53 protein-coding genes and 1 tRNA gene (2 of these 54 running past the window's edge) are annotated in these 57671 nt (G+C 63.5%); 24 read left to right on the top strand and 30 right to left on the bottom strand.

Going from position 1 to position 57671, the window contains the following annotated elements:
* The 11 genes from NO932_RS18355 to NO932_RS18305 form a co-directional block, all read right to left on the bottom strand.
* On the bottom strand, positions 1-1083 hold the 5' portion of the coding sequence (locus NO932_RS18355) for a peptidoglycan DD-metalloendopeptidase family protein (RefSeq protein WP_309208824.1). It extends 288 nt beyond the left edge of the window; the window shows 1083 of its 1371 coding nt (coding positions 1-1083); it begins with the start codon at positions 1081-1083; its stop codon lies beyond the left edge, outside the window.
* A gap of 46 nt (positions 1084-1129) precedes the next feature.
* Positions 1130-1615: a 23S rRNA (pseudouridine(1915)-N(3))-methyltransferase RlmH gene (gene rlmH, locus NO932_RS18350; protein WP_309208823.1), complete on the bottom strand. Its 486-nt coding sequence runs from the start codon at positions 1613-1615 to the stop codon at positions 1130-1132.
* A 16-nt stretch (positions 1616-1631) separates the two neighbouring features.
* Positions 1632-1979, bottom strand: a complete 348-nt coding sequence (gene rsfS / locus NO932_RS18345) for a ribosome silencing factor (RefSeq protein WP_309211085.1) — start codon at positions 1977-1979, stop codon at positions 1632-1634.
* A 227-nt stretch (positions 1980-2206) separates the two neighbouring features.
* On the bottom strand, positions 2207-2806 hold the full coding sequence (locus tag NO932_RS18340) for a nicotinate-nucleotide adenylyltransferase (RefSeq protein WP_309211084.1): 600 nt from the start codon (positions 2804-2806) through the stop codon (positions 2207-2209).
* 50 nt (positions 2807-2856) lie between these two features.
* Complete coding sequence (locus NO932_RS18335; protein WP_309208822.1) at positions 2857-4140, bottom strand: glutamate-5-semialdehyde dehydrogenase; 1284 nt, start codon at positions 4138-4140, stop codon at positions 2857-2859.
* Between the two features lie 16 nt (positions 4141-4156).
* Complete coding sequence (gene proB / locus NO932_RS18330) at positions 4157-5311, bottom strand: glutamate 5-kinase (protein ID WP_309208821.1); 1155 nt, start codon at positions 5309-5311, stop codon at positions 4157-4159.
* Entirely contained in the window at positions 5299-6342 is a 1044-nt protein-coding gene (gene obgE, locus NO932_RS18325; RefSeq protein WP_309208820.1) for a GTPase ObgE, read from the bottom strand. The genes proB and obgE overlap by 13 nt, the downstream gene beginning before the upstream one ends.
* Positions 6339-6887 carry a GNAT family N-acetyltransferase gene (locus NO932_RS18320; protein WP_309208819.1) on the bottom strand — a complete coding sequence of 183 codons (549 nt, stop codon included), beginning with the start codon at positions 6885-6887 and terminating at the stop codon, positions 6339-6341. The genes obgE and NO932_RS18320 overlap by 4 nt, the downstream gene beginning before the upstream one ends.
* A 220-nt stretch (positions 6888-7107) precedes the next feature.
* Positions 7108-7374 carry a 50S ribosomal protein L27 gene (gene rpmA, locus NO932_RS18315; protein WP_309159678.1) on the bottom strand — a complete coding sequence of 89 codons (267 nt, stop codon included), beginning with the start codon at positions 7372-7374 and terminating at the stop codon, positions 7108-7110.
* Between the two features lie 23 nt (positions 7375-7397).
* Positions 7398-8063, bottom strand: coding sequence for a 50S ribosomal protein L21 (locus NO932_RS18310; RefSeq protein WP_309208817.1), 666 nt, complete (start codon positions 8061-8063; stop codon positions 7398-7400).
* A gap of 232 nt (positions 8064-8295) precedes the next feature.
* A complete protein-coding gene (locus tag NO932_RS18305; RefSeq protein WP_309208816.1) occupies positions 8296-8988 on the bottom strand; it encodes an MBL fold metallo-hydrolase in 693 nt (230 codons plus the stop codon).
* Positions 8989-9194: 206 nt separating this feature from the next.
* On the opposite strand from NO932_RS18305, the gene NO932_RS18300 reads away from it, so the two are divergent.
* From NO932_RS18300 to mnhG, 10 genes are all read left to right on the top strand, one after another.
* Positions 9195-9284: transfer RNA gene (locus NO932_RS18300), tRNA-Ser, on the top strand.
* Positions 9285-9369: 85 nt separating this feature from the next.
* Positions 9370-9684 carry a DUF6804 family protein gene (locus NO932_RS18295; RefSeq protein ID WP_309208815.1) on the top strand — a complete coding sequence of 105 codons (315 nt, stop codon included), beginning with the start codon at positions 9370-9372 and terminating at the stop codon, positions 9682-9684.
* A gap of 71 nt (positions 9685-9755) precedes the next feature.
* Complete coding sequence (locus tag NO932_RS18290; RefSeq protein WP_309208814.1) at positions 9756-9983, top strand: hypothetical protein; 228 nt, start codon at positions 9756-9758, stop codon at positions 9981-9983.
* Positions 9984-10191: 208 nt separating this feature from the next.
* A complete protein-coding gene (locus NO932_RS18285; RefSeq protein ID WP_309208813.1) occupies positions 10192-10578 on the top strand; it encodes a hypothetical protein in 387 nt (128 codons plus the stop codon).
* Between the two features lie 151 nt (positions 10579-10729).
* Positions 10730-13675: a monovalent cation/H+ antiporter subunit A gene (locus NO932_RS18280; RefSeq protein WP_309208812.1), complete on the top strand. Its 2946-nt coding sequence runs from the start codon at positions 10730-10732 to the stop codon at positions 13673-13675.
* Positions 13675-14019 carry a Na+/H+ antiporter subunit C gene (locus tag NO932_RS18275; protein ID WP_309208811.1) on the top strand — a complete coding sequence of 115 codons (345 nt, stop codon included), beginning with the start codon at positions 13675-13677 and terminating at the stop codon, positions 14017-14019. Before NO932_RS18280 ends, NO932_RS18275 begins: the two co-directional genes overlap by 1 nt.
* Positions 14016-15656 carry a monovalent cation/H+ antiporter subunit D gene (locus NO932_RS18270; protein WP_309208810.1) on the top strand — a complete coding sequence of 547 codons (1641 nt, stop codon included), beginning with the start codon at positions 14016-14018 and terminating at the stop codon, positions 15654-15656. Before NO932_RS18275 ends, NO932_RS18270 begins: the two co-directional genes overlap by 4 nt.
* Positions 15653-16141 (top strand): Na+/H+ antiporter subunit E, encoded by a 489-nt coding sequence (locus tag NO932_RS18265; protein ID WP_309208809.1) that lies wholly within the window; start codon positions 15653-15655, stop codon positions 16139-16141. The genes NO932_RS18270 and NO932_RS18265 overlap by 4 nt, the downstream gene beginning before the upstream one ends.
* A complete protein-coding gene (locus tag NO932_RS18260) occupies positions 16138-16419 on the top strand; it encodes a K+/H+ antiporter subunit F (protein ID WP_309159688.1) in 282 nt (93 codons plus the stop codon). Before NO932_RS18265 ends, NO932_RS18260 begins: the two co-directional genes overlap by 4 nt.
* Complete coding sequence (gene mnhG / locus NO932_RS18255; protein WP_309208808.1) at positions 16416-16796, top strand: monovalent cation/H(+) antiporter subunit G; 381 nt, start codon at positions 16416-16418, stop codon at positions 16794-16796. The genes NO932_RS18260 and mnhG overlap by 4 nt, the downstream gene beginning before the upstream one ends.
* A gap of 1 nt (position 16797) precedes the next feature.
* Here the strand turns inward: mnhG and NO932_RS18250 are convergent, their stop codons facing one another.
* The 14 genes from NO932_RS18250 to NO932_RS18185 form a co-directional block, all read right to left on the bottom strand.
* The gene (locus tag NO932_RS18250) at positions 16798-17652 is read right to left on the bottom strand and encodes a transporter substrate-binding domain-containing protein (RefSeq protein ID WP_309208807.1); all 855 of its coding nucleotides are present in this window, start codon (positions 17650-17652) and stop codon (positions 16798-16800) included.
* Positions 17652-18467 carry an ABC transporter permease gene (locus tag NO932_RS18245; protein ID WP_309159691.1) on the bottom strand — a complete coding sequence of 272 codons (816 nt, stop codon included), beginning with the start codon at positions 18465-18467 and terminating at the stop codon, positions 17652-17654. Before NO932_RS18245 ends, NO932_RS18250 begins: the two co-directional genes overlap by 1 nt.
* 12 nt (positions 18468-18479) lie before the next feature.
* The gene (locus NO932_RS18240) at positions 18480-19337 is read right to left on the bottom strand and encodes an ABC transporter ATP-binding protein (RefSeq protein WP_309208806.1); all 858 of its coding nucleotides are present in this window, start codon (positions 19335-19337) and stop codon (positions 18480-18482) included.
* Positions 19334-20368, bottom strand: a complete 1035-nt coding sequence (locus NO932_RS18235; protein WP_309208805.1) for an ABC transporter substrate-binding protein — start codon at positions 20366-20368, stop codon at positions 19334-19336. Before NO932_RS18235 ends, NO932_RS18240 begins: the two co-directional genes overlap by 4 nt.
* Before the next feature lie 20 nt (positions 20369-20388).
* On the bottom strand, positions 20389-21186 hold the full coding sequence (locus NO932_RS18230; protein WP_309208804.1) for an ABC transporter permease: 798 nt from the start codon (positions 21184-21186) through the stop codon (positions 20389-20391).
* Positions 21183-22160, bottom strand: coding sequence for an ABC transporter ATP-binding protein (locus NO932_RS18225; protein WP_309208803.1), 978 nt, complete (start codon positions 22158-22160; stop codon positions 21183-21185). Before NO932_RS18225 ends, NO932_RS18230 begins: the two co-directional genes overlap by 4 nt.
* Positions 22157-23032, bottom strand: a complete 876-nt coding sequence (locus NO932_RS18220; protein WP_309208802.1) for a DUF58 domain-containing protein — start codon at positions 23030-23032, stop codon at positions 22157-22159. The genes NO932_RS18225 and NO932_RS18220 overlap by 4 nt, the downstream gene beginning before the upstream one ends.
* Entirely contained in the window at positions 23032-24042 is a 1011-nt protein-coding gene (locus NO932_RS18215; protein WP_309208801.1) for a MoxR family ATPase, read from the bottom strand. Before NO932_RS18215 ends, NO932_RS18220 begins: the two co-directional genes overlap by 1 nt.
* Positions 24042-28262: a VWA domain-containing protein gene (locus NO932_RS18210; RefSeq protein WP_309208799.1), complete on the bottom strand. Its 4221-nt coding sequence runs from the start codon at positions 28260-28262 to the stop codon at positions 24042-24044. The genes NO932_RS18215 and NO932_RS18210 overlap by 1 nt, the downstream gene beginning before the upstream one ends.
* A complete protein-coding gene (locus NO932_RS18205) occupies positions 28259-29668 on the bottom strand; it encodes a hypothetical protein (RefSeq protein ID WP_309208798.1) in 1410 nt (469 codons plus the stop codon). Before NO932_RS18205 ends, NO932_RS18210 begins: the two co-directional genes overlap by 4 nt.
* Positions 29669-29671: 3 nt before the next feature.
* Positions 29672-30280 (bottom strand): hypothetical protein, encoded by a 609-nt coding sequence (locus NO932_RS18200; RefSeq protein WP_309208797.1) that lies wholly within the window; start codon positions 30278-30280, stop codon positions 29672-29674.
* Between the two features lie 52 nt (positions 30281-30332).
* Positions 30333-31187, bottom strand: a complete 855-nt coding sequence (locus tag NO932_RS18195) for a substrate-binding periplasmic protein (protein WP_375142785.1) — start codon at positions 31185-31187, stop codon at positions 30333-30335.
* A 100-nt stretch (positions 31188-31287) separates the two neighbouring features.
* Positions 31288-33045, bottom strand: coding sequence for a PQQ-binding-like beta-propeller repeat protein (locus tag NO932_RS18190; RefSeq protein ID WP_309208796.1), 1758 nt, complete (start codon positions 33043-33045; stop codon positions 31288-31290).
* A gap of 86 nt (positions 33046-33131) precedes the next feature.
* A complete protein-coding gene (locus tag NO932_RS18185) occupies positions 33132-33680 on the bottom strand; it encodes a cytochrome c (RefSeq protein ID WP_309208795.1) in 549 nt (182 codons plus the stop codon).
* Positions 33681-34058: 378 nt separating this feature from the next.
* Between NO932_RS18185 and NO932_RS18180 the strand changes: the two genes are divergently transcribed.
* The 3 genes from NO932_RS18180 (at position 34059) to NO932_RS18170 (ending at position 36176) form a co-directional block, all read left to right on the top strand.
* Positions 34059-34835: a helix-turn-helix domain-containing protein gene (locus tag NO932_RS18180; protein WP_309208794.1), complete on the top strand. Its 777-nt coding sequence runs from the start codon at positions 34059-34061 to the stop codon at positions 34833-34835.
* A 16-nt stretch (positions 34836-34851) separates the two neighbouring features.
* On the top strand, positions 34852-35796 hold the full coding sequence (locus NO932_RS18175) for a kelch repeat-containing protein (protein WP_309208793.1): 945 nt from the start codon (positions 34852-34854) through the stop codon (positions 35794-35796).
* A 125-nt stretch (positions 35797-35921) separates the two neighbouring features.
* Positions 35922-36176 carry a hypothetical protein gene (locus NO932_RS18170; RefSeq protein WP_309159705.1) on the top strand — a complete coding sequence of 85 codons (255 nt, stop codon included), beginning with the start codon at positions 35922-35924 and terminating at the stop codon, positions 36174-36176.
* A gap of 90 nt (positions 36177-36266) precedes the next feature.
* On the opposite strand, the gene NO932_RS18165 is transcribed toward NO932_RS18170, so the two are convergent.
* Both NO932_RS18165 and NO932_RS18160 read right to left on the bottom strand, forming a co-directional pair.
* Positions 36267-37619 (bottom strand): HAMP domain-containing sensor histidine kinase, encoded by a 1353-nt coding sequence (locus tag NO932_RS18165; RefSeq protein WP_309208792.1) that lies wholly within the window; start codon positions 37617-37619, stop codon positions 36267-36269.
* Positions 37616-38284: a response regulator transcription factor gene (locus NO932_RS18160; RefSeq protein WP_309159707.1), complete on the bottom strand. Its 669-nt coding sequence runs from the start codon at positions 38282-38284 to the stop codon at positions 37616-37618. The genes NO932_RS18165 and NO932_RS18160 overlap by 4 nt, the downstream gene beginning before the upstream one ends.
* 125 nt (positions 38285-38409) lie before the next feature.
* On the opposite strand from NO932_RS18160, the gene NO932_RS18155 reads away from it, so the two are divergent.
* Together NO932_RS18155 and NO932_RS18150 are read left to right on the top strand one after the other, a co-directional pair.
* Positions 38410-39594: an efflux RND transporter periplasmic adaptor subunit gene (locus NO932_RS18155; protein WP_309208791.1), complete on the top strand. Its 1185-nt coding sequence runs from the start codon at positions 38410-38412 to the stop codon at positions 39592-39594.
* 3 nt (positions 39595-39597) lie between these two features.
* Entirely contained in the window at positions 39598-42735 is a 3138-nt protein-coding gene (locus tag NO932_RS18150; protein WP_309208790.1) for an efflux RND transporter permease subunit, read from the top strand.
* 46 nt (positions 42736-42781) lie between these two features.
* Here NO932_RS18150 and NO932_RS18145 read toward each other — a convergent pair whose 3' ends face one another.
* A complete protein-coding gene (locus NO932_RS18145; RefSeq protein ID WP_309208789.1) occupies positions 42782-44413 on the bottom strand; it encodes a cisplatin damage response ATP-dependent DNA ligase in 1632 nt (543 codons plus the stop codon).
* The gene (locus NO932_RS18140) at positions 44410-45414 is read right to left on the bottom strand and encodes a ligase-associated DNA damage response exonuclease (protein ID WP_309211080.1); all 1005 of its coding nucleotides are present in this window, start codon (positions 45412-45414) and stop codon (positions 44410-44412) included. Before NO932_RS18140 ends, NO932_RS18145 begins: the two co-directional genes overlap by 4 nt.
* A 193-nt stretch (positions 45415-45607) precedes the next feature.
* Here NO932_RS18140 and NO932_RS18135 point away from each other — a divergent pair, with 193 nt between their 5' ends.
* The 5 genes from NO932_RS18135 (at position 45608) to NO932_RS18115 (ending at position 52608) form a co-directional block, all read left to right on the top strand.
* Positions 45608-46303, top strand: coding sequence for a DNA repair protein (locus NO932_RS18135; protein WP_309208788.1), 696 nt, complete (start codon positions 45608-45610; stop codon positions 46301-46303).
* Positions 46194-47750: a DNA polymerase Y family protein gene (locus NO932_RS18130; RefSeq protein WP_309208787.1), complete on the top strand. Its 1557-nt coding sequence runs from the start codon at positions 46194-46196 to the stop codon at positions 47748-47750. The genes NO932_RS18135 and NO932_RS18130 overlap by 110 nt, the downstream gene beginning before the upstream one ends.
* Positions 47747-51082 (top strand): error-prone DNA polymerase, encoded by a 3336-nt coding sequence (locus tag NO932_RS18125; protein ID WP_309208786.1) that lies wholly within the window; start codon positions 47747-47749, stop codon positions 51080-51082. The genes NO932_RS18130 and NO932_RS18125 overlap by 4 nt, the downstream gene beginning before the upstream one ends.
* 92 nt (positions 51083-51174) lie before the next feature.
* Complete coding sequence (locus tag NO932_RS18120; RefSeq protein WP_309208785.1) at positions 51175-52173, top strand: aldose epimerase family protein; 999 nt, start codon at positions 51175-51177, stop codon at positions 52171-52173.
* Positions 52174-52248: 75 nt separating this feature from the next.
* Positions 52249-52608, top strand: coding sequence for a VOC family protein (locus tag NO932_RS18115; RefSeq protein WP_309208784.1), 360 nt, complete (start codon positions 52249-52251; stop codon positions 52606-52608).
* A 252-nt stretch (positions 52609-52860) separates the two neighbouring features.
* Here the strand turns inward: NO932_RS18115 and NO932_RS18110 are convergent, their stop codons facing one another.
* Positions 52861-53772 carry a LysR substrate-binding domain-containing protein gene (locus NO932_RS18110; protein ID WP_309208783.1) on the bottom strand — a complete coding sequence of 304 codons (912 nt, stop codon included), beginning with the start codon at positions 53770-53772 and terminating at the stop codon, positions 52861-52863.
* A 145-nt stretch (positions 53773-53917) separates the two neighbouring features.
* Here NO932_RS18110 and NO932_RS18105 point away from each other — a divergent pair, with 145 nt between their 5' ends.
* From NO932_RS18105 to NO932_RS18090, 4 genes are all read left to right on the top strand, one after another.
* Positions 53918-55522, top strand: coding sequence for an ABC transporter substrate-binding protein (locus NO932_RS18105; RefSeq protein WP_309208782.1), 1605 nt, complete (start codon positions 53918-53920; stop codon positions 55520-55522).
* The gene (locus tag NO932_RS18100) at positions 55519-56631 is read left to right on the top strand and encodes an FAD-dependent oxidoreductase (RefSeq protein ID WP_309208781.1); all 1113 of its coding nucleotides are present in this window, start codon (positions 55519-55521) and stop codon (positions 56629-56631) included. Before NO932_RS18105 ends, NO932_RS18100 begins: the two co-directional genes overlap by 4 nt.
* 17 nt (positions 56632-56648) lie before the next feature.
* On the top strand, positions 56649-56999 hold the full coding sequence (locus tag NO932_RS18095; RefSeq protein WP_309159720.1) for a RidA family protein: 351 nt from the start codon (positions 56649-56651) through the stop codon (positions 56997-56999).
* A 64-nt stretch (positions 57000-57063) separates the two neighbouring features.
* On the top strand, positions 57064-57671 hold the 5' portion of the coding sequence (locus NO932_RS18090) for an ABC transporter permease subunit (RefSeq protein ID WP_309159721.1). It continues 400 nt past the right edge of the window; the window shows 608 of its 1008 coding nt (coding positions 1-608); its start codon is at positions 57064-57066; its stop codon lies off the right edge, out of view.

Here is a 57671-nt window from a genome sequence, read left to right as displayed (position 1 = left end):
ATCGGCGGGGGCGACCACGGTGGCGTCCTCGGTCGTGGACATCGTCAGGCCCTTGGCGGTGCCGCCAAAGCCGTCGGCGGCGCCATAGGTGGTGACGGGCACGCCGCGCACCGGGGCTGTGAGATAGCCCTTGGCGGCGGCGATCGGCACGGCTGGCTCGGTGCGCGCGGTGTCGGCGAAAGCGAGCTCAAGCGTCTCGGGATCGAGGGTGGGGACGGTTTCGCCGGCATTGGCGGCGCGGGTGGCCTCGTCGGCGGCGGTGACGGCAGCGATGCGGGTATCAAGGCTCTCGATCAATTGTTCGAGAGAAGTGGCGCGATCGGCGAGCGCCTGGGCTTCGGCCTGCTCGCGCAGCAGGTCCTCGCTCAGCCATTCGAGACCCTGCTGGCGGGCCTGGATGATGGTGGCGATGCGCAGCCGTTCCTCGTTGAGCGTGGTGAGGTTGGCGTTGAGCCGGTCGGCTTCCTCGAGCGCTGTCTGCTTGAGGGCCATGAGCGCGTTGAGATCCTCGGTGACGGTTTCGGCGCGCTGCTGGAGCTGGGGCAGAACCGCGCCCAACAGCATCGCGGCGCGGGCCGAGCCCAGGGCGTCGGTGGGGTCGACGATCATAGCCGGGGGCGGGGTGGCGGAGATGCGCTGCAGGGAGGCCAAAAGGTTGGAGATGGAGCGGTCGTGGCCGTCGAGGCGCGAGCGGACGGCCTGTTCCTCGGCGAACAGTTCCTGCAGCCGCTCCTCGATCAGCCGGATATCCTCATCGGCCATATCCACGCGCTGGGCGGCGGCGGTCAGTTCCAGCCCCAATTGGGTGGCGTCGCCATCGAGCGCCTCGATCTCGGCCCGGATGGCTTCGATCCGCTCCTCGCTGAGATCGATTTCGCCCTGGACGGCCTGGAGATTGCCCTGGGCCTCGGCGGCGGTTTGCTCGAGATTGTCGGTGGGGATGGTTTCGGGATCGGGCAGGACTTCTTCCTGCGCGCCCAACGGCCCAGTGGCAAGCCCCAGCGCAAGCGCGCCCGCCGCCAGGGCGGCAAGGCTCGCAGCGACGATCGAGCGGAAATGGAACGGTCCCACGGGCAGGCTCAAACCGGCAAACTCCGAATCAGCCCGGACAATAGCAGAGACACGGCCATCAATCGCCCCGATGGTAGGGATGGCCCGATAAAATTGTGGTGGCGCGGTAGAGCTGTTCCGCGGCCATGATGCGCACGAGCTGGTGCGGCCAGGTCATGGCGGAAAAGGAAACGACAAGATCAGCGGATTTGCGCAGCTCGGGATCGAGGCCGTCGGCGCCGCCGATCAGCAGCGCCAGGGCCGGGCGTCCACCGTCGCGCCATTGGGCGATCCTGTCGGTGAACTCGGGGCTGGAGAGTGACCGGCCGCGCTCGTCGAGGGCAATCACGACCGATTTGTCAGGCAGGGCGCCACCGATGGCGCGGGCTTCCTCGGCCTTGCGGGCATCGGCGCTCGAAGCGCGCGATTCTGCCAGCTCGATCACCGCAAAATCGGTAAGCCCCAGCGATCGTCCGCCGGCGGTGGCGCGGTCGAGATAGCGCGCCACAAGATCGCGTTCGGGCCCGGATTTCATCCGCCCGACGGCAATGATCAGCACCCGCATCCGATTCGGAAACGAATCAGTGCGTGTCGGTTCCGAAATCCGCGGCCCACATCTTTTCGATGTTGTAGAACTCGCGAACCTCGGGCCGGAAGATGTGCACGATCACATCGGAAGCATCGACCAGAACCCAGTCGGCGGCCGGCAGGCCTTCGATCCGGGGCTTGTCGTAGCCGTTTTCCTTGAGCGCCTTGACCAATTGGTCGGCGACGGCTGCGACATGACGGTTCGAGCGCCCGGAGGTCACCACCATGTGGTCCGAGAGCGACGATTTTCCGGTGATGTCGATGGCGATCGTATTTTCGGCCTTGGCGTCTTCGAGCGACGCGAGAACCAGTTCGAGAAGCTGGACCTGGGGAGCGGCCATGGGCGCGGTATCGTTCGATACCGACTTGTGGGGCGTGGGAGCCATCAAGCGCGGTCCTCCGCCCTATAGGGCATGTGCTGGGTCATCAAAAGCCTAATCAGTTTCCTTCTCGTGACCTTGGATAAAACGCGTGCATCGCCTGCCGCGTTGCACGCCATCAATATGAGGCTCGCGAAGCGCTTTGCCAAGGGCGCCTGCCCCATAGAAGCGATCATGGATTAATGTCGTTAATGAGACGGTAACCAAAAGTCAGGGTTCTTGGCCTTTTCGGTACCGTTGCGGAGCTGGGTCGATGAGAGCGAACTCATCAGCCCATGCAGGAACACCCAGGCGGGCGGGTGCATGGATGCAAGGCGCGGGGCGTCGGCTTCATCGATCCGGCTGCGGGCAAAGCGCAGGGCCGCCTTGGAAAACGGGGCGCAGCGGGTCGAGCCGGGCCGGACATAGACGGCGATGGGGAGCAGGCAGAAAATATCCTCCCAGCGCTCCCAGCGGTGAAAGCTCGAGAGGCTATCGGCGCCCATGATCCAGACGAAACGCCGGTCCGCCAGGGTTCGGGTGAGAAATTCGAGCGTCTGATAGGTGTAGGTAAAGCCGCGCGCCGCTTCGAAACCGGTGACGCGGACGGCCGGATGGTCGACAAGCGCCCGCGCGGCCGCAACCCGCTCGGCGAGCGGGGCGAGGTCTTCGTGGGTCTTGAGGGGGTTTCCCGGCGTCACCAGCCACCAGATCGCATCGAGGTTGAGGCGCTTGAGACTTTCGCGCGAGACGAGGCGATGGCCCTCATGGGGCGGGTTGAAGCTGCCGCCGAACAGCCCGATGCGCATGCCGGGCGCCGAGGGGGGCAGGTCGGTCGTACCGGGGAGGATGAGCCGGCTCAAGGACGGGTCTGCCCGTTTCCGCGCACGAGATATTTGAAACTGGTCAATTGCTCGACCCCGACCGGGCCACGCGCGTGCATCTTGCCCGTGGCTATGCCGATCTCGCCGCCGAAGCCGAATTCACCGCCATCGGCGAACTGGGTGGAGGCATTGTGCATGAGGATCGCCGAATCGATCTGGTTGAAGAATTTTTCCACCACCGCCGGGTCTTCGGCGATCACCGCCTCGGTGTGGTGGGAGGAATAATGCTCGATATGGGCGATGGCCTCGGCAACGTCCGTGACCACTTTGACCGAGATGATGGCGTCCTCATATTCGGTGCGCCAATCGTCCTCGGTGGCGGGCTTGGCCGCAACGACGGCCCGAACCGCCTCATCGCCGCGGATTTCGCAGCCCTTTTCGATCAGGGCGTCAACAATGGGCTTGAGATGGGTGGCGACCGCATCGGTGTGAATCAGCAGCGTTTCGGCGGCGCCGCAAATGCCGGTGCGGCGCATCTTGGCGTTGGCGATCACCTTGACCGCGATATCGAGATCGGCGCTTTTGTCGACATAGACATGCACCAGGCCCTCGAGATGGGCAAAGACCGGAACGCGCGCTTCCGATTGCACGCGTCCCACCAACCCCTTGCCGCCACGCGGCACGATGACGTCGATATTGCCATTAAGGCCCTTGAGCATTTCGCCCACGGCCGCGCGGTCGGTGGTGGGGACGATCTGGATGGCGTCCTCGGGGAGCCCGCCGGCCTTGAGGCCTTCCACAAGACAGGCATGGATGGCGCGCGAGGAATGAAAGCTGTCCGAGCCGCCGCGCAGGATCACCGCGTTGCCGGCCTTGAGGCACAATGCGCCGGCATCGGCGGTGACGTTGGGGCGGGATTCAAAGATCACCCCGATGACGCCGAGCGGGGTGCGGACGCGGGAGATGTCGAGCCCGTTGGGTCGCTGCCAATTGGCGATCACCGTTCCGACGGGGTCGGGGAGGTCGGCCACTGTCCTCAGCGCTGCGATGATGCCGTCGAGCCGGGCATCGTTGAGCGCCAGGCGGTCGAGAAAGGCGGCGCTCATGCCGCCTTTTTTCGCCGCTTCGATATCCAGCGCGTTGGCGGCAAGAATGTCGCCGCGGCGGATATCGATGGCCTGGGCGGCGGCGCGCAGGGCGGCGTTCTTCTTGTCCGTTGCCGTGTGGGCCAGGATCGATGCTGCGGCGCGGGCGCGTCGGCCCAACGCGGCCATGGTGGCTGCGACGTCATCGGTTTGCGGTACGGCGGCGCTCATCATTGCCTCCCAGATTCTTTTAGTGGCCCAAAAGCACGAGATTGTCGCGATGCACAAGCTCGGTGCGGGTGGATGGGCCCAGGATATCCTTGATGGTCTCGCTTTTCTTGCCCATGACCAGCTCGGCCGTCTCGCGGTCCAGCCCGGCAAGGCCACGGGCGATCTCATGGCCATCGAGATCGAGCACGGCAACGGTATCGCCGCGCACGAACGCGCCGCGCACCTTGACCACGCCGATGGGCAGGAGCGAGCGGCCCGATTTCAGCGCCCGCACCGCGCCGTCATCGATGGTGATCTGGCCGGCGACTTCGAGCGTACCCATGATCCAACGTTTGCGGGCGGCCGTGGCGCTGGGGGTTGGGGCGAAAAATGTGTGCCGGGCGCCCTGGGTGAGGGCGCGCAGCGGATGGGGCGCGGTGCCCAGCGCGATGATCATCGCGGTTCCGGCATGGGTGGCGATCTTGCCGGCGCCGAGCTTGGTGGTCATGCCGCCGCGCGAGAGGTGGCTTGCCGCGCCGCCGGCCATGGCGTCGATTTCGGGCGTGATCTCTGCGACGTGCGGGATGTGCCGGGCGTCGGGGTCCTGGGCGGGCGGGGCGGTATAGAGGCCGTCCACATCGGAGAGCAGCACGAGCATGTCGGCTTCGATCATGGTTGCGACACGGGCCGAGAGCCGGTCATTGTCGCCATAGCGGATCTCGAAGGTCGCCACCGAATCGTTCTCATTGATGATGGGCACCGCGCCCAGGCCCAGAAGCGTGTTGATCGTGGTGCGGGCATTCAGGAAATAGCGCCGCTCCTCGGTGATATTGGGGGTCAGCAGAATCTGCCCGGTGGTGATGCCGTGCTCGCCAAGATGACTGGCCCAGGCCTGGGAGAGCGCGATCTGGCCAGCGCTGGCCGCCGCCTGGCTCTGGTCGAGCGGCAAGGTCTTGCCCGGCAGGCCCAGGATGCGGCGCCCGAGCGCAATGGCGCCCGAGGAGACGATCACCACATCGCAGCCTTTCGCCTTGAGCGCGGCGATATCCTGGGCCAGCGCCGCGAGCCATTGGGTGCGCAGCTTGCCCGTCGCCCCATCGACAAGCAGGGCCGAACCGATCTTGACGACCAGCCGCTTATAGCCGGCAAGGGCGTCGGGCGTTTGCGCCGCTTCGGCCTGCATCAGGGCACCCATTTGTCCTTGGGCTCGGCGTTGGAGGACCGGCCCTCGTTTTCGGCATTGTGGTCGAGCACATCGAGAACGGCATAAAGGACGGTATCGACATTGTTGCCGGTGGCGCCCGAAATGGTCAGCACTTCGCCGCCGGACGCTTCCTCAAGCGCCGCCTTGCGCTCGGCCAGGGTGTCGGGGTCGAGGGCATCGATCTTGTTGAGACAAAGGATTTCCTCCTTGTCCTCAAGACCATGGCCATAAGCCTCGAGTTCGGCGCGGATGGTGCGGTAGGCGCCCACCACATCCTCCTGGGTGCCGTCCACAAGATGGATCAGGACGCCGCAACGCTCGACGTGCCCCAGGAACCGGTCGCCCAGCCCCGCACCTTCGGATGCGCCCTCGATCAGCCCGGGGATATCGGCGAGCACGAATTCGCGCGCGCCGGCGCGCACCACGCCCAGGCCGGGATGGAGGGTGGTGAAGGGATAATCGGCGATCTTGGGCTTGGCGGCGGTGACTGCCGAAAGAAATGTCGATTTGCCGGCATTGGGCAGGCCCACCAGCCCGGCATCGGCAATCAGTTTCAGCCGCAGCCAGATCCATTTCTCCTCGCCCGGCAGGCCGGGATTGGCGCGGCGGGGCGCCTGATTGGTCGAGGATTTGAAATGGGCGTTGCCAAAGCCGCCATTGCCGCCTTCGAGCAGGACCTGGCGCTGGCCGACTTCGGTGAAATCGGCAATGAGCGTCTCGCCATCTTCCTCAAAGATCTGGGTGCCGACCGGCACCTTGAGGATAACGTCCTCGCCATCGGGGCCGGTGCGGTTCTGGCCCATGCCATGGGTGCCGGTGCCGGCCTTGAAATGCTGCTGGTAGCGGTAGTCGATCAAGGTGTTGAGCCCATCGACGCATTCGGCGATGACGTCGCCGCCCCGGCCGCCATTGCCGCCATTGGGGCCACCGAATTCGACGAATTTTTCGCGGCGGAAGGCGATCGAGCCCGACCCGCCATTGCCCGAGCGGATGTAGACCTTGGCCTGATCGAGGAATTTCATAGCTTTTCAAGCGCCCTGTAGAAGGCGTCCCGCGTCAGTTCGGTTTCGATATGGTCGATGTCGGTATTTTGGGCAAGGCAGATTCGCTTGCCAATGCCGGTGCGCACAAAACCCAGCTTTTCCTGGATGGCGAGGGAGGCGGCGTTGAAATAGAAAACGCCCGAAACCATGCGATTGGCCGAAGACATGGTAAAATACCAATCGATCACCGCCGCGGCCGCTTCGGTCATATAGCCCTTGCCCCAGAACGGCTCGCCCAGCCAATAGCCGATCTCGGCGTCGCGGCCTTCCCTGTGCATGCCGCAAAACCCCATGAGCCCCTGGCGCGGATCGCAGACGGCAAAGGTTATGGTGTCTGGCGACCATTCCTTTCTCTGCCGGACGAGCCAGTCCACGGCCATGTTGATGGTATAGGGGTAGGGCACGCGCGCCAGGTTCTTGGTCACCTCGAAATTATTGAGCAGCGCGGCGATGCGCGGCGCATCGCGCAGGCGCGGGCGGCGCAGGATCAGGCGCTCGGTGTGGATCTGAGGCTGCTCGGTCATGGGGGCGGTGAACTCTCAAACGAAAAGGGGAGCCGGTGGCCGGCTCCCCTGATCCATATCCGAGTGCGTCGCCGGCGAGAAGGTCTCCGGCAGCCTCGTTCCTATGCGTCGCGCTTCTTAGGCCACGCGTGTCCGAACCGCAAAACCGTTTCCATCCCCGGCCAAGCCGGGGACATGCTTTTGCTGGACACGCTCTTAGCGCTCCAGGCGAACTGCCGAGTTATTCAGCAGCCTTGACTGGCTCGACCGAGACGAAGCTCTTGCCGCCCGACTTGGTGGCGAAGGTCACCTTGCCATCGACAAGCGCGAAAATGGTGTGGTCCTTGCCCAGGCCCACATTGGTGCCCGGATGCCACTTGGTGCCGCGCTGGCGCACGATGATGTTGCCGGCGACAACGGCTTCGCCGCCGAACTTCTTGACGCCGAGACGACGGCCAGCGGTATCGCGACCGTTGCGGGACGAACCGCCTGCTTTCTTATGTGCCATGGTTCAAAATCCTCTTGCGTAACTTACTGATCGGCCTTGGCGCGCGGGGGCTTGCCGGCGATCAGGTCCTTGGCCTGGTCGATCCATTCGTCGCGTTCGATGCGGCCCTTGAAGTTGAGCTCCCCATCGATCCTGGCGACGTCTTCGGCGGTCCACCCGGCGATCTGGGTGAGGCTGGTGACGCCAAGGGCGGCAAGCTTCTTTTCCAGAGCGGGACCGACGCCGCCGATCAGCTTGACGTCGTCCTTGAATTCGGCGGCCGGCGCGGCTTCACCCTTCTCGGCCTTGGCAGCGGCGGGCTTGGCCTCGGCCTTGGGGGCCTCGGTCTTTGCGGCCTTCTTGGGCGCAGCGGCCTTCTTGCCCGAGGGCTTGGCGCCGCCGGTCAGGATCTCGGTGATGCGCACCAGGGTCAGCTCTTGGCGGTGGCCGTTCTTGCGACGGTAGTGCTGGCGGCGCTTCTTCTTGAAGATGATGACCTTCTTGTCGCGGAACTGCTCGACGACCTCGCCGGCGACCAACGCGCCATCGACGAGCGGAGCACCCAGCGTGACGTCGGCGCCGGCGCCAACCATCAGCACGTTCTCAAAGGTGATGGCATCGCCGGCTTCGCCAGCGAGCTTTTCAACGCGGACCAGATCGTTGGCAGCAACCTTGTACTGCTTGCCACCGGTCTTGATGACTGCAAACATTTCATGTCGCCGGGTTTCCACCCGGTTCCCTTGGTTCTTCGCACCTGACGGCGCCGCGGGCATTTGCCCAGAGTTTCCGCGGACTTGGCTGGCCGGATCGGAAATCCGGCGGGCGGCCTGTGGCAGCGTGTTTTCAAACAAAACAAACGGCGCACAGGCGGGGCCCATGCGCGTTCGGGGTGCTTATGGGTGCAAACGGGCCGCGAGTCAAGGGTGTCGCGGCGTGCGGGGCTCACTCATACCAGTCGCGCTCGACGATTTGTGTCTTGGTGCCAGCGGGGAGCAGAGCGGCCAGTTCGGCCGGCTCGAAGCCGGGTTCGTCGAACGGGAAACGATAGTGGAAGGGGTATGCGTAGCGCGGTCCGGTCTTTTCGATGCACTCGACCACCTGGTCGGGAGTCATGGTATAGGGCAGGTTCATGGGGAAGAAGGCGATGTCGATCTTGCCCAGGTGCTCCATTTCCGGGGTCGGCTCGGTGTCGGAGGCGAGATAGACCACCGTGCCGGCAAAATCGAAGAGATAGCCGTTGCCCACGCCCTTTTCGTGGAATTTCTGCCGCTCGGGGGTGGTGTTGTACATGGCTATCGCCTCGATACCGATATCGTGCCACCGGGTTTTGTCCCCGTTGGCCATGACGCGCGTGCGGCCAGCGATCTCGGCGGGGAGTTTCTGATGCACGATCCGGGGAGCGATGATTGCGGCATCCTCGCCCGCCAGTTTTTCGAGCGCTTCGGCGTCAAGGTGATCGCCATGGTGGTGGGTGAGCACGATCAGCGTGGGAGCGGGAAGATCGGCGAAGCGGTCGGCATCCACCGGGTCGCAATAGATGGTTTCCCCGTTCCACTCCATGACGAAGCTGGCATGATGGATCGGGATGATGACCAGAGGTCCGGCAGCGGTCTGATAGCTGTCGCGTTCATACATCGGGTTTCCTTCCGTGCTGTCTTTCGTCCTCTACCGGGGAACAGGGGCATGCCGGGATCGTTCCTCGAGTCCGTGCAATCGGCGGTCATCTTCGCCGCAGGGGCAATTCGAAACAAGGTGTTGCGAGGCACCGTACGCTATGCCATATAGCGCCCACCCAACGACCCCACGCAGGGCGGCGCCCAGCCGTTCTGCGACACCAAGACGGAGAGGTGCCGGAGTGGTCGAACGGGGCGGTCTCGAAAACCGTTGAGCGCGCAAGCGTTCCGAGGGTTCGAATCCCTCCCTCTCCGCCATTTTTCTCATGCCGCCCACGGCATTTTTTCGAATGGCTTTCCTGTCACCTTCAAGCCCTATAGTCTGAGCGCGAGGGGGTGAGAGATGAAGCTGCCTGATACGACCTGGATCGCCATTGCCATCGCCGCGCTGATGTTCAGCGCCCTGCTGCCGCTGCCATGGACGCATCATACGGTGCTGCGGCTGGCCGGGTTCGGTGGCTCGATCTTTTTTGCCGTGCTGTTGTGGAAGCCTTTCCGATCCGTGAGCTACGGGCTGATCGCCAGCGCCATCCTTTTCAATCCCATCCAGCCCATCGTCATGCCCGCGCGCAATTGGATGGTGATCTATGTCGTGGCGGGGATCGCGTTTGCGTGCCTGGCGGGGCTGATGCTCAAGGTGGATCGGCAAAAGGACTGATCGCGGCCATCATATGCAATTTTGATAGTCGGTGACGCGGTCCAGGCGTTTTCTTCGAAAGGAGGACCGCCATGAAAGAGAAGATCACGACAGGGGCCAATGATCGGCCCAAGGACGAAACCATCGCCCAGACAGGGCAGGGCCAGCCCGATGACAGCGGTTCGGTGATCGAAGTCGACCATGACGGGGTCGCGACCCCGCGCCAGACCGGACCGGCCCAGCCCGACGAAGTGGAGCGGCCCGAGCGCGGCGCTCCCGAGACCGGACGGGGCGAAAAGGACAACAAACGGTCCCAATAATTCGGCCTCGCCAATCGCGTTGCGATTGCTTGTGGCGCCACCAGATCACGCGGTCGGCGGCGCCTTGGCTTGCTTGAAGCCATGTCGGCGCGACACCGCGGGCGCCAGCCGTTCAGGAAATTTGCACCTCCCGCCGCAGCACCGTTGACGCGCATGGCTCGCGCCCGTATCTCAATGGGAGGCCATGAGATTTACGGACAGATTTACAGTGGGACGCGCGCGCATCGCCTGGACGAGCAAACGAGCCAGCCGGCTCGTGCTGTCGCTCGCGAGGATCGCCGCGCTGATCCTAGTTTTCGTCCTGCCCGTGCACACCACCATGCAGCAGATCGCCTGCGAGCATCTGCCGACCAGCTATGGCCAGGCGGTCGATGACGTCAAGGCGGGCAAGGTTCTAAGGGCGGGCGCGGACAAAATTGTCTGCGGCATGCGCGCCGGTTTGGACGGGGATGGCGCTCCGGTACCCGAGGTTGCCGCCAACCTTGAACGAGGCAGCGGGCAGTGGCTCACAGCCGAATTGGGCATCCCGGATCTCCCCATGATCGCGCCGGTTGCCGCAAGCTCGCATTTAAAACGCGCGCCGCCCGTGGCCTGACGCTTTCGCGATCCGTCCTGGCGGATCGCAATGCTCACTCTTCCTGCGTCGCGCAGGCTCGGCCGCCGGAGGGTATCGCACCTGATACGAGCGGTCCGGGCTCCGGCTCGCGCTCGATACACCTGGCTTCGAACTTTCCGCAAAGGCGTCGATGGAACCAGCTCTCGGACTTGTTTTCATAATCGGGTTGCCATTCACCGTTTCGCTGGTGATGGCTTTGGGCCGCTTCGGCCGCTCGGTCTCGGCCTGGTGGTCGCTTGGCGTCGCTGTGGCCTGCTTTGCTCTTGTTGTCGGATTTTATCCGGCAATCGCGACCGGGGCGGTGCTGCGCTACGAGATCCCTTGGGTTCCCAGCATCGGGCTGAGCCTCATTTTCCGGATGGACGGGTTCACCTGGCTGTTTTCGGCCCTGGTCACCGGGGTGGGCGCGCTGGTGATGCTCTATGCCCGATATTACATGTCTCCCGACGATCCGGTGCGGCGGTTCTTTGCCTTTCTGCTCGCGTTCATGGGCTCGATGCTGGGGGTGGTGCTCTCGGGCAATGTCATCCAGCTCGTGATCTTTTGGGAGATCACCAGCCTCTTTTCCTTCCTGCTCATCGGCTATTGGTACCATAACCCCGCGGCCCGGGATGGGGCGCGCATGGCGCTTACCATCACCGCTTCGGGCGGGCTGTGCCTGATGGCGGGGATGATCCTGCTCGGCCATATTTCGGGGAGCTACGATCTGGACGCGATCCTCGCCTCGCGCGAGGCCATCCAAAGCCACGATCTCTATGGCGTGACGCTGATCCTGATCCTGCTCGGCGCGTTCACCAAGAGCGCGCAATTTCCATTCCAGTTCTGGCTGCCCAACGCCATGGCCGCGCCGACCCCGGTGTCGGCGTATCTGCATTCAGCCACCATGGTGAAGCTGGGCGTTTTCCTTCTGGCGCTGCTTTGGCCTGTGCTGGCGGGCACCGATATGTGGTTCTGGATCGTAGGATCGGTGGGGTCCATCACGCTGATCCTGGGCGCCTATGCGGCGATCTTCCAGCAGGATCTCAAGGGCCTGCTGGCCTATTCGACCATCAGCCATCTGGGACTGATCACGCTCTTGCTCGGCATGTCGAGCCCGCTTGCCGCAGTCGCCGCCATCTTTCACATCGTCAATCACGCGACCTTCAAGGCCTCTCTGTTCATGGCGGCCGGCATTATCGACCATGAGACCGGCACGCGCGATTTGCGCAAGCTTTCCGGGCTGTTCAGGCTCATGCCGATTACCGCGACCGCGGCCATGGTGGCGAGCGCGGCCATGGGCGGGGTGCCGCTGCTCAACGGGTTTCTCTCCAAGGAAATGTTCTTTGCCGAGACGCTCGAGGTGCACAACAATTCCATCCTCGACCAGGCGCTGCCCTATATCGCGACGCTGGGCGGGCTGTTCAGCGTCGTCTATTCCATCCGGTTCATCGCCGGGGTGTTTTTCGGCCCCGAACCGCTCGACCTGCCAAGAGATCCCCATGAGCCGCCGCGCTGGATGCGGGTGCCGGTGGAGCTGCTGGTGGTCGCCTGTCTCCTGGTCGGGGTGATCCCCGGCATCACCATCGGCCCGTTCCTGGCCACCGCCGTCGCCTCGGTGCTGGGGCCGGACGTGCCCTATTACAGCCTTTCGGTCTGGCACGGGTTCACGCTCGAACTGCTCATGAGTCTCATTGCGCTGATCGGCGGCATCGCCGTCTATTTTGCCATCCGGGGCCCGGCGAGCAGGCTCGACGGCCCGCCGGTGGTTCGTCATCTCAAGGGTCAGCGCATGTTCGAGCGCTTCATGGTGACGATTTCCTGGAAGTTGGCGCGCTCGCTGGAAAACATCCTGGGCACCAGGCGGCTCCAGACCCAGATCGGCATCGTGATCCTCACTGTCCTGGCGGCCGGCTTTGCCGTCGTCACCCGCTCGGAGGTCTCGGGTGTGACGTTTCCGCTGGTCACCTTCGATCCGGTGTTTGCGCTGATCTGGGCGGTGGGGGCGGCCTGCGCCATAGGGGCGGCCCATCAGGCCAAGTTCCACCGCTTTGCGGCCCTGGTGCTCATGAGCGGGGCGGGGCTGGTCACCGTCCTTACCTTTGTGTGGTTCTCGGCGCCGGACCTGGCGATCACCCAATTGCTCGTCGAGATCGTCACCACGGTCCTGATCCTTTTGGGTCTGCGCTGGATGCCCAAGCGCCAGCTGGACCTCTACGGCACGCGGGGCTGGCCTCTATCGGTGGTGGCGCGGCGCGGCCGCGATCTGGCGATCGCGGTGGCGGTGGGGCTTTCCACCGCCGTCATCGCCTATTTCGTCATGACCCGCGATCTGGCCGATACCGTCGCCACGTATTTCCTCGAACTGGCCTATCCCGAGGGTGGGGGGCGCAATGTGGTCAACGTCATTCTCGTCGACTTCCGCGGCTTCGACACGTTCGGCGAAATCGTCGTGCTGGGGATCGTCGCCCTTTCGGTCTTTGCCTTGCTGCGCCGGTTCCGGCCGGCGCCCGAAAGCATGGAACGGCCCGAGCAGCAGCGGCGGCTGATCGAACTCTATGGGCGCGGCGATTCCGAGAACGAGGATGGCGGGCAACGCTATATGCCGATCGCCTCGGTGATCATGCATTGGATGTTTCCGGTCATCATCGTTCTGGCCGCCTATCTGTTCTTCCGCGGCCATGATTCGCCCGGCGGCGGCTTTGCGGCCGGCGTTGCCATGTCCATCGGCTTCCTTTTGCAATACATGGCCGGGGGTACCCGCTGGGTGGAAGACCGGTTGCGGGTGCTGCCGGTCCGCTGGATCGCGGTCGGGCTGCTGATCGCGCTCTTTACAGGTGCGGGTGCCTGGATCTTTGGTTATCCGTTCCTCACCTCGTTCTTCCAATATACCGAAATCCCCTTCATCGGGCGGGTGCCGACCGCGTCGGCGCTGCTGTTCGACCTGGGGGTCTTCGTTCTCGTGGTCGGCGCGACCGTTTTGATGCTGGTGGCGATTGCGCACCAATCGATCCGCAAGCCCAAGGTCAGGCCCAGCATCGAGGACGACGAGGAGGACGCAGAGCTCGAAACGCCAATCCTGGAAAAAGGAGACGCCTAATGGAACTCATTCTTGCCATCGGCATCGGCGTCTTGGCCGGCTCGGGCGTCTGGCTCATCCTGCGCCCGCGCAGCTTCCAGGTGATCATCGGGCTCTCTTTGCTCTCTTATGCGGTCAACCTCTTCATCTTTGCCATGGGACGGCTGGGGCTGGGGCTGCCGCCGGTGGTCGATCCCAACGTGCCCATGGACAGCTCGACCTTCACCGATCCGCTGCCGCAAGCCCTGATTCTGACCGCCATCGTGATCGGCTTTGCCATGACGGCGCTGTTCCTGGTCGTGCTCATCGTGGCGCGCGGATTGACGGGCACCGACCATGTGGATGGACGGGAGCCGGGACAATGACCATGCCGCTTGGCCACATCATCATCCTGCCCATCGTGCTGCCGCTTTTCGTCGGCGCGGTGCTGCTGTTGTTCCGCGACCAGAACAAGGTCGCCAAGGCCGTTGCGACCGGGGCCACAATGGCCGCGCTGATCGTCGTTTCGATCGTGCTGCTGTTTCTCACCGGGGCTGGCGCCGACAATGGCTGGCTCGGCGTATATCTTTTGGGCAATTGGTCGCCGATCTTCGGTATCGTGCTGGTGGCCGATCGCACAGCGGCGGTCATGCTGACCTTGACCTCGGTGCTGGGCGCTGCCGCCATGATCTTCGCTTCGGCGCGCTGGAACGGGGCTGGACCGCATTTCCATTCCCTGTTCCTGTTCCTGATCGTGGGGGTCAACGGCGCGTTCCTCACGGGGGATCTGTTCAATCTCTTCGTCTTTTTCGAGATCATGCTGGCGGCGTCCTATGGGCTGCTGCTGCACGCCTCGACGGTCGCCAAGGTGCGGTCGGGTCTCCATTACATCGCCATCAACCTCGTGGCTTCGTTCATCTTCCTCATCGGGGTCAGCCTCATCTATGGGGTGACCGGCACGCTCAACATGGCCGAGCTCGCCATGCGCGCGCCCGAGATCGCCGATGCCGACCGCATGCTGTTCGAAGTGGGCGCGGCGGTTCTGGGAACGGCGTTTCTCATCAAGGCGGGGATGTGGCCCCTGTGCTTCTGGCTGCCCTCGGCCTATTCGGCGGCGGTTTCCCCGGTGGCGGCGATCTTTGCCATTCTCTCCAAGGTCGGCATCTATGTGGTCTGGCGCATGTCGCTTTTGATCTTCGGGCTGGAAACCGGGCCGTCGGCTGGGCTGGCGCAGAACTGGCTGCTGATCGGTGGGCTCGTGACGCTGGTTTTCGGATCGGTCGGGGTGCTGGCCTCGCAAAGCCTTGCGCGGCTGACCTCCTATGCGGTGATCGTCTCTTCGGGCACCATGCTGGTGTCGATCGGCATCGGCGGGGTGGAGGTGGCGGCCGGCGCGTTCTACTACATGGTGGGCTCGACCCTGGCGCTCGCGGCGCTCTTCATGCTCGTCGAATTGATCGAACGCGGCCGGATGGCCGGTGCCGACGTTCTGGCCGTCACCATGGAAGCCTTCGGGTTCGAGGACGAGGATGCGCTTCCCGACGAGGAGGAAGTGGGCATCCCGATCCCCGGGAAGCTGGCACTGCTGGGCATAAGCTTTATCGCCTGTGCGCTGCTCATTGCCGGCATGCCGCCCTTTTCGGGGTTCATCGCCAAATTCGCGATCCTCACCGGCATCATCGGCATCAATGCCGGGGAAACGGGCGTGCCGATCGCCGGCGCCGATTGGGTGGCGGTGGCGCTGCTTATCATATCGGGACTGGCGGTGCTTATCGCCATGCTGCGCGGCGGCATAAACACCTTCTGGGCCACGCGCGAGGACATGACCCCGACAATCGGCGTCGTCGAGATCGTCCCCATCACCATGCTCATCGGCGCCTGCCTGGCGCTGACAATCTTTGCCGGGCCGGCCATGGGGTATTTCGAAGCGGCGGCCGCCGAACTGCACAACCCCGTCGCCTATGTGGACGGCGTGGTCTCGTCAACGTGGGTTCCCTATCCCGGACGAGGAGCATTGCCATGAGACGCGTTCTCCCCCATCCCGTCCTCACCCTGTCGCTGACCATCTTCTGGCTCATCCTGCAGCAGGACGTTTCGCTCGGGCAGGTTTTGCTGGGTGCGGCGGTCGGACTTTTCGCCGGCATCGCAACCAGCAATCTTGGGCTGGAAAGGCCGATCCTGCGCAAGCCATGGGTGGTTGTGAGTCTGGTTTTCGTAGTCCTTGTCGACGTGATCCGATCGAATTTCGCGGTGGCCTGGATCGTTGCGACCCAAGGGACGGCGCCGAAAAGCGCGGGGTTTTTGCGGGTGCCGCTGAAGCTGCGCGACCAGACCTATCTTGCTTTCCTTGCGATCATTCTCACCGCCACGCCGGGCACCGTGTGGCTGGAGTTCGACGAGGATAGCGGGGAATTGCTGCTCCATGTCCTCGACCTGGTGGATCGGGAATCGTGGATCGACACCATCACCAATCGCTACGAACGACGCCTTTTGGAGATTTCCCAATGAGCTCGCAAATTGTCGAATTCTCCCTCATCGTTGCGCAGGTCATGCTGGCATTGGCGATGGTGCTGGCGGCCTATCGCATGATCCTGGGACCACGGGCCCAGGATCGGGTGCTTGCGCTGGACGCCTTTTATGTCACCGGGATGCTGATGCTGGTCACCGTGGGGATCAGGATCGGGACCTCCATCTTCTTTGAAGTGGCACTGGTGATCGGCATGCTGGGCTTTGTCAGCACCGTGGCGCTGGCCAAGTTCCTCATGCGCGGGGAGGTTATCGAATGACCGAGATTCCGCTCTGGGGCGCTATCGTTTTTGCCGTGCTGATCCTTGGCGGCGCCGGGCTGACTTTGCTCGGCTGTCTGGGGCTGGCGCGGCTGAACTCGTTTTATGCCCGGGTGCATGCGCCAACGCTGGGCACAAGCTTCGGGATGGTGGGCGTCGTGGCGGCGTCCGCGCTTTATTTCTCGCTCGTGGAGGCGCGGCCGGTTCTGCACGAAATCCTCATTCTGGTTTTCGTCACCGTCACGACGCCGGTAACCCTCATGCTGCTCTCGCGCGCCGCCCTGCACCGGGACCGCTCGGACGGCAATCCCGATGTCCCGCAGCCGGGTCCAAGGGTCCCGGCACCGCAGGACAACACTGCCGAGCATAAAGTTTGAATCAGGCGCAGCCGGTGGCGCTGGGTGGGCACAAGATGTCGGCGTCCAGACCATAGGTACCGGCGATCTCGGCCATTGTGCCGTCATCCCAGAGGTCGGCCAGAACGCCTTCGACGGCCCGCTTGAGGGTCATGTCGCCTTTCCAGAAGCCGATGCCGAGGGAGAAACGCTCCAGCGGCTCGCCCAGGACGGTGATCTCGTAATCGGTGTCGCCGAAGGTCTGTTGGGCCAGAAGGGCTTCGGTGATCGCCGCCGAGAATTCGCCCGTTTCCAGCCCCGAGCGCAGCGCCCGGGCATCGTTGACGATCGAGGCGCTGATCTCCTGGTGGCGCAGATACTGCCCCAGTTCGATACGGTTGAGGCCGGTGAGGCCGGCAAGGAAGCCGACCGGGCTTTCGACGGTCTCGATGGTTTCGCCCGGCGGGGCGACCAGGGCCCAGCCGGTCACCATATGGGGGGCGGAGGTATCGAGGAAGGATTGTGTGGTAGTGTTGAGCGCAATGCCCCCGGCCAGCACCTGGCATTGAGCGCGGTTGATGCGCCAGTTGCGCGGGTTGAAATCGCGCCCCATGGCGGCGTTGGAGACGATATTGAGCCGCCAGCCGAGCCGGTCGGCCACTTCCTGCATCAACTCGACCTCGAAACCGGGGGCATCGGCATTGCCGGTCACCAGGGGCGGATAGAGCGTGGGCATGCAGACACTGAGCCGGCCGAGCCTGTCGACTTCGGCCCGCGAGGTGTCGGGAGGCAGAAAGCTTACGGCAAACAGCAGGGCAAAGACCGCGACCAGGGGAAGAAGATCGTAAAATCCGCTGCGTCTTTGGGGACGGTCGCGCGGGGGCGTCGTGGCGGCCATCAGACTTTCCTGAATTCCCAGACGGCGAGCAGGTAAAGCCCCACGGCCATGATGCCCACGACCTGAAAGCCCAGCATCGGATCGAACTGGTTGAAGTTGATGAGGATGCCGCGCATGGCATCGACCGCATAGGTCAGGGGATTGTGCTCGACGATGATCACCAGCCATTCGGGATAGGTGACCAGCGTCTGGGCGCGGGTGAGGGCCGGGTCGAGCGGAAAGACCGAGCTGGCGGTGAAATAGAGTGGCAGGATCACCGCGTTGGAAAACACCCCGAAGCTTTCAAAGCCGCGCACATAATTGGCGATGACGATGCCGAAGGCGGTGAGCCCGAAAGCCAAGACGAACATGAGGACGAGCGCGGAAAGGATCACCTCGAGCGTGAGGACCACGCCCACCAGCCGGGCGACGGCCAGCACCATGCAGCCATGGATCACCGCCGTAGTCGCTCCGCCCAGCACCTTGCCCAGAAGGATCATGTTGCGCGACATGGGTGAGACCAGCACTTCGCGCAGGAAGCCGAACTCGCGGTCCCAGATCAGCGAGACCGCCGATTGTATGGAGGTATAGAGGATGTTGAGGACGATTACCGCAGGGAAGATGAACTGCAGATAGGTATAAGGAACGACGAAGCGGACCTCGCCATAGACCTCGCCGCGGAAATAGGGGTTGAGCCCGATCCCCAGGATCAGTACCCAGAGCAGCGGACGGCTGACCCCGCCGATCAGCTGCCCCTTGTCGCGCAGCGAGCGTTTCACCTCCCGCAGCCAAATGGCATAGACGCCGCCCAATTGCCCTAACACGCCACCGATCATAAAGGGGGCTCCCTATTCGTTCAGATTGCGGCCGAAGAATTCCGAGGCCGGATCGGACAGGACCAGCTCGCGGATGCGGGCCCAGAGATAGTTGCGAAGCTCGATGAACCGGGCGTCGCCCCGCATCTGCGCCGAATTCCGCGGGCGGGGGAGATCGACTTCGATCTGCTCGAGAATCTTGCCCGCGCCCATGACGACGATGGTGTCGGCGAGGACCAGCGCCTCATCGACGCTGTGGGTGACGAACATCACAGTGGGCATCCGCCGCCGCCAGATGGCCAGAAGCTCGGACTGCATCAATTCGCGCGTCTGGGCGTCGAGGCTGGCGAAGGGCTCGTCCATAAGGAGCACACGCGGCTCACCCGCCAGGGCCCGGGCCAAGGCGACACGCTGCTTCATGCCGCCCGAAAGCTGGGCCGGATAGGAGTTGGCCGAGCGCGAGAGGCCCACGAGGTCGAGATAGGCCCGCGCCCGTTCGGCCCGCTCGGCCCTGGAGAGGGGCAGGCTTTCGAGGGCGAACTCGACATTGCCCTGGACGCTGGCCCAGGGGATCAGCCGGAAAGCCTGGAACACGAAACCCATATCGGGGCCGGGCACAGGGGCCCGGCCCTCGATGGTCACTTCGCCCGCGTCGGGCTCGATAAGGCCGTTGGCAAGGCGCAAGAGAGTGGTCTTGCCGCATCCCGAAGGGCCGATCACGGCCACGAATTTATGCTCCTCGATAGCGAGCGACACGCCATCGGCAGCAACGCTGACCGAGCCGTCAGGGCGCACGAAGCGCTTTTCGACATTGTTGAAGGTCAAAAGCACTTTCGGTTCGGCACCCATTGGCTTTGATCGATCGCCTTCGGGAAAGCGGACTACGTTCATCTATCGGCCGGGTCCATGCTCTCGTCGGTGCCCAACTCGGCAAGCACGGCGTCCACGGGACCGAAATCGACCCAGGCTTCGAGCGGCAGCGGCTCGAAATTGGCGAAATCCTCGGTGCCATAGAGCCATTCGCTGGTGAAGGCGAGTTCCTGGGCGCTCATGCCGCCATTGACGCTCCAGCTCCCGGCAAACGATTCCGCCAGCATTTCGAGGACGGCCACATCGACATCCGGGCGCACTTCGGCCATGGCGTCCACCCAGAGCTGGGGGTTTTCGGCAAAGTCACGCGAAATCCGCGTGAGGGCGCGGATCACCGCGGCCACGTCATCTGGGCGTTCCTCGAGCACGTTGCCGGGCACGGCATTGACCTTGTTCACGACAGGCGCGCCTTCGTAATAGGCCTCCTGGTCGACGAGAACGTGCAGGCCGGTGGTGTCGGGCATTTCGCTCCAGACGCCGATCGACATGGTGGTCGCATCGATCTGCCCGGCAGCGAGCGCCTGGCCGCGGACATTGGGCTGGCCCAAGGTCACCACCTCGGAATCCTCGAGCGAAACGCCAAGGCTCGAAAGCACCATGTCGCTCAGTGAGTGATCGAGGCTGCCGACACGGCCGACGCCGAAGCTGCGCCCCGCCAGATCCTCCGGCGTGGCGATATCGTCTTTCGAAGCGATGAGGAAGGGCAGGGATTTGTTGGGCGAGGTGACGGCGCGGAAGTCCGTCGCGCCGCTATGGATGACCTGAAGCAGGGCATCGACGCCGATATTGGCCATCTCGCCTTCACCCGATTGCAGGGCGGCGACGGCGGAAGGAGTCTGCTGCACGCGGATCAGCTCCACATCGACGCCCTCCTCTTCGAAATAGCCAAGCTCGGCGGCCAGATCCATCACCGAATTGGGGACGAGCGGCGGCTCGAGATGGGTAAGGATGAGGCGGAAGGGCTCGCTGGACTGCGCCAGTGCCGATCCGCTCATCAGGGCCAGGGTCGACAGGCCGGCGACCAAAGCTGCCGTGAACTTTCTGGTGGTCATTTTGCTTCTCCCTTGCAAAATCAGCGCCGCCAGCGGCCCAACCGCTGCTCGGCAATGCGCAGGCCTTCGGTGACCACAACACCGATGGCTGCCAGTGATAGAACGACGACGAAATATTCCGCCATCCGGAACGTATTGCCATATATCGCAAGCAGGCCTCCAAGGCCTCTTACGGCGGTATAAAGCTCGGCGACAACGGTGTTGATCAACCCGATGGTCGCTCCGATGCGCAGGCCCACGATGATATAGGGAACGGCGCCCGGCAGCACGATGCGGGTAAAGATCCGCAGCCGGCCCGCTCCGACCGAGCGTGCCATTTCGACAAGTTCGGGGTCCGATTGGCGTACGCCGGCATAGGTGTTGATCAGAATGGGCATCACGGCGCCCAGAAACACGATGAAGATCTTGGCTTCCGAGCCCAATCCCAAAAGGACGATCACCAGCGGAATGAAGGCGACGCGCGGGGTGGCCGAAAGCGCATAGACATAGATTTCCAGCGTGCGGCCCAAAAGACCGAAGGCACCCATCACCACCCCGAGCGGAATGGCAACGAGAATGGCGACGGCGTAGCCCGAAAGGTAGATCGAGATCGAGGCGAGCACCGCCTCCTGCAGCTCCCCGTCCGAAAGCAGCCGGCCGGCCGCTTCCAGCGTTGCAAGGGGCGTGGGGATGATGTTGCGCGAGACATTGATGGAGGCGATCCACCAGAGCACGATCAAGGCGCAAAGAAACCCCAGGCGCGAGACGGTTACCGTCCAGGCGCCCGGTTCGCCCTCGGCGCGTCGCGTCGGCCTCACCTGGGTCTGGACCTGGCTCATCCGCGTCGTCCTTTTTTGGCGGGGGCGGGCGGGGCCTCGCGCAGGTCGCGGCCGGTCAGGACCAGGAATACGCTTTCGAGCGATGGCTGGTCGACTGTCACCTGGCGCAATTGGGTGCCGAACTCGGCCAGAAGCGCATCGGCGCTGCTGGCGGCTTCGAGCTTGACGAGCAACTGCCCCTCGGCGCCCTCGACCGCGCCGGGATAGCGCTCCTTGAGGGCGGCATGAGCCTCCGGCGTGCGCGGGGTGACGCGCAACAGGCTGGTGCCGTATTCGGCCTTGAGGCTGTCAGGCGTGCCGCGGGCGAGAATCTTGCCGTGGTCGATGACGCAGATCGAATCGCAGTTTTCGACCTCGTCGATATAGTGGGTGGTGACCACGATGGTGAGGTTGCTGGTCTTGCGCAGCGTATCGAGATAGCTCCAGATGCGGGCGCGCGATTGGGCGTCCAGCCCGACGGTGGGCTCGTCCAGGAACAGGATACGCGGCTGGTGCATCAGGGCGCGGGCGATCTCCAGCCGCCGCCGCATGCCCGAGGAGAGGGTGCGCACCACCGCCTCGCGCCAATCGGAGAGCTCGACCAGTTCGAGCATCTCATCCATGCGGCGGCGGCGGTCGGCGCGGCTCATCTGATAGACCAGCCCATGAAAATCGAGATTTTCCCGCACCGACAGCCGCGTATCGAGCGTGGTTTCCTGGAACACCACGCCCAGATTGCGCCGGGCGCGCAGCGGATGGCGCACCACGTCGATGCCGGCCACCTCGGCCCGGCCGCTATCGGGCCTGCTGATGGTGCACAAGATGTCGATGAGCGTGGATTTGCCGGCGCCATTGGGGCCGAGCAGGGCGAAGATGTCGCCTTGCGGCACATCGAGGGAAACATCGTCGAGCGCCAGGACGCGCCCGAAGCGCTTGGATATTCCTTCAACGAGGATGGCGGGCGAGGGGGCGGCCATATCTGGGGCGGCGCTCATGAAAGAACTCCCTGCGCGCGGAAAGTGCGCATGAATAACTGGTCGAGATCGTCTTGTGCAGAAACGGTGACGAAATGCCAGTGCTTGGCGTTAAACATCGCGCGCAACTCCTCTTGGCGCTGCGCGAACAGCTCACGGTAACGGTCGAGCAGCGTGCGGTCGACAACTAGTTCGATTTCTTCGCTGCTTTCGGAATCCTCCATGGTCACCACCCCGGTGAGCATGTCTTGCGGGTCGATTTCGCTGGCACCAAGAACCTGAATGGCCAGCACTTCCTGGCCGGCGGCAAATAGCGTATCGAGCACCGGCCCGATCGCCTCGTGCCACCAATCGGAAATGGCGATCACCAGCCCGCGCGGGGCCAGATCCTGGTGCAGCGTGCGGAGGCTTTCGAGAAAATCCTCGCCCTTGCCGGCCGGGAGCTTGCCGATCCAGTCAAACATCAGATCGGCGCGGGCCGCGCCATGCCAGCGGGGAGAGAGCCTGTTGCCTAAGGGAGTCGGCACGGCGGCCTGCACCTGATCGCCCCCGGCCAGCGCCGCAAAGCCCAGAAGCTGAGCGATCAGCCGGGCCTGGGTGAATTTGCTCGGCTCGCTCGCGCCCATCGAGGCTGAAGGGTCGATGACGATGGTTACCGGCAGTTGCTGGTTGAGCGCGTATTCGCGCACCACATAATCGCCGGTGCGCGCGAAAAGATGCGGATCGAGGTGCCGCGTGTCGTCGCCCGCCCGGTAGGGGCGGTGGTCGACGAATTCCATGCCCGGCCCCTTGCGCCGCGACCGCCGCTCGCCCGTGCCGATGGAGGGCTGAGCATGGGCGGGCAGCAGACGCGAAGTGGTCAATTGTTCGAGCAGGGCGGCTGGTGGTCGCATCAGAGCTTGTCCAGGGTCTGGTCGAACAGCCGCAGCAGCAGTTTATCGACTTCGATATTGGCCGCGCGCCCTTCGAAATTGACCTGGACGCGGTGGCGCATCACCGGCAGCATCACGGCGCGCAGATCGGCCACCGACACATGGTTGCGCCCGGCCATGAAGGCATGCGCCTTGCCGGCAACCACCAGCGATCGCGCGCCGCGCGGGCTGACGCCGAAGCGGATGTAGCGGGCGACGTCCCTGTCGGCGGCGTCGCCTTTCGGTTGGGTGGCAAGGCAGAAGCGGGCAATCGCCTGCTGCATGGGGGTGGCGATGGGGACCGAGCGCACATGGCCCTGGAGCGCGATGATATCCTCGCCGGTCATGGCCTGGGTCAACTCGCCGAATTCGGTGCCGGTGGTCGCCGTCAGAATGCCGGTGAGCACGTCCTCTGAAGGGTAGGGCACGTCGATGCGGAACAGGAACCGGTCGATCTGGGCTTCGGGCAGCGTATAGGTGCCCTCCATTTCGATGGGGTTCTGAGTGGCCAGAACGAAGAAGGGCCTTGGCAGGTCCATAGTCGTTCCGCCGGCCGAAATGGTGCCTTCCTGCATGGCTTCAAGGAGTGCGGACTGGGTGCGCGGGGTCGCGCGGTTGATCTCGTCGGCCAAAAGGAGCTGGGCGAAGATCGGACCCTTGCGGAATTCGAGCTGGGTACGCCCCTCCGCATTGGGCACGAGCACGGACGCGCCGGTGATGTCGGCGGGCATGAGGTCGGGGGTAAACTGCACGCGCGAAAAAGAGAGCCCGGCAGCCTTGGCGAGTGAGCGCACCATCAGCGTCTTGCCCACGCCGGGGGGGCCTTCGAGCAGGACGTGGCCGCCGGCCATCAGCGCGATCAGCATCAGATCGACCACGGTTTCCTGCCCGATCACCGTGGTGGCGATGCTGGCGCGCGTGCGGGTCAGCGCATCGCGCAGGGCATTTAATTGCGCAACGCCGGCCTGGGTCTGGGGTGAGGCTGCGGTCATCAGATAGGTCCTCCTTGGCGCAAGGCATCAGGTTCGGTTGGGCCGGACCCGGCCTTGCGGCGGGCCGAAAATCCGCGGTAGCGGAGGGTCAGGTCAAGCAAGAATAATGCAAAGGCGCCAAGAGCCCATATTGGCCATTGGTGCCGGGCGCCCAGCACCAGTCCGGCTCCCAGGCTCTCGATCTCATTAGGCGCGATCGCCTGGCCTCCTGTTGCGGCTGCAAGCGCGGCGGCACCGCCGGTGCGCGAGAAATCATAGCGCGGACTATAGGAATGATAGTAGGCCGTTTCGATCGGCTCGGCCTCTTCCCCCTGCTCGACCGTCACTTCGTAGCGCCCGGTGGCGTCGAGTACGCGGCGACCCTCATATTGACCGGGAATGGTCTCGGTCAGCGCCATGGGTTCGCCCGTCTCGGCGCCGGGCGCGGTGACGGTGGCGATTAAGCTCTGGCCGGTCAGCGGCGCGCCATCCTCATCCAGGGCGGTGACGCGCAGGCCGAGATAGTCGCCATCGCCCTGTGCCGAAAGCGTTAGGCCCGGGCGGGGCGTGGTCGGCTGGAACTGGCTCAATATATCGCTCCAGAGCGCGCCATATTGGGGCAGGCGCTGCCAAGCCTCCGACCAGGGACCGGTCGCATCGGTGGAAAGGGCCAGAACCATGCCGTTGCCGTAGCGCCAATGGGCCATGATGGGCATGTCCTCGCCATCGGCATTGGATGCGGTGGCGACAAGCTCGGCATCCGGCTTGGCGGTGGTGCCCACAAAGCCGGAAAGGATCGGCAATTGTTCGGGAAAGGCGGAAAGAAAGCTCGCGCTGCGGTCCTGCCAGACCGGCTGGGTCGCCCCTTCCTCGATGGGGGAGGCCAATAGCATAGCCTCCTGGGAAAGGATCGAGGGAAGCGCGGCGAAATCGCTGGTGATGTGGGCCGAACCGCCGCCCAATTCGGCAATGGTGCGTGCCACATTGGTGTCGGCACCCTGGCCGATGGCCACCGCCGAGACGGTGATCCCTTCGGCGGTGAGTTGACCGACTATGCCCGGGAAATCGCCGGGCTGGCTGAGCCCGTCCGTCATCACCACCAGGTGCTTGGCGGGGGCATCGAGCCCACGCATCATGTCGAGCGCTTCGACGAGGCCGGGATAGATCGAGGTGCCGCCGCCGGGGTCGAAACCTTCAAGCGCCTCTTGCACCGCACCGGGCGCATCGGCCAGTCGGGTAAGGGGCAAAAGCGTGCGCGCCTCGGCATCAAAGGCGATTATCCCCACCTGGCTTTGCGGGTTGAGCAATTCGGTGGCCGCGACGGTGGCGGTCTTGGCGATGTCGAGGCGGTTGCCCTCGCCCACCGGCTGTTGCATCGACCCGGACCTGTCGAGCACGAACACCATCACCACTTCGGGCGCGTCCTGGGGAACGCGGCTCGAGAGCGGGGAGAGGGTTTCCAGCGCGGTGCCGAAATAACCGCCGGGACCAAAGCTGTTGGGCCCGCCCAGAATCACCAGCCCCGTGCCATATTGCGCGACGCTGGTTTGGATCAATTCCTGCTGCAGCGTGGTCAGCGAAAGGGCGGGGGTATTGAGGAGAACGATGCCGCCAAACCTCAGCCAATCCTTGAGATAATAGGGGGCACGGCTGGGCTCGAACAGTTCGGTTTCCAATCCCTGGTCGGCAAGAAGCGCGGCGAACGCCTCCCCATGGGCGCGGTCGGGCGAAACGATGGCGATGGGGCGCACGGGGGCGGTGGAGAGGATCTGGCCGATCGCATCGTTTTGCGGGAAGGCGTCATTGCCGGCCAATCGCACTTCGATGAGGTCGCCGCCGGTGCCCGCTTCGGGCAGGATCGCCTCGATGCGGTTCGGTCCTGCCGCCAGTTCGATATCCTGGCTGGCGACGGCTTGCCCACCGGCCATGATTTCCATGCCGACCGTCTGGTCCCCGTGGCTGTGGATGAGCGCGGTCAGCGGCACGGCCTCGCCCGAAAGCACCTGCTCGGGCATGTCGAGGCGGTCGACATAGAGCTCATTTTCGGCGGGATTGGGCGCCTGAAGGTAGTCGACAGCGATGCCGCGCCCGGCAAAGCGCCGATCCAGCCTAGGATCGCGCGCCGTGTCGCCGGCCAGAACGATGTGGCCCTCGCGGCCGGGGCCGATCATCGCCGCCGCCAGATCGAGAGCATCGGCGGTGTGGGTGACACGCAGCACATCGGCACCGGTGGGGGCACCCTCGCCAAGATCGGCGAGAATCTCAATCCCTGGCCCTGCCGCCAGCATGGCCAGCGCCGGCGCGCCGGGTCCATTATTGCCCGAGCCGGCAGGATCGCCACCTTCGGGCACGACGACCACGAGGTCCGTCCGGTTATCGAGCCAAGGCAATGGCAGGTTGAAAATCGCGGCGGCCAATAGCACGAGGCTGACGAGGCGCAGCACCGAGAGGCGCGGCAGCCAGTGCTTGCGCTGCGCGGTGATAATCCCTTCCACGACAAGGACCGCGAGCGCGGCGCCCACCAGCCATAGCGCCAAGCCTTGCGGCAGCGCGGGGGCGTTCTCGACCACTGCGGTATCGGAGGGAAGGGAAAGCGGGGCGGGATTGACGGCAATCAGGCGGGTCAGTGCGCCTTGGCCAACGCGGAACAGGCCGGCTTGGGAAGGGACGAACTCGCCTTCGGGCACCCTTCCGGCATCGGAGCGCGGCAGCTCGAGATTGACGATTGGTTGGCCGAACAGGCGCGCATCGATAGGGCAGGGCAAACCAACAGTGCAACTGGCGGGGGCAGGCGATCCTGGAGCCTGGCCCATCCAGTCGATCAGGTTGGAAACAAAGACGGGAAAACCGGTGGTTTCGGGCCAGTTGCTGGCGCTGGGATCAAAGCCGAGCCGCAGTGTGCGTCCGGTCGGCGTGGCGCTCGCCACGATCAGCGCCGTACCGTCCGCCGCGAGAAGCGTGGTTTCACCGGATCCGACTTCCAGCCCCCGGGCTGAAGGAATGCGCAGCGTCGACCAGTCCATGTCGCGCGAAACGGGGTGCGCGGTGTCCCAGAAATCGGGATCGGGGTCGGCAAGCTCTTCGCCCGACGTGTCAATTACGATGACATTTGTTTCCGGCAGTTCGCCGACATCCACGCCATCGAGCACCACAAGGCCGAAATCGTTCGCTGCCTCGCTGAGCTGGGTGTCCTGGAAAATACGTACGCCATCGATCGCATTGAGTGCCCTGAGAAGAGGCTGCTCGCCTTCCCCAAGGTAAAGCACGTCGAGCATGCGGGGCGCGGCGTCGGCGACAAAGCGCAGGCGGTTGTCGCGCGGGGTGGCATCGTTTTCGATCAGCGCGGTGACGATGCCGGGGCCGGGCAGCTCCAGCTCTTGAGAAAACGCGATGGTTTGCCCCTCGTCCTCGCGCTCGAGTTCGATCGTCGTCCAATCGAGAGGCGTGCGAGTGATGTCGGCGGCATATTGCACCGTGACGACGAGGCTTTCCCGCTCGTCGCGAATGGTGGCTTCGCCCTCAAGCGTCCAGAGATTGTTTTCCGGATCGGTCAGCGACAATTGCCCCGATAGCCCCGCATCCTCGCCCGCACCGGAAAACACCCGCTGGCTGACGGTGATGCCGGGCAGGGAATCGGTAAAGCTTTCGGGCAGGGTTGAGCTGCCCGCAACGAGCACTTCGGTGGTTTCACCTTGCCGGGAAAGGCGGGAAACCAGCCGCGCCGTCTCACGCCAGTCGCTGGCGCCGTCGGTCGGCGCAATTTCGGAAAGCGCCTCTGCCAGCAGTCCATCGCGCCAGGCCCAGCGCGCGGCGGCATAGGCCGGTTGCGGGCCGGCAAGGACCACTGAAAGCCGTCGCGGCGCCAGGCGGTAACTGGTGCCGAAATTGGCTATGAGGTTTTCGCGCGCCGTATCGAACACTGTCGCCTCGCCGTCGCGGGCGCCCATAGCGGCACTGGTGTCGAGGACGACGATCAGATGGTCGGGAACGGAGCGGTTGCCCCAAAAGGGCTGGGTCAGAGCCACCGTCAGCAGTGCCACGGCCAAGAGCTGAAGCAGCAAGGGCAGGGTGATGGGTGGGATCAACCGCGCCCTGGGTTTGAGGCCCGCATGGGTCTGCAATTGCCGCCACAACATGAGGCTGGGGACGACATGGCGATATTCGCGTCGGCTGTGCAGGAACCAGATAAAGCCGGCCGTCAGCGCCAGCACCGCGAAAAGAGGAGCCGCAAAACCGATCATTGATCAGGGCGCTCGAAATAGCGGGCGGCGATGTCGCGGGCATTGGCGGGGATGAAATCACGCGCCACCGGTTCGACCGAACCGGCGCCGGTCTGCCCGCCGATGGCGTTGGCCGCTCCGACGGCCTGCCTCTCGGCGGCCTGGGGAACGATTTCGATGCGGATGCGGCTGCCCTCGGTCTGGGGCTGAGCGCTCACCACCATGTCCTCACCGGGAGCGGCGCCCATCTGGGTGAAGGCATTGTCGGCCTGCAGGTCCTCTTCGCCCAGACCGGCGGCGTTGGAGAGCCCGCGCCCCGATTCGAGAGCCGCGCCCACGGGGATGCTGCCGATCGATTGGAGTTGCTGCGGCTGCATCAATTGCGGCCCCTCGCTCGGATCGGCGCTGCCACCGAGATCGGTGGGCGGTTCGCCCATGGTGACTTCAGCTCCGCCGGAAACCTCGTCGCTGGCGCGATCGGAATATTGCTCGGCCAGTTCGGGCCGCGTCTCGTACATATCCGGGCCGGGCGCTGTGCCTTCGATTTCGTCTCCCCGCACCGCCACGGGATCGAGGGGAGCAGTGGGCGGAGCAGCCGGCGCCGCTTCCATGGCGGCGAGCGCCTCTTCAAGTTCGGACAGGCGCATGCCTTCGGAATTGCCGAGCCAGCGCGGCGTATCTTGGCCATAGGCGGCAGCGGCCTGATCGAGAAGGTCATTGATCTGCTGCTGAAGCTCTTCCGACATGCCCTCTATCCCGGCGCTATCGGCCGTTTCCGACAAGGTGCGGGCGATGGCGTCGAGCAGCGGGTCATCACGGTCCCGGGCATCCTCGGCCAGCATTTCGGCGATGGTGGAAACCGTCTCGGCACCGGCCGGCTCGGGCTGGGCGGCGGTTTCGATAGCGATTTCGGGCTCGGGGGGCAGGGGTTGGCTGGCCATCCACCAGGCCGCGGCAAAAAGAGCCAAAGCGGCGAGCAGGGCGAGGATGAAACCGGGGGTGAAGACCTTGATGAGCCGGCTGGGAGAAATCGCGGCGGCGCGCTCGCGGATCGAACGCATCAGTTCGGCCGGCACGGGCGCGGCGGCGCTGGCCGGGCTGGCGGCCAGTTCCACGGCGGTGCCATAAGCCTCTTCGAACCCGCCCGAGCGGTCGATGAAAAAGGCCTCCTCCACCGGCGTCCGGCGCCGCGACCAGGCGAACAATCCGGCCAGCGCCGCTGTCGCGATGCCGACGGCGAGCAGGAGCGGCAGCGGGGCAAATGGTGAATAGCCGGCCCGCCGGGCCAAGATCCAGACAAGAAAAGCGACGAGAACCGAAAGCGCGCAGGCCAGGACGAGGCGGGCCAGGGTGCGCCATTTGCGCCGGACGATGACCGCCTTGAGCGGAGCAATGATGGGGTCGAAGGGCGCGGCGGCTTGAGCCATGGTTCAGCGGGCTCCGAAAAGCCGGGCCAGGTCGCCCAAAGCGGTCGAAGAGATCATCCGGTAAGTAAGGACGACCAGAACGAGCAGCGCAAGCGAGATCCAGAGATGGCGCTGAACAAGCCAGGAATGGGCGCGGGGCGCCACCGCCTGGAGGAGATATCCGCCAAGAAACGGAGGCAGGGGAATGAGGTTGGCGGCGAGGGTCCAGGCGGCGGTGTCGGCAAGGGTGCGCACTGTGGAATCTGCGAAGGCGGCACTGCTCGAAGGCCACGAGACGGCGATCCAGGGAAGCAGCATCAGGGCAAGTCGGCCCAAAAGGAAGACGACGATCAGTGTTGCGGCCGCAACGATAACCGGAGCCGTCCGGCCCCCGAAGCATTTGGCGGGATCGATGGCGATGGGCCGCACCCAGCCTATGCGGGCGATGATGCCGGCGGCAAAGGCGAAGATGTCGATATGCGCAAAGGGATTGGGCGTCAGCTTGGCGTCATAGACCGCACCCTTGTCGCCCAGAAGGCGGGCGAAGGCGGCAACCGAAAAGCCTATGACCGTGAGAACGATCACGACGGCTATGGCGCGCGATACTATCTGGAGGAAGCTCAGATCGAACATCGCCGCACCCCCGTTCCGCATGTCGTCTGAAAGACAATAACCGCCATGCGGGCTATCCTCCAGCGCTGTCGGTCAGCCCGTTCTGGCGTAGAAGATCGTCTATTGTTCCGTCCGCTTCCAGTGCCGCTATGGCATCGGAAAGCAGGCCGTTGAGATAGGAGTCTTCAGTCCGCGTCGCAATGCCGATTTCGATCGGGTCGACGGGAAAGGGCAAATCGTAGGTATAAGAGTATCCGGCAGCGGCGGGGTCGCCGCCGGTTGCGCCGAACAGGCCGTATTCCCAGATCATGGCTGCCGCGACGGTTCCGTCGGCGAGGCGCTCGAGCAGCAATTGGTTGTCCGGATACGGCGTGCGGTTCCAACTCTGGTCTTCGGGCTGGGCCGCAAGATACTGGATCAGGCGGTTGTCGCCCGACGCCATCATGCGCACACCGATGGTTTCCCCGTGCGGCAGATCGGTCAAGGCGGCCGGTTCGTCGCGCGTGGCGAGCACGGTGCGGGCGCTGAGATAGGGCCGGGTCACGCTTAGCCAGGCCGGATTGCTGGGGGACAGCAGGAAACCTAAAAAGCCGTCGCATTCCTGCGCCAGCATGATGAACATCTGCTGCTCGGTCAGAACCAGGCGGTAATCATAGGGCAGCGGACGGGTCGGCCAATCGTTCTCGCCGATCTCGTAATATTCCACATCGGCCAGAAGGCTTTGGCCGATCGCTTGGGCGAGGTCGCGCTCGAATTCGGCGAGAACCCCTTGGGGATTGACGCAAAAGACCAGCTTGTTGCCTTCCTGGCGCATGCGCTCCTGGTAGAGTTCGCGCGGGACGACTTCGACCGATTGCGCAAAGCTCGTTCCGGCCAGAAGGCACGATATCAGGGCGAGGGCCGCGGTGCGGAAATTCATAAGGCTCACAGGCGGTTCCTCCTCCCGTTGGCCGCCGAAAGGGGGCGACCGGCATAGATGGGGCTCCAGCGAAAAATCCGCTGGAGCCCCGGTTCGTTATCGCTCGGCCTTATTCTTCGGGCAGGGCGAAGACGTAGATGGCAGAGCTGGTGCCACCCTGGTCGACATTGCCTTCGGCGATCATCAGATTGCGCGAGAACCCTGCCGGACCTGCCGGGATGGCGACGTACTGGCGGCCATCGACTTCATAGGTCACCGCATGGCCCGAAGCGTCCGAAGCCAGGCGCGAGCGCCACAGCATGTCACCGGTCTCGGCGTTGAACGCCTTGACGTAGCGGTCGCCGCCACCGGTGAACAGCAGATTGCCGGCAGTCGCCATGACGGGCGAGTACTGAGCAGCGGGCTGTTCCCAGCTCCACACGGTTTCGCCGGTCGAAATGTCGATGGCGTCGATCCGGCCGACATTGGTTTCGTCGGGCGGCAGCGTGTACTGGGAGTCGGTGTTGTAGACGTCGAGCGCTGTCGGTTCGTTGTCACGCGGCGTCGAGATCTGGCACACATTGCTGAGCGGGATGTAGTAGATGCCGGTGTTGGGGTTGAACGCCGAAGGCGGCCAATCGCGGCCACCGAGATAGGCCGGGCAGTGCTCGACCGGAACCCCGATCTCGTCCAGGATCACGTCTTCATTGACGGTGACCAGGCCGGTCTCGTCGATGCTTTCGATCATGGTCTGGTGGACGGTGTCGCGGGCCCAGAGGAATTCGCCGGTCTCGGCATCGAACTGCCACATGGTGCCGGTCTTGCAGGGCACGCCCGTCAAAACGCGGCGAGCTTCACCCGAGGCGTCCTCACCCATGGCGAGGAAACCGTCCATTTCCTCGGACGGATTGACGTCGGTTTCGGCCACGATCATTTCGAACGTGCATTCCTGGTCCCAGTTGTCGCGGGGCAGGGTCTGGTGGCGCCAGACGATTTCACCGGTTTCGGGACGAACCGCGAAACGGGTGTTGGTGCCATAGAGCGTGCCGCCGGGAGTGCCGCGCTGCACTTCGGAAGCGGGGCCCGTGCCGCTCGAGCCGTAGAAGACCAGGTCGAGTTCGGGATCGTAGGTGACCTGGCCCCAGACGCCGGTCATCCAGCGCGATTCGTAGTCGTTGCCCCAGGTGTCGTCACCTTCTTCGCCCGGCTGGGGAATGAAGGTGTTGCGCCAAAGCTCTTCACCGGTTTCCGCATCGTGACCAGAGATAAAGCAGCCGAAGGCCGAGTACTGGCAGGTCGAGCCGGCGATGATGACGCCATTGGCAACGATCGGGCCCGAGGTGTTGGAGACAAGGTCGGTGCCCTGGCCGCGGTCGACTTCCCAGGCGAGCTGGCCGGTCTTCATGTCGAGGGCAACCAGATAGTTGTCCCAGCTCATGAAGTAGAGGTGGTCGCCATAGATGGAGATGCCGCGCTTGCGGTCGCCCAGCGAGTGCAGGGTGTTGGTGTCGGGCAGACGGCGGCGGTACTGCCAGATGAGATCGCCGGTCACCGCGTCGAGAGCCTGGATGGTGTCGCCGGGATTGGCGATGAACATGATGCCGTCATAGACGATGGGCGAAGCCTGCATCGGACCTGCTTCGAGGCCACGGGACCATACCATCTGCAGACTGCCGACATTGTCGGCATTGATCTGATCGAGTGGGCTGAACCGGTAGTTGTCGACGGCGCGGCCATAGGCCAGCCAGTCACCGTCATCCGGATTGGCCAGCATGTCGTCGGTCACCGGGGCGAGATCCTCGATCGAGGACTGCGCCATGGTCGGGGTGGCCAGCAGCCCCAAGGCTGTGGTCCCGACCAGAACCATTTTCAAAAGATGAGAAGTCAATGCCTCACTCCCTTTCCCTAAATTATGCAAGTTGCCTTGCGTTTTCGGAAAGCCGGCGTACCGGCTTTCAAGCCCCTTTTGCATGATCAGCTTTCCGGCGTGGGAACGATCATGATTGTCGAAAGCGCCTCTTGGGTGCCTTCGAGTTCGGTGTCACCGGCCGGCGCGCCATGCAACTCGAGCAGGTAGGCGGTGATGTCGGCGTATTCCTGATCGGTGAACCAGCCCGCGTTGCCCGGAGGCATGTTGTTGCGCATGAAATCCCAATAGTTGAACAGCGGCTGGTCGGCGTATTTGCTGTCGAGGGTATAGGCGACGAGGCCGGGCGAGCCGGGGCCGCCGCGCGCGGTATTGCCATGGCAACCCGAGCAGTCCGAGTTGAAGAACTCCATGCCGCGATCGGCCTGGGCTTCGGTATAGACCCCATCGAAGATGGTGCGTTCGCCGCCCGCATCGGCGGTCGTTTCCGTGCCGGCCTCGGCGGCGGGGGTTGCTTCGGCCTGGGCGGTTTCAAGCGCGGCGCGCTGCTCGGGCGTCATATTGTCGAACGCGACCGAGGTGCCCGCAAGCGCGGCAATGCCTGCGGCGACAAGCACGGTCCGGCCCACGCGGCCCAGACCAACGGAGTTAAACATACTCGTATTCCTTCGATTTCATGGGGCTAGAAACGACAATCCTCCTCACCGCCGACGGATTTTTTGTCTGGCGGCACTGCCTCCTCGCGAGGCGAAATCCTCACTTGCGACACATCGACAAGTGACAAGGTGTCGCGCGGTGAAATGCCATTTCACGAAAATGAGACGACTGCAAGAGGGGAGTCAAGATCGACCGGTGGGGGAGTGTCGCCTGCTATTGGGCCGCTAAGACCGAGCGCGATAGCCGTTCTCCCGCAGGTTTCCGGGAGTTTGACGAAGTTGTGACAGAGATGGGATACCCTATTGGACGAAAGTCTAATGGCTTGATTATACTGCGCTGAGCAGGTGTGACATGATGACGCTGCTCCAGGGGGGAGAATGAGTTCGTTCAAGCAGGTAGCGGCGCTTTCGCGCGGCCTGACGATTTTGCGCCTCGTCAACGAGGAAAACGAATCCACCGTCGGCAGTATCCATGCACGGTCAGGGCTCGATAAGGCCACCATCGTGCGCATGCTCGAAACGCTCGAACATGAGGGGTATGTCACCCGCTCGGGGACCGGGCCGTTCTGGCGACCAACCGGGCTCACCATCACATTGGCTTCCGGCTATTCGGCCGTGCGCGAGACCGGAAGGCTGGTCAGTCCCGTCATGGCCGACAGCCGGGAAATTCTCAAATGGCCGGCTTCGTTCGCCATTTTCGACCGAGATGCCATGATCATCGCCGATACGACGCAGGATTGGCGCGGCATGATGGTCTCGCGCCATCCCAGCCACCGCCCGCCCATGCTCACGACGTCCCTGGGACGCGCCTACCTCGCTTTTATGGACGATGCCGAGCGGGAGGCTCTGCTCTCGCAATTCCGGCTCAATCCGCTGGGCTGGAACCGCATCATCGCCAAGCCAGGATGCGTCGAGGCGCTGATTGCCGACATTCGCGAAAAAGGCTACGCGCTGGGCGACGAGGAGTATATTACCGCCACGTTTGGCGGCGATATCTGGGCGATCGGCGTGCCCGTCAAAGGCCGGACCAAACTTTACGGCGCGCTGAGCCTGATGGTCCTCAGGCGCGTAATCGGCCCCGAGGAGGGTGTTGCCGATCTTGCTCCGCGCCTGATGGCCGTCGCTCCGCGTCTCGCCGAGGCGCTGGGCGGCTGAACGATCGGAGGAGGAAATGGTCAGATTGGGCCTGATGCGGATCGTGGCGGCGGCGCTGCTTGCCACCGGAGCGGTTGCCCATGAGATCACTGGACAATGGGCGACAGGGCCGGACGGGCCTCAACCCCGCTCGGAGATGGCGGTGGTGCAGGATGGCGAAACCGCCTACCTCATCGGCGATTATAACGGCGCACGCGAAGTGCTCATCTACGACCTTGAGGCTCAGGGCTGGACGGTGGGGCCGCAATTTCCCTATCCGGTTCACCATCCCATGGCCGCCGCGCTCGACGGGCGTGTCTATGTGTTCGGGGGCTATGTGGATGGGTGGCAGGCCAGCGACGCGGTGTGGGTGCTCGATACGCAAACGCTGCAATGGAGCGAAGCCGAACCCATGCCCGCGCCGCGCGCCGCGGGTGGGGCTGCCGTCATCGACGGCCGTATCCATGTGGTCGCCGGCTCGGTATCGGGCGCGGCCAATGTCGATGCGCATGAAATCTACAATCCGGCCTCCGATAGCTGGGAACAGGCCGCCCCCATACCCACGCCGCGCGATCATCTGGGGGTTGTCGCGGTGGACGGTCAGTTGGTGACGATCGGCGGCCGGGTCGATGGCGATCCCGCATTCAATCTCGACACGGTGGAGATCTACGATCCGGCGACCGATCGTTGGCGGGACGGAGCGCCGATGCCCACGGCGCGCAGCGGTGTCGCCGCCACGGTTCTTGATGGCCGGGTTTATGTCTTTGGCGGCGAAACGCGGGAAATCACCTTCGATGCCGCCGAGGCGTATGATCCCGCCGCCGATAGCTGGCAAGTCTTGCCGCCGCTTCCCACGGCCCGCCATGGTTTCGGCGCCGTCGTTCATGATGGTGCTGTCGTTACGCTGATGGGGGCTCCAACCGCCGGCGGAGATCGTTCGGTCGTCGTGGAAACCTTCGAGGCTTCCGCTCCCGATATCTAGAATTTAGCAGGGCGCCGGCTGGTTGGAAGGCGATCGCCGAAGCGCGCAATGTTGGGGCAATCCAGCCTCCATAGGATCAGCGAGCCGCGTCGAAAACGAAGCGGCACGAAACTATGGAGACCATAATGCAAAAGACAATTCTTGCTATTGCCCTCGCCCTCGGTGCATTTCCCGCCGCCGCCTTCGCCCAGACGACCGTCGGTGGCGTTCATGTGACCGAAGCTGGTTTGCCCTATGTGGCAGACTATTGTGAAGAACTTGCGTCAAAGAGCCCGATGGATGCCTATGAGCACAGGCCGAGCCGTGCACAGGCCGCCGCTTCGGGCATCGATCTCAATTCGCTCCAGCTCAGCGATTGCCAGCGCGCAGGTCTCGTCTGATCTCCGGGCCGAATCGATATAGGCCTCAATCCAAGCATCGAGAAAGGCCAGGTCCCAGGACCTGGCCTTTTCCTTTGCCCCTGGCTTCGGTCAGGTTTCGGTTGGCTCGTCAAGCGGGAGGGCGATGGTAAAGGCGGCACCGCCCAATTTGGAATCGGTCGCCTTGATCGTGCCGCGATGGCGCAGAACGATCTCCTGGACAAGGTTGAGGCCAAGGCCGGCCCCCCTGGTGCTGGGCTTGACGCGATAGAACGGGTCGAAGATCCGGGTGCGCTGCTCGGGGGAAATGCCAGGCCCGTTGTCACTGACCGTCACGGTGCCCGAGGGGCCGACACTGACAATGATTCGGGCGGCGGCGCCGGCATGGGTTATCGCGTTCTGGATGAGATTGGTGACCGCCCGGCTGAGCGCTACCCGGTCACCGCGCACAAGAACGTGTTCCGCATCGCTCTCGAACGAGATCTCGTCATCGGCGGCGATAACCAGCGGAGCCATATCTGCGGTGGCGCTTTCGGCAAGTTTGACGAGATCGAAGGTGTCGAAATTGGATTGCCCCATATCGATACGCTGGAGATCGAGCAATTGATCGGCGAGATTGGAGAGCCGTGCCACGTCGAGGAGCAATTGCTCGCGCTCTGCGCCCCGCGGCAACAGGTCGATCCGCATCTGCAGGATGGCGATGGGCGTGCGCAACTCGTGGGCCGCGTCGGCCATGAAGCGCTGGCGCCGCTCGATCCCCTCGTCGAGGCGTGCCAGGGCGGCGTTGATCGCGCGTACCAGCGGCAGCATTTCCTCAGGGATTTCCCGCTGGGAAAGCCGGACGCCGCGCTGGTCCACGTCGATCCTCCCCGCTTCGTCGGCGGCGCGGCTGAGCCCCCGCAATTCGCGCTGCAGCGTTATGGGAATCGCGATCATCAACATAAGGCTCAGGGCAGCCGAAAAGCCGACGAAATAGCGGTTTGCCAGGAGCAGCCCGAGCGATACGCCCTCAAAGCGCGGTCCCCCGCCCGTGGCGATATGAACGGGGCCGGCCTCGGTATTGGCCTGCCGGATGATCGCGGGGTTGATGTTTGGCTGATCGTAGCTGCCGAAATCTGCATAGGAAACGTAGATGACGTTATCGATGGCCGGCGCGAAATCGGGCGGGATGGGGCCCCCGCTTATGCCTGCATAGGTGTTGCTTGCCACATGGAACCAGAAATCGGGATGCGTGCGGCGGACCGCCTCGAGGTCCTTGGTGGATGCCATCGCGAGGCTGCCGTCTTCCAGCCGAACCGCATCGGCGATGACCTTGACGACCCGGTCATCGAGCCCGACACCGAACTCGAAACGGGAAGCGGGAATCGAAGCGATCAATGCGAAGATGACAAGCGTTACGACCTGCCAGAGCACGAGTTTGCGCGTTAGCCGAACCGTGAGCGAATTCCAGCGCCGGCGGGTCATTGCGCCACTCTTAGCAGATAGCCAATGCCGCGTATGCCGTGGATCTGCACCCCGGCCGGAGCGAGCTTGCGCCGCAGGCGGGAGATGTGGGCATCGAGCGCATTGGAAGCGATGTCGTCGTCGAATCCATAGACGGCCTGTTCGAGCGCATCGCGCGAGACGGTTCGCCCGGCGCGATTTATCAGGGCCTCAAGGGCCAGGAGCTCCCGCCGCGGCAGCTCGACCGGCTTGCCGTTGATCTTGACCTGCCGGTGTTCGGATTCGAACTCGACGCCGCCGATCGTCAGCGCCTCGTGCTTGACCTGGGCAGGCCGGCGCAGAACGGCGCGCAATCTGGCCAGCAACTCGTCCACGGAAAAAGGTTTGGCAAGGTAGTCGTCGGCGCCGTTGTCGAGGCCGGTGACCCGATTGTCGAGCGAACCCAGGGCGGAGAGGACGATGATGGGGATGGAAGGGTTGATCCGGCGCAGCCGGGGGATCAGCGACAATCCATCGCCATCGGGCAGTTTACGATCGAGCAGCACGGCGTCGTGGACATTGGCAAGGCTCGCTTCCTCGGCAATGGCAAGACTGCCGGCGTGATCGACAACGATATGATGCTTTGCCAGCGCCGCATTGAGCAGCGCAGCCATTGCATCTTCGTCTTCAACCAGCAAAATACGCATTGTTCATTCCTTGCCTGTCAATAAAGCCCGACAGGTTGCGCCAACATTGCGCGTCATCGCAATGTTGCTGCAATCCAATACCACCAAACAGGCGCCCTTACCGATTATCCCGATAAAGATCGACAATGACCGACCAGATAGAAAACAATAATCACGAACGATCGAAAAAAGGTCGGTGGCGCTGGATCATCCTGGCGCTTTTGGCTGTGGCTGCCGTCGGCGCTGGCGCCGTGTTCACGGGAGCATGGGATCTTTCGCCTGCGGCCGTGCCCGAAGAGGCCGCGGCGGAAGCCGAACCGGTCGCTTCCGAGCCGCGCACGATGCAGCTCCATCCCAGCGAAGTTTATACCGTCGAGCGCAGCGACCTCACCGCGTCTCTCAATTTCACCGGCACCATCCAGCCGGCGCAATCGGCAGACATTTCAGCGCAGGTTTCGGGCATCGCGACGGCGGTCAACGTGCAGGCCGGGCAATCGGTGCAGGCCGGGCAGATCCTGGCCCAGATCGACATCCGCGATCTGGAACTGCAGTTGCGCCAGCAGCAGGCCACACGCGATTCGACGGAAGTTCAGCTCGAGGCGGCCGAGCAGACGCTCGAGCGCACGCGTTCGAGCGCCGAGCGCGGCATCACGCCGCAAAGCACCCTGGATGCGGCGATCGCCGAGGTCGATCAGTTGCGGGCAACGCTGGGTTCGCTCCAGTCCCAGGTCGAGCAGGTGCAGACCAATATCGAACGGGCGACCATTCGCGCGCCCTTCTCGGGAACCGTGTCGGCGCGCATGGTGGAGCCCGGCCAGGTCGTTTCGAGCGGCTCGGTGCTGTTTTCGATCGTCGATCTGAGCCGCATCACCGTCGATGCGCTGGTGCCGCTGTCGGGCGCCGCCCAGGTGGGCATCGGCCAGACGGCGACGCTTTCGGTCCAAGGGCTGAGCAATATGGAGTTTCAGGCCAGGGTCGATCGCATCAGCCCGGTCGCGGTCGAAGGCACGCGCTCGATCACCGTCTATCTCACGCTTGAAAATCCCGAAGCCAGCCTGCGCGGCGGAATGTTCGTGACCGGCCAGATCGTCACCGCCTCGTCTCCCGATGCGCTGTCGGTGCCCCAGCGGGCGCTGCTGGGCGAAGAAGACGCCCGCTACGTCCTTGCTGTCGAAGAGGGCGAGCTGGTGCGCAAGGATGTGGAGGTTACCCAGGTCTGGAGCCGTCTCGACCGCGTCGAGATCGCCAGCGGCATCGAGGATGGCGACACCGTGGTTGCCATGCCGCTCAGCGGACTGGAAGCCGGCCAGCCGGTAGCGATCGAGGGCTAAGCCATGTTTTTGACGCGGATCAGCGTAGGCCATCCGGTTTTCGCGACCATGATCATGGTCGCCATCATGGTGTTCGGCCTCAATGCCTTCAGCAATCTTCCCATTGAATCGACCCCGGAAGTGAACTTCCCGGTCGTCGCCGTGCTCACCCCCTATACCGGGGCGGCGCCCGAGGCGGTGGAGACCGAGATCACCGAGCCGATCGAAGATGCCGTGGCGACCCTTGCCGGTATCGAGACGATCTCGTCGACCTCGACCTCCGGCCATTCGACGGTCATCATCCAGTTCACGCTCGAGACCCAGAGCATCCAGGCCGCTCAGGAAGTGCGCGACCGTATCGCGGCGGTCTCGCTGCCCGATGGGGCCGATACCCCGCAGGTGCTGCGGTTCGACCCCAATGCCCAGCCCATCATCTCACTGGCGCTCAGCGGGGCGGGGCTGGCCATGACCGACCTCACCCGTCTGGCCGAAGACGTGGTTTCGCCCGCGCTCACCAATATCGACGGCGTGGGCAGCGCCACGGTGGTCGGCTCCACCGACGAGCAGGTCGACGTGCTGATCGATCTCGATCGGCTCAATGCCTACAATATCGGGGTCTCCGAGGTCGTTGCCGCCTTCCAGAGCGACAACATGACCATGCCGGCCGGTTCGGTGGTGGATGGCGCGTTGGTCCAGACCATTCAGCTCAATACCGAACTGGAAAGCTTCGATGATTTCCTGGGCGTCGTCGTCTCTTCCCAGGGTGCGGAAACGGTAACGCTGGGGGACGTGGCCACCATCGTGCCCGGCCAGTCCGAAGCGAGCGGCATCGCTCTGCGCAATGGCGAGCCGGCGCTGGCGATCAACGTCTCGAAGGTCGATGGCGGCAACACCGTCGAAATCGCCGGGCAGATCCGCGCCATCGTCGCCGACCTCAACGCCGATCCCTCGCTGCAGGGGGCCAGTGTCGATATTTTGCAAGATACCGCCGAGCAGATCGAATCGGACTACCACACGCTTGAAGCAACGCTCATGGAAGGTGCGCTGCTTGCCGTGGTGATCGTGTTCCTGTTCCTTAATTCGTGGCGATCCACCGTCATTACAGCACTGACCCTGCCTATCGCCATCCTGGGAACGCTCGCGGTGATTTCCGTGCTGGGCTTTACGCTCAACGTGATGACCATGCTGGCGCTCACGCTCTCGATCGGTATCCTGATCGATGACGCGATCGTCGTGCGCGAGAACATCACGCGCCACCTGCAAATGGGCAAGGGACACCTGCGTGCCGCGCTCGACGGCACCAACGAGATCGGGCTGGCCGTTCTGGCCACCACGCTCTCGATCTGTGCGGTGTTCCTGCCGCTCGCCTTCATGGAAGGCATTGTGGGGCAGTTCTTCCTCCAGTTCGGCGTTACCGTTTCGGTGGCGGTGCTGATCTCGCTGTTCGTTGCCTTCACCCTCGACCCGATGATGTCGAGCGTCTGGTACGATCCGGCCACCGATCCCAACGTCAAACGCGGCTGGTTCAGCCGGTTGATCGGAAAGTTCGAAGAAGGCTTCGAATGGGTCGGCGAACGCTACAAGGGAGTTCTGGGCTGGAGCTTGCGCCACCGGATCCTCACCATGCTGGCGGCGGCCGGGATTTTTGTCTCGAGCTTTTTCCTCGTGCCCATGGTTGGTTTCGAATTCATTCCCTCCAATGACGCGAGCCTCGTCAACGTCACTGTGGAAACCCCTGTCGGTTCGTCCCAGGATTATACGGCGCTCAAGGCGCGGCAGGTTGAAACCATCGCCCGCGGTATCGAGGGGGTGGAGAGCACTTATACCAATGTCAATTCCGGTCAGGCCTCGGGCGAAAACCAGGCGACCATCGCGATCAATCTGGTCGAGCCGGCCGAGCGCGTGCTGAGTGACAGCGAAACCCTGGAGGTGATCCGCGAGGCCGTGGCCGTCATTCCGGGAGCCGATATCACCCTTGCCACCGGCGGCGGTCTGGGTATGGGCGGCAGCCCCATCGCCATCAATCTGCGCGGCGGCTCGGTCGATACGCTCAACCAGGCGGCCGAAATGGTGGCCGAGGCCATCGAGGCGGTGCCCGGCACCATCGATGTGGGGCTCTCGGTGCAGCAGGCCCAGCCCATGCTCGACATCATCATGAACCGTCAGGCGGCGAGCGATCTGGGCATCACCGCCCAGCAGGTCGGCACCGCCATGAACGTGATGATCGCCGGTCAGACGGCGAGCGAATGGACCAATCCGGCCGGTGATCGCATCGATGTCATCGTGCGGCTTCCCGAGGAAGAGCGTTCGGACACCAGCCGGCTGCTCGACCTGCCGGTCGCCCAGCAATCCACCGGTTCGGTGCCGGTCTCGGTCGCGCTCGGCCAAGTCGCCGATATCGACGAGACGTTCGGTCCCAACGAGATCGAGCGCGAGGCCCAGCAGCGTCAGGTGACGGTTTCGGCCAATGTGTCGGATCGCATTCTTGGCGAGGTGATCGCCGATGTGGATGCGGCCATCGCCGAACTCGACCTGCCGGCGGGCGTGGTCATCAATCAGGGCGGCGATGCCGAAATGCTGGCCGATACCACCTCGAGCATGGCTTCGGCGCTGATCATGGCCATCGTCTTCATCTATCTGGTGCTGGCCAGCCAGTTCGGCAGCTTCCTGCAGCCGGTCGCCATCATGATGGCCCTGCCCCTGTCGCTGATCGGCGTTCTGCTTGGCCTGATGGTGGGCGGATCGACGCTCAACATGTACTCGATGATCGGCTTCATCATGCTCATGGGCCTGGTTGTCAAGAACGCCATCCTTCTGGTGGATAACGCCAACCAGCGCATGCGCGAGGGGCTGCCCATCAGGGAGGCGTTGATCGTTGCCGGTGGCACGCGGTTCCGGCCGATCATCATGACCACTCTGGCCATGATCTTCGGCATGTTGCCGCTCGCCCTGGCGCTGCATCCGGGCAGCGAGCAGAACGCTCCCATGGCGCACGCGGTGATCGGCGGGCTGATCAGCTCGACGCTTCTCACCCTGCTCGTCGTGCCGGTGATGCTCACCTATGTGGACTCGTTCGGACGCTTCGTACGCCGCTTCCTGCCCAAGGCGCCCGACGATGTCCACGGACATGAGGAGCACGAGGCGCCGCAGCACTCGGCTTGACACCGTCTTTCCCGCAAAAGTGGTGGCCACTTTTGCGGGAAAGGCCCTAAGTCGCCGGGATCAGGGCTTCTACCTCCGACAGGCGCGCCGCCTCGGCGGCGGGCTTGTCCCAGCGGATGCGGTTGATGCGCGGAAAGCGCAAAGCCACTCCCAATTTGTGCCGGGTGGAGGCCTGGGCGCTGTCGAAAGCCACTTCGAACACCAGCGATTTCTCCACCTCGCGGACCGGCCCGAAGCTTGCCGTCGTATGCGAGCGCACCCATTTGTCGAGCTCCTTCAATTCAGCATCGGTGAAACCGAAATAGGCCTTGCCGATCGGCACCAATTCGTTGCCGCGCCAGGCGCCGAAGGTGAAATCGGAATAAAAGGACGAGCGCTTGCCATGCCCGCGCTGGGCATACATCAGCACCGCGTCGACCAAATTAGGATCGCGCTTCCATTTGTACCAGATGCCCAGCGGACGTCCGGGCACGTAAGGAGCATCGCGGCGCTTGATCATTACCCCTTCATGCCCGCTCTCATCGGCACCCTTACGCCGGGTCGCTCCTAAATCCTGCCAATCGGAAAATTCGAGGGTGGGCGAAAGATCGAGCCGGGTCTGCGGCGTCCTGGCAAAGAACTTTTCCAGCCGCTCCCGTCGCTCGGTCCAGGACAGGGCGCGGATATCCCGGTTACCATCGAACAGCATGTCATAGACCCGCATGAAGGCCGGATAATCGGCCATCAGCTTCTCGCTCGCCGTCTTGCGGTTGAGCCGCTGCTGGAGCGCATTGAAAGGCGCGGGTTCGAGCTCGTGCCCGACCAGCAACTCTCCATCGAGCACTCCATGCCCGAAGGCATTGTCGATCAGGTCGGGAAACGCCGCCGCGATGTCGTCGCCGGTACGGGAAAACAGCGATGCGGTTCCTTCCCCAAGGATCAGTTGCACCCTGATCCCATCCCACTTCCACTCGGCCGCGAAATCTTTCGGGTCGAGTGCGGCAAAATCCTTGTCTTCATCGATGGGGTTGGACAGCATCAGCGGATGAAAGCGCGTCGCATGATCGACGGCGGGTTTGTCCCCACGCCCCTCGAGCCAGGCGAACAAATCCTCATAGGGCATTTTGAGTCCGTGCCAGACCTCCTCGATGTCCTTCAATTCGGTCCCGCTCATCTGGGCCAGCGCGGTCTTGGCCAGCCGCGCCGAAATGCCGATGCGCAGGGCCCCGGTGGTGAGCTTCACCAGTGCCCAGCGCTCGTTGATCTCGGCATTGGTCAAAAGCTCGGCGATCAGGCCGGGCAGTTCGGACTTCGCCGTGGTGTTGAGAATTTCCACTAACTCGGACAACCGTGGCAGCGGGCGCGTGCTCCCTTTTTCCGGCGCAAGTCCGGACGAAAAACCGGTATCCACTTTTCCTGGACTTGCTTTATGCGGCCAGATCAGCGCGATCGTCTCCCCCAGATCCCCCACATAATCATAGGACAGCGCGAACAGATGCGGATCGACCTCGGCCAGCACCACCTCTTTCAATCGCCCCGCCTTCACCGCATCGAAGCTCAGCGCTCCGGTCAGAACCGCCAGCGCATAGCCGCGATCGGGATCGGGGGTTGCGGCGAAATACTCGGTCAGCGCTGCGATCTTGCGATTGCGCGAGGGGGTGAGGGCAAGCGTTTCGAGGAGCTTGGCGAACGCCTTCATTCCTCCTCCCCCTCATCCTCATAGCCCTGGATGTTGAGTGGCTCGGCAACCAGACCATTCTTGCGGCATTGGTAGACCAGCGCGTCCTCGCGTCCATGAGTCACCCACACCGTCTGCGCCCCGGTATCGGCGATGGTTTCAAGCAGTTCGGGCCAATCGACATGGTCGGAAATCACCAGCGGCAGCTCCACCCCGCGCTGGCGGGCCCGTTGTTTCACGCTCATCCAGCCCGAAGCCATGGCGAGGACCGGATCGGGCAGCCGCCGGCTCCAGCGGTCCTTGAGTGCCGAGGGCGGGGCGATCACCACGGCGCCGGCGAGGTCAGCCTTGCTCGCTTCGGTCGCGTGCCGCAAATCCCCCAGCGCGATTCCGCGTTCCTGGTAGAGCGCGCAAAGCCGCAGCATGGCCCCGTGCAGATAGATCGGCCTGTCATACCCGGCTTCACGCAGCAGCGAAATCACCCGCTGGGCCTTACCCAGCGCGTAGGCCCCGATCAGATGCGCCCGCTCGGGATGGTCGCGCATGGAGGCCAATAGCCGGGTGATCTCGTCAGCGGGATGGGGGTGCTGGAACACCGGCAGGGCGAAGGTTGCTTCGGTCACCAAGAGATCGCAGGGGACAAGCTCGAACGCCTGCGCCGTCTTGTCGGGCAGGCGTTTGTAGTCTCCGGTCACCACCACGCGCTGCCCGCCGATTTCGATCAGCAGCTGGGCAGAGCCCAGGATGTGGCCGGCCGGATAGAGCGTGACCGTTACGTCCTCGATTCGTATCGGCTCGCCATAGTCGACGGCCTGGAACGCGCCGGCGCAATCGTCCCCGTACCGTGCCTGCATGATGGCGATGGTGTCGGCGGTGGCCAGCACCTTGCCGTGTCCCGGCCTTGCGTGATCGGCATGGCCATGGGTGATGATGGCGCGTTCGCGCGGCGCGACCGGATCGACATAGGTGTCGATGCGCCGGATATGAAGATTGCGGTCGAGGATCTGGCTGGCTGGAGGCATGGGCTTTAAACGCTGTGCTCTCATCTTCGGTTCAGCGCCACGAGTCCGATTGACTCTTGGCTCGATCTGAGTCCAAATAGAACAAAATAGGAACATATGAGCCATGGACAGAGCACGTCAACTGGGTGCGCTGCGGCAGGCTCTCGTGAGGCTCGATCCCTCTAGCGAGACCGGGCGGCACGGCGTCTTCACCTTGGACGCCGGCCCGGTCGATGCCGCCTTGGGGGGCGGTCTGGCGCGAGGCGCGGTGCACGAGATCTTTCCCACCCATGCCGCCGACATCGCCGCGGCGGCCGGGTTTGCCGCAGGGCTTACCCTGCGCGCCTCCCCGCAAGCCCCGCTGCTTTGGATCCGCCACAAGCGCAGCGAGATCGAAACCGGAGCGCTTTATGCGCCGGGCCTTGCAGAGATGGGACTGAACGCAAACCAGATGATCGTCGTCCATGTAAGTGCCATCGCCGACGGTTTGCGCGCGGGGCTCGAAGGAATGCGCTGCACCGGACTTGGAGCGGTAATCATCGAAGCCTGGGGGGAATCGAAGCATTTTAACCTCACTGCAAGCCGTAAACTTGCGCTTGCTGCCCAAGAGAGCGGTGTCACGGGGATCCTCCTCCGGGCCCTGGCCGAAGCTGAGCCAAGCGCTGCGGCAACGCGTTGGCAGGTAGAGGCCGCGCTATCCTCCGATCCTTTAGGCCTGCCGGGTCGAACGACATTTTCGGCTCATCTGTTGCGACAGCGAAAAGGTCTGGCAGGTGGGCAGTGGACTTTGGAATGGAGCAATGAAGAGCATCGGTTTACGCAAAAAGCGCTATCTCGCCCTGTGGCTGCCCCTCATTTCGACCGACCGGTTGCACCGTCAGTTCCGAGCCAATGGGCAAAAGCCGGCTGATCCGCTGGTGGTGGTCGCACGAAAGGGAAATGTTTCCACCCTGGTGGGCGCTGATGCTCCGGCCCGCGCCAAGGGCTTGGTTCCTGGTCTTAAGCTCGCGGATGCCCGGGCAAGGGTGGCGCGCGTCGACGTCGTCGAGCATGATGAGGAGGCCGATGCCAAGCTCGTTGAGGCAATCGCCGACTGGTGTGACCGCTACAGCCCCTTTGTCGCCATCGAGCCGCCCGATGGAATTGTCTGCGATATTACCGGAGTGGCGCATTTGTTCGGCGGGGAGCCAGGCCTTATCGCCGACATGGAGGGGCGTTTGCGCATGCAGGGCTTTTCCGCCCGCATCGCTATAGCCGGCACATCTCGGGCCGCTCGGGCCCTGGCACGCTTTGGTGGAGGTGGCATCGCCCCGCCCGACGCAGAGGCACAATGGACTGCGACCCTGCGGATCGAAGCGCTTGAATGTGAGAGCAAGATTTCTCTTGCCTTGCATCGTGCCGGCCTCAAAAGGATTGCCGATCTTGCGGCCCGGCCAAGACAGCCGCTGGCGGCGCGGTTCGGTGAGGCAATGACGACGGCTCTTGCCCAAATCCTGGGTGAAGTTGATCTGCCGATTACGCCGCGCCGGCCCTTGCCTGATTTCGTGGCGGAACAACGCTTTGCCGACCCAATCGGATTGAGGGACGACATTTCCCTGGTCCTCGAAACGCTTTCCGAGCGTCTGTGCGCACAACTTCACCGCCATGGGCAAGGCGGCAGGTGTTTCGAAGCTGCGTTCTTTCGGGCCGACGGCAAGGTCACGCGTATCGAATTGCTATCGGGCCAGCCCCTTAAGGATGCCAAATCGCTCAGGCGGCTTTTTGATATGCGTCTCGAAGCCCTGACGGATCCTCTCGACCCGGGGTTTGGTTTCGACCTGATCAGACTTGCCGCTCTTGCGGGTGATGACATGCCGGCAGCCCAGAGCGGGCTGGATGGCAGGGCAATGGCCGAGGTCGAAGTGAGGGATTTGACCGATAGGCTCAGCGCAAGATTCGGAGCGGGATCGGTGACCCGTTTCGTTCCCCGCAACAGCCACTTGCCTGAACAGGCAGTGTGTGAAGTTGCGGCCATTTCTGATGAAAGACCTGCCGGCGTTTGGCGTCCCGGGCAGTCGTTCGGGATGCCTTCTCGTCCGCTGTTTCTGTTCCATCTCCCGCCCAATATCGAGGTTATCGCCGAGGTTCCCCATGGCCCGCCCCGCAGGTTCCGGTGGCGGAAAGCCTGGTTCGACATCCTTAGGGCGGAAGGCCCGGAGCGCATATCGCCTGAATGGTGGCACGATGCCGATGAACGAGATCGCGATTATTTCCGCATCGAGGACGCAAAGGGACGCCGTTTCTGGGTGTACCGTCATGGGTTTTATGGAGCCGGGTCCGATCCGGTGCGCTGGTACCTGCACGGGATATTTCCATGAGCTTTTATGCTGAACTGGTGACCGCCAGCAATTTCTCCTTTCTGCGCGGCGCCTCCCATCCGCAGGATCTCGTGCTCACAGCCCTCCTGCTGGGCCATGGCGGCATGGGTATTGCCGACCGCAACTCGGTGGCGGGGGTGGTGCGCGCCTATGCGGCGCTTGCGGATTTGCGCAAGGGCATCCGGCTTGTCGACAAGATGCGTGAAGGCTCGGGACCGGGAGAATATGTGCTTGTGGAACGCCATCCCGATATCGATTTTCCGTTCACCCTTGCCGAGCTGCAGGAGCGGGCAAAGCGCTTTAAGCTCGCGGTCGGAGCGCGGCTGGTTTTTGTCGACGGGACGCCCGATATCGTCGCCTATCCTCAGGACCGGGAGGCTTGGGGGCGGCTGTGCCGCCTTCTGACGCTCGGAAATCGCAAGGCCGAAAAGGGCGATTGCATCTTAAGGCTCGAGGATCTTTTGCACTGGTGCGCCGGGCTCAGTCTTATCGTGCTGCCGCCTGAAAATCCTGATGACGTGCGTGGGGTTCTCGAGCGTCTTGGGAGGGCGGCGTGCGATGTGTGGCTGGGAGCGGCATGTGGATACAAAACCCATGACGCGCGTCGCCTGGCCCGTCTAAGCGCTATTGCATCTGCACATCGGGTGCCGCTTCTTGCCACCAATGACGTGCTCTACCATGTGGCCGGTCAACGGGATGTGCAGGATATTCTCACCTGTATCCGCGAGAAGGTGACGATCGACAAAGCCGGCACGGTGCTGCAAGCCAATGCCGAGCGGCATCTCAAGCTGCCGGAAGAGATGCAACGCCTCTTTGCCGCTTTTCCCAATGCTGTCGCCGAGACCGAACGGTTCCTCCAGATGATCGATTTTTCCCTCGATCAACTGAAATATGAATACCCCCAGGAGCCGGTGCCGCCTGACAAAACGGCGCAAGAGCATCTGGAAAACCTGACATGGAGTCGGGCGGAGTGGCGCTATCCCGAAGGCATTCCCCAAAAGGTGAGAGCCCAGATCCAAAGCGAACTCGCGCTGATCGGGGAACTCAATTACGCGACCTATTTCCTGACTATATACGACATCGTGCGGGTGGCGCAGGACAAGAAAATCCTCTGTCAGGGGCGCGGATCGGCGGCCAATTCGGCGGTGTGCTATGCCTTGGGCATCACGGCGGTGGACCCGGCCGAGCATCAATTGCTGTTCGCCCGGTTCCTGTCGAAAAACCGTGGCGAGCCGCCCGATATCGACGTCGATTTCGAGCATGAGAGGCGCGAGGAGATCATCCAGCACATCTACGAGACCTATGGCCGGCACCGGGCTGGAATCGCCGCGACGGTGATCAGCTACCGTCCGCGTTCGGCCATTCGCGAGGTGGGCAAGGCGCTTGGACTGACCGAGGACATCACCTCCCGCATCGCCTCGACCGTCTGGGGAAGCTGGAGCGACGAGAAACTGCCCGATAAGCATATCGCTCAAGCCGGGCTCGACCCATCCAATCCCAACATCCTGCGGGCGGTGAAACTCGCCACGCGGCTCCTGGGTTTTCCGCGTCGTCTCTCCCAGCACGTCGGTGGATTTGTCCTCACTCAGAACCGGCTCGATGAATATGTTCCCGTCGCCAATGCGGCCATGGATGACCGTACATTCATCGAATGGGACAAGGACGATATCGACAGAGTGGGGATGCTCAAGGTCGACGTGCTCGGGCTGGGCATGCTGACCTGCATTCGCAAGGCATTCGATCTGATCGAAACCCATTACAAGCGAAAACTGGAGCTGGCCGATATCAAATCGGACAATCCAGACGATCCGGAAGTGGCCGGGGTTTTCGACATGCTGTGTGAGGGCGATTCCATCGGGGTCTTCCAAGTGGAGAGCCGGGCGCAGATCAACATGCTGCCAAGGCTCAAACCGCGAAAGTTCTATGACCTCGTAATCCAGGTCGCGATCGTCAGGCCCGGACCGATCCAGGGCGACATGGTCCATCCCTATCTTCGGCGGCGGAGCGGGGAGGAAGATATCGAGTATCCCGAACCCGGTCCGCCCCACGACAAAGACGAATTGCGCAATGTTCTGGAACGGACCAAGGGCGTGCCGCTGTTTCAGGAACAGGCCATGCAACTGGCGATGGTGGCGGCGGAATTTACCGAGGACGAGGCCAACGGCTTGCGCAAGGCCATGGCCACCTTCCGCCATAACGGCACCATAGGCCAATTCGAAAAGATGATGGTCACCCGCATGATCGCGCGCGGCTACAAGCCCGAATTCGCCCAGCGCTGTTTCAACCAGATCAAGGGGTTCGGCGATTACGGCTTTCCCGAAAGCCATGCGGCGAGCTTTGCCAAGCTGGTCTATGTTTCGGCCTGGATCAAGAAATACTACCCCGACGTTTTTGCCTGCGCGCTTTTGAACTCCCAGCCGATGGGCTTTTATGCACCGGCCCAGATCGTGCGCGATGCGCGTGAGCATGGGGTCGAGGTGCTGCCGGTCGACGTCAATTTCAGCTTCCATGACAATACACTGGAAAAAGGAAGTGGGGATAAGTGGGCGCTCAGGATCGGTTTTAGGCAGATGGACGGGTTCAAAAAGGAGTGGAGCGCAAAGCTCATCGAACGGCGGAAAGGGGGGTACGAATCGGTCGATGATCTCTGGCAGCGCTCCGGTCTGCCCAACCGGGCGCTGACGCTTTTAGCCGATGCGGACGCCATGGGATCGATGGGGCTCGACCGGCGCGAATCGGCTTGGAATGTCAGGCGTTTACCCCAGGATGATCCTCTACCGCTGTTCGCAGCGGCCGAAGGGCGCGAACTGGGGGATGAGCCCGAAATGGGTCTGCCGGCCATGCCGCTTTCCGAGCAGGTGATCGCCGACTATCAGACAATAAGGCTCTCGCTCAAAGCCCATCCCATGAGCTTCCTGCGGGAGAAATTTTCCGCCGATGGCGTGGTCACCTGCAAGGGGCTCGAGGACGTGCCGGACGGGCGAAAGGTGCTGGTGGCCGGGGTCGTTCTGATCCGCCAGCGGCCCGGCAAGGGCAATGCCATTTTCCTGACGATCGAGGACGAAACCGGCATTGCCAACGGGCTGATGTGGGCGAGCCGGTTCGAGAAGTATCGCCGGGAAATCATGGCTTCTCGCCTGGCCGTGATCGAGGGGGAGGTGCAAAAGAGCAAGGAGGGGGTGATCCATGTTATGGCCAGCGCAATTTATGATCGCTCGGATCTGCTCGATGGGCTGGCCATGTCCCAGGGGGGCGAGGGAGGTGTGCCGCAAAGACTGCATGGTCATCCGCGCAATGCGCGGATGGTGCCCAAATCGCGCGATTTCCACTGAGCGGGCCGACATAGGCACGCAGGGTCGTGCGGCGTATGGAAAACTTGTCCCCGTCGGGCTAAGAGAATGCATGCCAGCAGGGGAGAGTGGCAATGGCACGAATCGTGGGATCGATCGCGGGGGAAGACGTTCATGAGGTGGTGCTCACCTCCGCGAGCGGGGTTTCGGTTTCGATCCTCACCTATGGCGCGCTGATCCGCGACTGGCGGGTGCCGGTGGGCGAAACGCTGCGGCCCGTGGTGCTCGGGTTCGACGATTTTTCACTTTATTCCGACCACAGCCCCTATTTCGGTGCCATTGCCGGGCGGGTTGCCAACCGCATCGGGGGCGCGAAGTTCAATCTCGATGGCAAGACCTACAGCCTGCCCGCCAATGAGGGTGCCAACCATCTCCATGGCGGACCGGGCGGGATCGCCAAAAAAGTCTGGCGCATCGCTGAAGAGACCGGCGACAGGGTCAAGCTCACGCTCACCAGCCCGGACGGGGATATGGGCTATCCCGGCACGCTGGAGATGTCAGTGACCTACCGGCTGTCGGGGAACCGGCTGGAGATCGATTTTGCCGCCGACACCGACAGGCCCACTCCGGTCAATATCGTCCAGCACAATTATTTCAACCTCCTGGGCAAAGGCGAGGTGCTCGACCACCGGCTGGCTGTTTCGGCGGGTGCCTATACCCAATTGGGGGACGGGCAGATCCCGACCGGGACGATCCTTCCGGTCCATGATACCGATCTCGATTTCCGCGTGCCGCGCACGTTGCGCAGTGCCGGGGGCGAAGGACAGAAGATCGATTTCAACTTCGTCCTCGATACCCGCCGGAATATCGACAAGCCGGTGGCAACAGTGGAGGCGCCGGACGGTTCGCTTACGCTCAAGCTCTTCACCGACCAGCCGGGGCTGCAAATCTACAATGGATGGAAGCTCGATGTGACGGTGCCGGGTCTCGACGGAGCCTCATACCCCCCGTTTGCCGGGCTTTGTCTCGAAGACCAGAATTTTCCCGATGCGATCAACCACCCCCATTTCCCCTCGCCGGTCGCAACGCCGGAAAAGCCTTACCGGCATTGGTGCGCCATCGAGATCGGGTGAGGATGGGCCGGCGGGTTTCGCAATGGTCTGAGGGGCCGCCAATCGCATAGTCGAAAGCGCCAGCGGAGAGTGCCCATGGCCGTCAAACGCATCGTCGCCAACATCGCCGCCCCGCAGCCGCAAGCGGCTCGGCTGTTTTATGCCGACATACTGGGGCTCGCGGTGGCGATGGATCAGGGATGGATCCTCACCTTCGCGGCGCCGGAGGTTCAGGCGCGGCCACAGATCAGCATCGCCAGCCAGGGCGGGTCGGGCACCGCGGTCCCCGATCTTTCCATCGAAGTCGATGATTTCGACTCGGTGCTGGAGCGGGTCGAGGCGGCAGGGCTGACCATCGAATATGGCCCGCAGCAGGAGCCTTGGGGCGTCAGGCGCTTCTATGTCCGCGATCCCTTCGGACGGTTGGTCAATATCCTCACGCATTCGCCTTCCTAGCAGCACCGACCGGGTGGGGGTGGTCTGGGGCGCGCGGCCTGCAGGAGCGGCGGGTGAGGGTGGCCAGCATCAGCAGTCAAGCATGTATGGCGGTCGATGGCAGAAGGGGCGGATTGGTCAGCCCCACAGCCCCGGCAGACCTTGGGGGGCTGGTTTCCCGATGGGCGGCAAGGCGCCCAACGTCCTACCCGCGTTCGCCGGGCTTCCGAACGGCAAAAGTGCTTTCGCCCCCTCACAGCGGATCGGCGGCGGTCATGTCCAGGCGTGGTCGGAGCGCAGGTGGTAGGGGTGCATGGCGTCGCGGATCACCTCGACGATCTTTTGCGCGGCAAGCGAGGGCGGCCGCGTGGCGGGCATCAACAGCCAGACATCCATGGCGGTGACGGGAAGAAGCGGGCGGCGGACGATCTGGTCGGGACCGTAACCCAGGCCCACGAATGGCGGCACGATGGAAACGCCCGCCCCGGCCGCGACGAAGTCGCAGGCGGTTTCCGACATCGGAACTTCCACATGGCTGTTCTTCTGGACGCCCTGAAGCTGAAAGGCGCGGTCGATGGTCATGATGGAACAATCGTCACGCGCCAGCCCGATGAAGCGTTCATGGCGCAGGTCCTCGACGCTGACGACATTGTTGCGCGCCAGGCGGTGACCTGCGGGCAGCGCGCAATTCATGGCAAAGCGCAGGATCGATTGCGAGGTGACGTGCGGGTGATCGAAAGGCTGGACGCTGAGCCCGATATCGATCTGCTGGGTGGTAACCAGTTCGGCGATGCGCGGGCTCGGCTGGTTGATGAGCTTGACGTGTATGTCGCTCTGCCGGCCCATCATCGGCCCCAGGATACGAGCCAGGAAACGGGCCGAAAGCGCCGCCGGGGCCGCGACGGTGACCTGGCCCCACTCGCGATCCTTGACCGCCTGGGCCAGGCGCCGGATGCGGTCGGTGCCGGTAAACAGCCGCTCGACCTCATTGGCCAGAAGCTTGGCGTCGGGGGTGGGCAACATGCGTCCGCCGCTGCGCGTAAACAGCTTGAAGCCGCAGCTTTCAGCAAAAGATTTGAGCAGCTTGCTGACCGCTGATTGTGAAATGCCCAACTTCTCCCCGGCAAGGGTCACCGAGCCGGTTTCCATAACGACATGAAAGGCTTCGAGCTGACGAATGTTCACCGAGAGGGCCCTCTTTGCATGTCCATTATGCCTATATGGAATAATGAGGGGAGAAAAAGCAATTTGACAATCATGTCATGGAGCCTTTGCAATGGCCGGGTCGCACATGCCTGAGTGACGAAATTTCTGATCTGGAGGGATCATCATGAACAAGGCTCTGCTTTTGGGAGCACTGGCAGCATTTGCGGCTCTGCCCGCGCAAGCCCAGGTACTCACCGTCTGCCTCGAAGGCTCACCCGAAATCTTCAACCCCGAGCTCTCGAGCAACGGCACGACCATCTATGCGCTTGGCCAGATCTATGACGGTCTCGTCTCGGTCGAGCGCGGCGGCTCCAACATCGAACCGGCCCTTGCCGAAAGCTGGGAAGTGTCCGAGGACGGGCTGACCTATACCTTCACCCTGCGCCAGGATGTCGCCTGGCAGTCCAATGCGCTGTTCACGCCCACCCGGCCGATGAACGCCGACGACGTGATCTTCACATTCGAGCGCATGATGAACCCCGAGCACCCCTATTACGAGGTGAGCGGGGGCAATTATGTCACTTTCAATGCCAAGCTGGCCGATATTCTCGAGAGCGTCGAAAAGGTCGACGACTATACGGTTTCCTTCACGCTCAAAGAGCCGCTGGCGGCCTTCATCGGCACCATGGCGCACGGTTCGCTGGCCATCACCTCGGCCGAATATGCCGATGCGATGATGGCGGCGGGAACGCCCGAGCAGCTCGATCTCCAGCCCATCGGCACCGGACCTTTCCAGCTCCAGGCCTATCAGGCCGATGCCATCGTCCGGCTGTTGCCGTTCGCCGAGACCTGGGGTGCCCAGATCGGTGACGACAACCGCACGCCCATGGTGGACGCGGTGGTGATGGCGATTTCGAGCGATGCCACGGTTCGCCTGCAACGCGCCCTGGCCGGAGAATGCCTGATCGGGCTCTATCCCAATCTCGCCGATCGCGAAACGATCGAGCAGTCGGGCAATCTCGAGGCGGTGCGCACGCCCGTCGCTTCGACCGGCATGCTGCACTTCAATTTCGAGGACGAAAAATTCCAGGATCAGCGCGTCCGGCAGGCCCTGGCGCAGGCCATCGACATGGAGAATCTTGTCGAGGTTGTCTATAGCGGCATGGGCCATGTGACCGGTGCCGTTGTGCCCCCGGCGCTTTGGGGCCATGCGGAAGATATCGCCCCCTGGGACTACGATCCCGAGGCGGCGCGGGCCCTGCTCGAAGAAGCCGGATTTGCCGATGGCTTTACCACCCAGCTCTGGGCCGTTCCGGTCGCCCGTCCCTATATGCCCAATGGCCGCCGCGCCGCGGAAATCATCCAGGCCGACTGGGCGGAAATCGGGGTCCAGGCCGAGATCGTCACCTATGAATGGGCCGAATATATCGAGCGCGCCCGCAATGGCGAAGCGGAAGTGGGCATGTTCGGGGGCATCTACGACTTCCCCGATCCGAGCCAGATCCCGAACAACTATCTGAGCTGCGACGAAGAAGGCGTGCCCGCGCCCTCCAATATCGGACGCTGGTGCGATGACGATTTCAACACCGTCATGACCGAGGCGGGATCGATCACCGATCAGGACGAGCGGACCGGGCTTTATCTCGAGGCCCAGCAGATCGTTCATGACCAGGTGCCGGTCGTGGTGCTCGGCGGCGCCGACCAGATCACCGCCGTCAACACCTCGGTCAAGGGTTATGTGCCGGCCATCTTCGGCACCTCGCGGCTTTCGGGTGTGACTGTAGAATGAAGATCGTAATCATTGGCGCCGGGATTCTCGGCGCCAGTACTGCCTATCATCTTGCCCTTTCCGGGCATGAGGTCACCATTATCGACCAGACCCATGAGGGCAAGGCGACGCTGGCGGGAGCCGGGATCGTCTGCCCCTGGGCGACCAAGGCCGCCGATGGCGACTGGTACGCCATGTATGCGGCCGGTGCCCGGTATTATGCCGAACTGGTCGAGGGGCTTGCGACACGCGGCGAGGACCAGGTGGGCTATCGCAAGGTCGGCGCCCTGGTGGTTGCCGATGACGAGGCCGAATACGCGGCGGCGGCCGAGCGGCTCGCCCAGCGGACGGCCGAGGCGCCGGAATCCGGCGGGTTCGAGGAATTGACGCCAGAGCAGGCGCGGGCGCTGTTCCCGCCGCTGCGCGATGATTTGAAGGCGCTGTACGTGCCCGGCGGGGCGCGCGTCGATGCGCGGCTCCTGGCCGCCGCCATGGTACGGGCGGCTGTCGTGAGCGGGGCGACGCTTTTGAGCGATCTTGCAACGCTCGAGCTCCAAGGCGGCCGACCCGTGGTTCGCGACGGGCAGGGCAGCGTGATCGGGGCCGACGAGGTGATCGTTACCGCCGGCGCCTGGGCATCGCGCATTCTCGCTCCCCTCGGGCTGAACCATCCCGTCGTGCCGCAAAAGGGCCAGATCATCCATCTGGGCCTGCCGGGGACCGACACTTCGCGCTGGCCGGTGCTGTTGCCTATGGCAAGCCACTATTTGCTCGCCTTCGACGACAGCCGCGTTGTGATCGGGGCGACGCGCGAGGACGGGAGTGGGTTCGATTATCGGGTGACGGCGGCGGGCCAGCACGAGGTGCTTGGAGCGGGCCTGCATTTCGCGCCCGGGCTTGCCGATGCGACGCTGATCGAAACCCGTATCGGCTTCCGGCCGGCGGCATCCACCATCACCCCGATCCTGGGGCGCATGCCCGGGATCGAAGGGCTGATCGTGGGCAATGGGCTTGGCGCCGCGGGGTTGACCATCGGACCGTTCGCGGGCCGGCAGCTCGCACGCCTGGCGGTGGGGGACGAGCCGGAAATCTCCCTTGCGCCCTACCATCCATCCCAAAACCCAACCTGACGATATAAAGGAACAGGATGATCAAACGACACAGGAAACACCGCATCATGCACGGTGCGGTCGAGCACAATGGCGTGCTTTACGCCGGCGGCCATGCGGCAACCGATCTCGACCTCGACATGGCCGGGCAGACCCGGCAGGTGTGCGAAAAGCTCGACGGGCTCTTGGCCGAGTGCGGCACGGACAAGACCAAGATTCTGCATGCGCGCATCTACCTGTCCGACATGTCGGGCAAGGAAGCCATGAACGGGGTGTGGGTCGACTGGATTGGCGAAGACCATCTGCCTTCGCGCGCCACGATCGGGGGCGCCGACCTTGGCGATCCGCGCCGGCTGATCGAGGTGGTTATCACCGCCGCCATCGACTAAGCCATTTTGAACGGTTGGCCGCCGCGAGCGTGGCGGCCAGCCGCCCATCAGGGAGTTCCCTTACGTGATCCGCTATATACTGGGAAAGCTTGCGGTTCTCATCCCGACCTTTGTCGGGATCACCATCGTGGCCTTCGGCTTCGTGCGGCTTCTGCCCGGTGACCCGCTGCTGCTGATGGCCGGCGAGCGGGGGCTGACGCCCGAGCGCTATGCCGAACTGATGGCTCAATACGGGTTCGACCGGCCGCTCTGGGAGCAGTATCTTTCCTATCTCGGCGGTCTGCTACAGGGGGATTTCGGCACCTCGCTGGTGACGCGCCGGCCGGTGCTTGCAGATTTTGCTACCTTTTTCCCCGCGACGGTTGAGCTGGGTCTTTGCGCCATGCTGCTGGCCTGCCTGATCGGGCTGCCGCTCGGGGTGCTGGCCGCCGTCAAGCGCGGGAGCTGGTTCGACCAGATCTCCATGTCCGCCGCCCTTGTGGGCTATTCCATGCCGATCTTCTGGTGGGGCCTTCTGATGATCATCCTCTTTTCGGGGATGCTGGGCTGGACGCCGGTTTCAGGGCGGATTTCGCTCATGTACTATTTCCCGGCACCGACCGGGTTCATGCTGATCGACAGCCTCTTGTCGGGGCAGGAGGGGGCTTTCCAGTCGGCGGTCCAGCACCTGAT

It is taken from the genome of Pelagibacterium sp. 26DY04 (genome assembly GCF_031202305.1).
GTDB lineage: Bacteria > Pseudomonadota > Alphaproteobacteria > Rhizobiales > Devosiaceae > Pelagibacterium.
The sequence above is the reverse complement of the archived record's forward strand: the minus strand, read 5'-3'. Positions and strand labels throughout refer to the sequence as shown.

Coding starts and splice junctions, on each gene's coding strand:
- NO932_RS18180 (WP_309208794.1), top strand. CDS start 34,059: ATGAGTTCGTTCAAGCAGGTAGCGGCGCTTTCGCGCGGCCTGACGATT.
- NO932_RS18295 (WP_309208815.1), top strand. CDS start 9,370: ATGAAGCTGCCTGATACGACCTGGATCGCCATTGCCATCGCCGCGCTG.
- NO932_RS18220 (WP_309208802.1), bottom strand. CDS start 23,032: ATGCGACCACCAGCCGCCCTGCTCGAACAATTGACCACTTCGCGTCTG.
- NO932_RS18150 (WP_309208790.1), top strand. CDS start 39,598: ATGTTTTTGACGCGGATCAGCGTAGGCCATCCGGTTTTCGCGACCATG.
- NO932_RS18095 (WP_309159720.1), top strand. CDS start 56,649: ATGATCAAACGACACAGGAAACACCGCATCATGCACGGTGCGGTCGAG.
- proB (WP_309208821.1), bottom strand. CDS start 5,311: ATGGGTGCCCTGATGCAGGCCGAAGCGGCGCAAACGCCCGACGCCCTT.
- NO932_RS18260 (WP_309159688.1), top strand. CDS start 16,138: ATGAGCTCGCAAATTGTCGAATTCTCCCTCATCGTTGCGCAGGTCATG.
- rlmH (WP_309208823.1), bottom strand. CDS start 1,615: ATGCGGGTGCTGATCATTGCCGTCGGGCGGATGAAATCCGGGCCCGAA.
- NO932_RS18215 (WP_309208801.1), bottom strand. CDS start 24,042: ATGACCGCAGCCTCACCCCAGACCCAGGCCGGCGTTGCGCAATTAAAT.
- NO932_RS18205 (WP_309208798.1), bottom strand. CDS start 29,668: ATGGCTCAAGCCGCCGCGCCCTTCGACCCCATCATTGCTCCGCTCAAG.
- NO932_RS18185 (WP_309208795.1), bottom strand. CDS start 33,680: ATGTTTAACTCCGTTGGTCTGGGCCGCGTGGGCCGGACCGTGCTTGTC.
- NO932_RS18210 (WP_309208799.1), bottom strand. CDS start 28,262: ATGATCGGTTTTGCGGCTCCTCTTTTCGCGGTGCTGGCGCTGACGGCC.
- NO932_RS18320 (WP_309208819.1), bottom strand. CDS start 6,887: ATGACCGAGCAGCCTCAGATCCACACCGAGCGCCTGATCCTGCGCCGC.
- NO932_RS18120 (WP_309208785.1), top strand. CDS start 51,175: ATGGCACGAATCGTGGGATCGATCGCGGGGGAAGACGTTCATGAGGTG.
- NO932_RS18305 (WP_309208816.1), bottom strand. CDS start 8,988: ATGTATGAACGCGACAGCTATCAGACCGCTGCCGGACCTCTGGTCATC.
- NO932_RS18145 (WP_309208789.1), bottom strand. CDS start 44,413: ATGAAGGCGTTCGCCAAGCTCCTCGAAACGCTTGCCCTCACCCCCTCG.
- NO932_RS18250 (WP_309208807.1), bottom strand. CDS start 17,652: ATGGCCGCCACGACGCCCCCGCGCGACCGTCCCCAAAGACGCAGCGGA.
- NO932_RS18115 (WP_309208784.1), top strand. CDS start 52,249: ATGGCCGTCAAACGCATCGTCGCCAACATCGCCGCCCCGCAGCCGCAA.
- NO932_RS18270 (WP_309208810.1), top strand. CDS start 14,016: ATGACCATGCCGCTTGGCCACATCATCATCCTGCCCATCGTGCTGCCG.
- NO932_RS18340 (WP_309211084.1), bottom strand. CDS start 2,806: ATGCGCATCGGGCTGTTCGGCGGCAGCTTCAACCCGCCCCATGAGGGC.
- NO932_RS18245 (WP_309159691.1), bottom strand. CDS start 18,467: ATGATCGGTGGCGTGTTAGGGCAATTGGGCGGCGTCTATGCCATTTGG.
- NO932_RS18100 (WP_309208781.1), top strand. CDS start 55,519: ATGAAGATCGTAATCATTGGCGCCGGGATTCTCGGCGCCAGTACTGCC.
- NO932_RS18275 (WP_309208811.1), top strand. CDS start 13,675: ATGGAACTCATTCTTGCCATCGGCATCGGCGTCTTGGCCGGCTCGGGC.
- NO932_RS18235 (WP_309208805.1), bottom strand. CDS start 20,368: ATGACCACCAGAAAGTTCACGGCAGCTTTGGTCGCCGGCCTGTCGACC.
- NO932_RS18280 (WP_309208812.1), top strand. CDS start 10,730: ATGGAACCAGCTCTCGGACTTGTTTTCATAATCGGGTTGCCATTCACC.
- NO932_RS18125 (WP_309208786.1), top strand. CDS start 47,747: ATGAGCTTTTATGCTGAACTGGTGACCGCCAGCAATTTCTCCTTTCTG.
- mnhG (WP_309208808.1), top strand. CDS start 16,416: ATGACCGAGATTCCGCTCTGGGGCGCTATCGTTTTTGCCGTGCTGATC.
- NO932_RS18155 (WP_309208791.1), top strand. CDS start 38,410: ATGACCGACCAGATAGAAAACAATAATCACGAACGATCGAAAAAAGGT.
- NO932_RS18240 (WP_309208806.1), bottom strand. CDS start 19,337: ATGAACGTAGTCCGCTTTCCCGAAGGCGATCGATCAAAGCCAATGGGT.
- NO932_RS18175 (WP_309208793.1), top strand. CDS start 34,852: ATGGTCAGATTGGGCCTGATGCGGATCGTGGCGGCGGCGCTGCTTGCC.
- NO932_RS18130 (WP_309208787.1), top strand. CDS start 46,194: ATGAAGAGCATCGGTTTACGCAAAAAGCGCTATCTCGCCCTGTGGCTG.
- NO932_RS18140 (WP_309211080.1), bottom strand. CDS start 45,414: ATGCCTCCAGCCAGCCAGATCCTCGACCGCAATCTTCATATCCGGCGC.
- rpmA (WP_309159678.1), bottom strand. CDS start 7,374: ATGGCACATAAGAAAGCAGGCGGTTCGTCCCGCAACGGTCGCGATACC.
- NO932_RS18160 (WP_309159707.1), bottom strand. CDS start 38,284: ATGCGTATTTTGCTGGTTGAAGACGAAGATGCAATGGCTGCGCTGCTC.
- NO932_RS18105 (WP_309208782.1), top strand. CDS start 53,918: ATGAACAAGGCTCTGCTTTTGGGAGCACTGGCAGCATTTGCGGCTCTG.
- NO932_RS18290 (WP_309208814.1), top strand. CDS start 9,756: ATGAAAGAGAAGATCACGACAGGGGCCAATGATCGGCCCAAGGACGAA.
- NO932_RS18165 (WP_309208792.1), bottom strand. CDS start 37,619: ATGACCCGCCGGCGCTGGAATTCGCTCACGGTTCGGCTAACGCGCAAA.
- rsfS (WP_309211085.1), bottom strand. CDS start 1,979: ATGGCCGCTCCCCAGGTCCAGCTTCTCGAACTGGTTCTCGCGTCGCTC.
- obgE (WP_309208820.1), bottom strand. CDS start 6,342: ATGAAATTCCTCGATCAGGCCAAGGTCTACATCCGCTCGGGCAATGGC.
- NO932_RS18335 (WP_309208822.1), bottom strand. CDS start 4,140: ATGATGAGCGCCGCCGTACCGCAAACCGATGACGTCGCAGCCACCATG.
- NO932_RS18170 (WP_309159705.1), top strand. CDS start 35,922: ATGCAAAAGACAATTCTTGCTATTGCCCTCGCCCTCGGTGCATTTCCC.
- NO932_RS18200 (WP_309208797.1), bottom strand. CDS start 30,280: ATGTTCGATCTGAGCTTCCTCCAGATAGTATCGCGCGCCATAGCCGTC.
- NO932_RS18230 (WP_309208804.1), bottom strand. CDS start 21,186: ATGAGCCAGGTCCAGACCCAGGTGAGGCCGACGCGACGCGCCGAGGGC.
- NO932_RS18265 (WP_309208809.1), top strand. CDS start 15,653: ATGAGACGCGTTCTCCCCCATCCCGTCCTCACCCTGTCGCTGACCATC.
- NO932_RS18225 (WP_309208803.1), bottom strand. CDS start 22,160: ATGAGCGCCGCCCCAGATATGGCCGCCCCCTCGCCCGCCATCCTCGTT.
- NO932_RS18310 (WP_309208817.1), bottom strand. CDS start 8,063: ATGTTTGCAGTCATCAAGACCGGTGGCAAGCAGTACAAGGTTGCTGCC.